The sequence below is a fragment of the Plantactinospora sp. CNZ321 genome, assembly GCF_004217235.1.
Genome location: NZ_SHKQ01000001.1, coordinates 62,672 through 120,342, shown reverse-complemented (window position 1 = coordinate 120,342; position 57,671 = coordinate 62,672). Strand labels below are relative to the sequence as shown.

Here is a 57,671-nt window from a genome sequence, read left to right as displayed (position 1 = left end):
GGACGCGTTGCTGCCCACCCTGGGCGGCCAGACCGCGCTGAACACCGCCGTGGCGCTGCACGAGTCCGGGGTGCTCGCCAAGTACGGCGTCGAGCTGATCGGTGCCGACATCGACGCCATCCGGCGCGGCGAGGACCGGCAGCTCTTCAAGGAGATCGTCGCCAAGGCCGGCGGCGAGACCCCACGCAGCCGGGTCTGCCACTCGATGGACGAGGTCCGGGCCACCGTCGCCGACCTGGGCCTGCCGGTGGTGATCCGGCCGTCGTTCACGATGGGTGGCCTCGGCTCCGGGATGGCGCACACCGACGAGGACCTGGAGCGGATCGCCGGGGCGGGACTCGCCGCCAGCCCGGTGCACGAGGTACTCATCGAGGAGAGCGTGCTCGGCTGGAAGGAGTACGAGCTCGAACTGATGCGGGACCGGCACGACAACGTGGTGGTGGTCTGCTCGATCGAGAACGTCGACCCGATGGGCGTGCACACCGGGGACAGCGTCACCGTCGCACCCGCGATGACGCTGACCGACCGGGAGTACCAGCGGCTGCGCGACCTCGGCATCGCGGTGCTCCGCGAGGTCGGGGTGGACACCGGCGGCTGCAACATCCAGTTCGCGGTCAACCCGCGCGACGGCCGGCTGGTCGTGATCGAGATGAACCCCCGGGTCTCCCGCTCCTCCGCGCTGGCCTCCAAGGCGACCGGCTTCCCGATCGCCAAGATCGCCGCGAAGCTGGCCGTCGGCTACACCCTGGACGAGATTCCGAACGACATCACCCTGAAGACCCCGGCCGCGTTCGAGCCGACCCTCGACTACGTGGTGGTGAAGATCCCCCGGTTCGCCTTCGAGAAGTTCCCGGCCGCCGACCGGGAACTCACCACCACGATGAAGTCGGTCGGCGAGGCGATGAGTCTGGGCCGGAACTTCTCCGAGGCGCTGAACAAGGCGATGCGCTCGATGGAGACGAAGGAGGGCGGGTTCTGGACCGTGCCGGACCCGGCCGGCGCGACCCTGGAGAACACCCTCGCGGCGCTGGGTACCCCGCACGACGGGCGGCTCTACAGCGTCGAGCGGGCGCTGCGGCTCGGCGCCTCGGTGGCGCAGGTGTCGGAGGCCTCCGGCGGGATCGACCCGTGGTTCCTGGACCAGATCGCCGGGCTGGTCGAGCTGCGCGCCGAGATCGTCGCCGCCGCCGTACTCGACGAGGAGCTGCTGCGTCGGGCGAAGCGGGCCGGGATCTCCGACCGGCAGCTCGCCGCGCTCCGCCCGGAGCTGGCCGCCGAGGACGGGGTACGGACGCTCCGGCACCGGCTCGGGGTACGCCCGGTCTACAAGACCGTGGACACCTGCGCCGCCGAGTTCGCCGCCGGTACGCCGTACCACTACAGCAGTTACGACGAGGAGACCGAGGTCGCCCCCTCGGCCCGGCCCAAGGTGCTGATCCTGGGCTCCGGGCCGAACCGGATCGGCCAGGGGATCGAGTTCGACTACTCCTGCGTGCACGCGGTACAGGCGCTGCGGAGCGCGCCGTTGGGCTCGGCCGCCGCGTCCGGTTCCGGCGCCGAGGGCGCCGGCTACGAGACGGTGATGGTCAACTGCAATCCGGAGACCGTCTCCACCGACTACGACACCGCTGACCGGCTCTACTTCGAACCACTGACCTTCGAGGACGTGCTGGAGGTCTGGCATGCCGAGGACAGCTCCGGCAGGGCGGCCGGCGGGCCGGGCGTGGTCGGGGTGATCGTCCAGCTCGGCGGGCAGACCCCGCTGGGCCTGGCGCAGCGGCTCAAGGACGCACGCGTGCCGATCGTCGGTACCAGCCCGGAGTCGATCCACCTGGCCGAGGAGCGGGGCGCGTTCGGCGCCCTGCTGGACCGGGCCGGGTTGCGCTCCCCGGCGCACGGCACCGCCACCTCCTACGAGGAGGCGCACGCGATCGCCGCCGAGATCGGCTATCCGGTGCTGGTCCGGCCGTCGTACGTGCTCGGCGGGCGGGGGATGGAGATCGTCTACGACGACGAGACGCTGCGCGGGTACATCGCCCGGGCCACCGACATCTCACCGAACCATCCGGTGCTGGTGGACCGCTTCCTCGACGACGCGATCGAGATTGACGTGGACGCGCTCTGCGACGCCGACGGAGAGGTCTACGTCGGCGGGGTGATGGAGCACATCGAGGAGGCCGGGATCCACTCCGGTGACTCGGCCTGCGCGCTGCCGCCGATCACCCTGGCCAGCTCGCACCTGGCGGCGGTACGCCACTACACCGTGCAGATCGCCCGGGGGATCGGGGTACGCGGCCTGCTCAACGTGCAGTACGCGCTGAAGGACGACACCCTCTACGTGCTGGAGGCGAATCCCCGGGCGTCCCGGACCGTGCCGTTCGTCTCCAAGGCGACGGCGGTGCCGCTGGCCAAGGCGGCCGCCCGGATCATGCTCGGCGCCACCATCGCCGAGCTGCGCGCCGAGCGGCTGCTCCCGCCGACCGGCGACGGCACGACCACCCCCGTCGACGCGCCGGTGGCGGTGAAGGAGGCGGTGCTGCCGTTCACGCGTTTCCGCACCCCGACCGGCAAGGGCATCGACTCGCTGCTCGGCCCGGAGATGAAGTCCACCGGCGAGGTGATGGGCATCGACACCGCCTTCGGGCACGCCTTCGCCAAGTCGCAGGCGGCGGCGTACGGCTCGCTGCCGATCCGGGGCAGGATCTTCGTCTCGGTGGCCAATCGGGACAAGCGCGGCATGATCTTTCCGGTCAAGCGCCTCGCCGACCTCGGCTTCGAGATCGTCGCCACCACCGGCACCGGTGAGGTGCTGCGCCGGCACGGCATCTCCTGCCAGTTGATCCGCAAGCACTACGAGGAGGGCGCCGACTCGCCGGACGCGGTGTCGCTGATCGCGGCCGGCGAGGTGGGCCTGGTGATCAACACGCCGCAGGGTTCCGGGGCGAGCGCCCGCTCCGACGGGTACGAGATCCGCAGCGCGGCGGTCGGCGCGGGCATCCCGTGCATCACCACCGTGCCCGGTGCGGCGGCGGCGGTGATGGGAATCGAGGCGCTGATCCGGGGCGACATGTCGGTCCGGCCGTTGCAGGAGTTGCACGCGGCGCTGCGGGCCGGCGAGTGAGTACGCCGACGACGGCGGCGGAGCCGGGCCGGGCTACGGCGGGCCGGGCAGGGATCTTCGACCGGATCGTCCGGCCGGCGCTGTTCCGGCTCGGCGGCGGGGACGCCGAGACCGCGCACGAGTGGACGCTGCGCCGGCTCGCCGGGCTGTCCCGCTCTCCGGCCGCGCTCGCGGTGCTGCGGGCCCGGTACGCCGTCTCCGCCCCGCGCACCGTCTTCGGGGTCAGGTTCCCCAATCCGGTGGGACTGGCCGCCGGGATGGACAAGGACGGCGCCGCGCTGCCGGCCTGGCCGGCGCTGGGCTTCGGCTTCGTCGAGGTGGGTACGGTCACCGCGCACCCGCAGCCGGGCAACCCCCGGCCGAGGCTGTTCCGGCTGCCGGACAGCGCTGCGGTGATCAACCGGATGGGCTTCAACAACGCCGGGGCGGAGGCGCTGGCCGCCCGGCTGGCCGCGCTGCGCCGGCCGTTGGGTGTGCCGCTCGGCATCTCGCTCGGCAAATCCAAGATCACCGTACTGGACGACGCGGTCGCCGACTACCTGGCCTCGTACCGGGCACTGGCGCCGTACGGCGACTACTTCGCGGTGAACGTCTCCTCGCCGAACACGCCCGGGTTGCGGGCGCTCCAGGATCGGGCGCACCTCGACGCGCTGCTGACCGCCCTGGTGGGGGAGAAGCCGATCCTGGTCAAGATCGCCCCGGATCTGACCGAGGCGGCCATCGCCGAGGTGCTCCAGGTCTGCCTGGAGAGGGGCGCTGCCGGGGTGATCGCCACCAACACCACGCTGGGCCGGGACGGGATCGCCGGGTCCGACACGCACCGGGCCGGCGAGGCGGGCGGGCTCTCCGGACGGCCGCTGACCGCGCGTACCCGGGCGGTGGTCTCGTTCGTGCACGCCGAGACGGACGGTGCGCTGCCGGTGGTCGGGGTGGGCGGCATCCTCGACCCGGCGGACGGCACCGCGCTGCTGGACGCCGGAGCCAGCCTGGTGCAGCTCTACACCGGCTTCGTCTACCGGGGGCCGGGACTGGTCCGCGCGGTGGCCCGGGCGGCAGGGCCGTGAGCCACGGGGCCGGGCGAGGGTCGGAGGGGCGTCGGACGCCGGAGGAGTCGGAGGGGGGTCGGACGCCGGAGGAGTCGGAGGGGTATCGGACGCCGGAGGAGTCGGAGGGGCGTCGGACGCCGGAGGAGATCGTCGCGGCCGACCGGGCACACGTCTGGCACCCGTACGCCCCGATGCCGGCCGGCGTCGACCCCTACCTGGTGTCCGGCGCCGAGGGGGTCCGGCTGCGCCTGGCCGACGGCCGGGAACTCGTCGACGGCATGTCGTCGTGGTGGGCGGCGATCCACGGTTACCGGCATCCGGTGCTGGACGCCGCCGTCACCGACCAGCTCGGCCGGATGAGCCACGTGATGTTCGGCGGGCTCACCCACGAGCCCGCCGTCCGGCTGGCCGGCACCCTGGTGGAGATCACCCCGCCCGGCCTGGAGCACGTCTTCCTCTGCGACTCCGGGTCGGTCTCCGTCGAGGTGGCGATCAAGATGGCGGTGCAGTACCAGCGCGGCCGGGGGCGGCCCCGGCGGCACCGGCTGGCCACCTGGCGGGGCGGCTACCACGGGGACACCTTCCATCCGATGAGCGTCTGCGACCCGGTCGGCGGGATGCACTCGCTCTGGACCGGCGTGCTGCCCCGGCAGGTCTTCGCCGACCTTCCGCCGCCCGGCTTCACCGCCCCGATCGACCCCGGGTACGCGACCGCGCTCGCCGACGCGCTGCACCGGCACGCCGGTGAACTCGCCGCGGTGATCGTCGAGCCGGTGGTGCAGGGTGCCGGTGGGATGCGCTTCCACAACCCGGAGTACCTGCGGCTGCTCCGCGACCTCTGCACCGAGCACGACATCGTGCTGATCTTCGACGAGATCGCCACCGGCTTCGGCCGGACCGGCGCGCTCTTCGCGGCGGAGCACGCCCGGGTGACCCCGGACGTGATGTGTCTGGGCAAGGCGCTCACCGGTGGCTACCTGAGCCTGGCGGCCACGCTCTGCACCCCCGCGGTCGCCGAGGGCATCTCCGCGACCGGGGTGCTGGCGCACGGCCCCACCTTCATGGGGAACCCGCTTGCCTGTGCGGTCGCAAACGCCTCCATCGGGCTGCTGGAGGCCGGAAACTGGGCGGCGGACGTGTCGAGGATCTCCGCCGCCCTCTCGGCCGGCCTGGCGCCGTTACGGGGCGCTGCCGGGGTGGCCGACGTGCGGGTGCTGGGCGCGATCGGCGTGGTGCAGCTCGACCACGACGTGAAGATGTCGGTGGCGACCGAGGCCGCGGCGGCGCACGGGGTCTGGCTGCGTCCGTTCCGGAATCTGATCTACACCATGCCGCCGTACCTGACCGGGGACGACGACCTGGCCCGGATCTGTACGGCGATCGGCGCGGCCGCCGCGGCCGGCTGACCGGGACGCGGTGACGTCTCCGGCGGAGAGGAGAGGCGAAATGGAGACCTTCGGGAGTCGGCTGCACCGGGCGATGGCGCAGCGCGGGCCGCTCTGCGTCGGCATCGACCCCCATCCCGGGCTGCTGGCCCGGTGGGGCCTGACCGACGACGTCGACGGGCTGGCCCGGTTCAGCCAGACCGTGGTCGAGGCGCTCGGCGACCGGGTCGCGGTGGTCAAGCCGCAGTCGGCGTTTTTCGAGCGGTTCGGCGCGCGGGGCGTCGCCGTACTTGAGTCAATTATCCGACAGTTGCGGGGCGCGGGTGCGCTCGTTCTGCTTGACGTCAAGCGCGGCGACATCGGCTCCACGGTCGCCGCGTACGCCGACGCGTACCTGGATCCATCCAGCCCGATGTATGTCGACGCGGTCACCGCGAGCCCCTTCCTGGGGGTCGGCTCGCTCGCCCCGATGTTCGACACAGCGCGCAAGCACGGCGGCGGCGTCTTCGTGCTGGCGCTCACCTCGAACCCCGAGGGCGCCAGCGTCCAGCGCGCCGTCGGCGCGGACGGGCGCACCGTCGCGCAGACGATCATTGAAGAGATTTCGCAGCTCAACGCGGGTGCGGAGCCGCTCGGTAGCTTCGGGTTGGTGGTCGGCGCCACCGTCGGCGAGACCGGGCACGACCTCTCCGGGGTGGGCGGTCCACTGCTCGCGCCGGGCCTCGGCGCGCAGGGCGGACGCGCCGACGACCTGCGTACCGTCTTCGGCGGTGAGCTCCGTCGGGTGCTTCCGTCGTACTCCCGGGAGGTGCTCGGGGCGGGTCCCGATCCGGCCGCGCTGCGCGCCGCCGCGGAGCGGGTGCTGGCCGATTGTCGGGCCGCGCTGACCGCTGCCGGTCAGTGATCTCTCGGTTACGCTGACATGATCATGGCGCGCCCACGTTGCCGAAACCTTCGTTGGCCGCTAGTTTTCCCCGCGCTGGGAACCACATACCCCTTTGGTTGCCAGGCACACCACGTTTCACAGATGCGACGGCGCGTCCCGCCCGTCGCGATAGGGACCTGAGGAGAACTGGTGCCGCTCCCCCAACTGAGCCCCGAACAGCGCGCAGCCGCGCTGGAGAAGGCCGCGGAGATCCGCAAGGCCCGGGCGAAGCTCAAGGAAGAGCTCAAGCAGGGCAAGACCAACCTCGCCACCGTCCTCGACCGTGCGGAGTCGGACGACGTTGTCGGCAAGCTGAAGGTGTCGGCCGTACTTCAGGCCATGCCGGGAATCGGCAAGATCCGGGCCACCCAGATCATGGAGAAGCTCAAGATTGCCGAGAGCCGTCGCCTCCGTGGCCTCGGTGAGCAGCAGCGCAAGGCACTGCTTGGAGAATTCTCGGCGAACTAGTTCCACCCGCCGTGTAGAAACAAGCAGTGGGTACGCATGACGATGTCCGCCCAGCGGCTCGTCTCACGGTCCTTGCCGGTCCCGCCGGGGCCGGCAAGGACAGCGTGACGGAACTCGTCCGGGCCCGGTCGCCCCAATTGTGGCTCCCGGTTCCGGTCACCACCCGCCCGGCGGGGCGGTACGAGATCGACGGGGTGCACTACCACTTCGTCGCCCCGGCCGAATTCCGCCGGCTGCTCGACGACGGGCAGCTGCTGGAGTGGTCGCAGATCGGCGTCCATCGGTACGGGACGGCCGGCGAGCCGGTACGGACCCGGTTGTCGGCCGGTCGACCGGTGCTGCTCCCGATCGACCTGCGCGGGGCGTGCCAGGTGCGGGCGGCGATGCCACAGGCCCGGCTGGTCTACCTCGCCCCGACCTGGTCCGATGCCCGCGCGGCCGGTCGGGAATTCGACGCGGCGGTCGTGAACGACGTACTCGGGCGCGCTGCGGACGAACTGGTAAGCTTGCTCGGTTCGTCCTTCCTGACACCGACCTGATCTGACACAGACCTGAGGCAATGCCGACGCGGGCAACCCGATCCGGGCTACCAACCGGTCCGGGCCAGCGCGGCGAGCACTGCCGACGCGGTCGACTCGGATCCGGGTCGGGCACGACCCGAAGCCAACTCCGAGCCGACCGCCGCGCCCGGCGGTCGAGAAGACACCGAGGTTTATCTCCGTGGGATCCATCGCCAGTCCCGAAGGCATCACCAACCCGCCGATCGACGAGCTGCTCGAGAAGACCACCTCGAAGTACGCGCTGGTGATCTTCGCCGCCAAGCGCGCCCGCCAGGTGAACGCCTACTACAGCCAGCTCGGCGAGGGCCTGCTGGAGTACGTCGGCCCGCTGGTGGAGACCACTCCGCAGGAGAAGCCGCTCTCGATCGCGATGCGGGAGATCAACGCCGGTCTGCTCACCGCCGAGCCGACCGACCAGCCGTAGGGTCGTCCGGGCATCGGCGATGACCGCGGTCGTACTCGGGGTGGGCGGTGGGATCGCCGCCTACAAGGCCTGTGAGCTGCTCCGGCTCTTCACCGAGTCGGGGCATCGGGTCCGGGTCGTGCCGACCGCCTCCGCGCTGCGCTTCGTCGGCGCGCCGACCTGGGCGGCGCTGAGCGGGCAACCGGTCGCCGACGACGTCTGGGCCGAGGTGCACGAGGTGCCGCACGTCCGGCTCGGTCAGGCCGCCGACCTGGTGGTCGTCGCCCCGGCAACGGCCGATCTGCTGGCCAGGGCCGCGCACGGTCTCGCCGACGACCTGCTCACCAACACCCTGCTGACCGCCCGCTGCCCGGTGGTGCTGGCTCCGGCGATGCACACCGAGATGTGGGAGCACCCGGCGACGGTGGAGAACGTCGCGGTGCTGCGTCGCCGGGGTGTCCTGGTGATCGAGCCGGCGAGTGGCCGGCTGACCGGCGTCGACACCGGCAAGGGTCGGCTGCCCGACCCGGCCGAGATCTTCGCGGTGGCCCGCCGGGTGCTCGCCCGTGGCGTCGCCGAACCCCGGGACCTGACGGGTCGCCGGGTGGTGGTCACGGCCGGCGGCACCCGCGAGCCGCTGGACCCGGTGCGGTTCCTCGGCAACCGGTCGTCGGGCAAGCAGGGCTACGCGTTCGCCCGGACGGCGGTGGCCCGGGGCGCCCGGGTGACGGTGGTCGCCGCGAACGTGTCGCTGCCGGACCCGGCCGGGGCGGACGTGGTCCGGGTCTCCACCACGGAGGAGCTGCGCAAGGCCACCCTGGAGGCGGCCGGGACGGCCGACGTGGTGGTGATGGCGGCGGCTCCGGCGGACTTCCGGCCGGCGACGTACGCCACCGACAAGATCAAGAAGTCGGGCGGGGACGGCGCGCTCACCGTCGAGCTGGTGGCCAACCCCGACATCGCCGCCGAGCTGGGCGAACGTCGACGGCCGGAGCAGGTGCTGGTCGCCTTCGCCGCCGAGACCAGCAACGCCGAGGCGAACGCCCGGGCCAAGTTGGCCCGCAAGCGGGCCGACCTGATCGTGGTCAACGAGGTGGGGCCGGACCGGGTGTTCGGTGCCGACACCAACGTCGCGGTAGTGCTCGGTGCTGACGGTTCGACGACAGCGTTTCCCGAGCAATCCAAGGAAGATCTCGCCGACGGCGTCTGGGATCTGGTAGTAACGCGCTTAACCGGCCTGTCATGACCGGCAGGCACGCTTTCCGGTGATGGGTCATCAGGCGGTCGTGACTACACTGCCGCGTCAACTGAATTCGAGATCTTTAGGAGCACCGTGGTACGTCGCTTGTTCACCTCGGAGTCGGTCACGGAAGGCCACCCGGACAAGATCGCTGACCAGATCAGCGACGGAATCCTCGACGCGCTGCTGGACCAGGATCCGCGTAGCAGGGTCGCGGTCGAAACTCTCATCACGACCGGCCAGGTGCACGTCGCGGGCGAGGTGACCACGAAGGCGTACGCCGACATTCCGGCGATCGTCCGCGGAACGATCCTCGACATCGGCTACGACTCGTCGAAGAAGGGCTTCGACGGCGCGTCGTGCGGTGTCAGCGTGTCGATCGGTTCGCAGTCGCCGGACATCGCGCAGGGGGTGGACAGCGCCATCGAGCTGCGCTCCGGCTCGTCGGAGAGCGCGCTGGACGCCCAGGGCGCCGGCGACCAGGGCATGATGTTCGGCTTCGCCTGCTCCGAGACGCCGGAGCTGATGCCGCTGCCGATCGCCCTGGCGCACCGGCTCGCCCGGCGGCTCTCCGCCACCCGCAAGGACGGCACGATTCCGTACCTGCGGCCGGACGGCAAGACCCAGGTCACCATCGAGTACGACGGGCTGCGCCCCGTCCGGCTCGACACGGTGGTGGTCTCCAGCCAGCACGCCGCGGACATCTCGCTGGAGTCGCTGCTCACCCCGGACATCCGCGAGCACGTCATCGCGCCGGAGCTGGAGGAGCTGGGCCTCGACATCGACGGGTACCGGCTGCTGGTCAACCCCACCGGCCGGTTCGAGATCGGTGGCCCGATGGGTGACGCCGGGCTGACCGGTCGCAAGATCATCGTCGACACCTACGGCGGGTACGCCCGGCACGGCGGTGGGGCGTTCTCCGGCAAGGACCCGTCCAAGGTCGACCGTTCGGCCGCGTACGCGACCCGCTGGGTGGCGAAGAACGTGGTGGCCGCCGGGCTGGCCGAGCGCTGCGAGGTCCAGGTCGCGTACGCGATCGGCAAGGCGCACCCGGTGAGCCTCTTCATCGAGACCTTCGGCACCGAGAACGTGCCGGTGGACCGGATCGAACGGGCGGTCGGCGAGGTCTTCGACCTCCGCCCGGCGGCGATCATCCGGGACCTGCACCTGCTCCGTCCGATCTACCGGCAGACCGCCGCCTACGGCCACTTCGGCCGCGAGCTACCCGACCTGACCTGGGAGAACACGGACCGCGCCGCCGACCTCAAGTCGGCCGCGGGAGCCTGACCACCAGTAAGCGCAGCGACCGGCAGCCCGCACCCGGGCTGCCGGTCGCTCGCGTCTGCGTTGATGTGCCGCTGGCCCACCTGGACCGGCCCTTCGACTATCTGGTCCCGGCCGAGCTGGCCGACCAGGCCCGGCCGGGCACCCGGGTCCGGGTGCGCTTCGCCGGCCAGTTGGTCGACGGCTGGCTGCTGGATCGGGCCGAACTCTCCGCACACGACGGTCGGCTGAGCTACCTGGAGCGACTGGTCTCGCCCGAGCCGGTGCTGACCCCGGAGGTCGCCCGGCTGGCCCGGGCGGTCGCCGACCGGTACGCCGGCAACCTCGCCGACGTGCTGCGGCTGGCCGTCCCGCCCCGGCACGCCCGGGTCGAGCGCGAACCCGCGCCGGCCGCCGAGCAGACCGGTCCCGGGCCGTCGTCGGCGGCGCCGGCCGAGGAGGAGGGCTGGCGGACCTATCCGGCCGGCCCGGGATTCCTGCGGGCCCTGGCCGAGGGGAGGGCGCCCCGGGCGGTCTGGTCGGCGCTGCCCGGCGAGGACTGGGCAGCCCGGTTCGCCGAGGCGGCCGAGGCGACCGTACGCGGTGGCCGTGGCGTGGTGGCGGTGGTGGCCGACGCCCGGGACCTGGACCGGCTCGACGCCGCGCTGACCGGGCGGCTCGGCACCGGTCGGCACGTGGCGCTCTCGGCGGCGCTCGGGCCGGCCCGGCGCTACCGGGCGTTCCTGGCCGCCTCGCGGGGGCGGGTACCGGTGGTGATCGGTACCCGGGCCGCGATGTTCGCCCCGGTCGTCGACCTCGGACTGGTGGCGATCTGGGACGACGGGGACGACCTGCACGCCGAGCCCCGGGCGCCGTACCCGCACGCCCGGGAGGTGCTGCTGACCAGGGCGCAGCTCGGTGACGCGGCGGTGCTGCTCGGCGGGTACGCCCGGACCGCCGAGTCGCGGCTGCTGGTCGAGACCGGCTGGGCGAGGGAGATCACGGCCGACCGGTCGGCGCTGCGGGCGCGTACCCCGAGGATCACCCCGACCGGCGATGACCCCCAGCTGGCCCGGGATCCCGCCGCGGCCTCGGCCCGGCTGCCGAGCCTGGCCTGGGACGCGGCCCGGGCGGCGCTGAAGGCCGACGCGCCGGTACTGGTCCAGGTGCCCCGGCGGGGCTACCTGCCGGCGGTGGCCTGCGCGCAGTGCCGGGCGCCGGCCCGGTGCCCACACTGCTCCGGTCCGCTCGCCCTGCGTTCGGCCAGCGCCGTTCCCGCCTGCCGGTGGTGCGCCCGGGTGGCCGCCGGGTACGCCTGCGGGCAGTGCGGCGGGCGGCGGCTCCGGGCGGCGGTGGTGGGTGCCCGGCGTACCGCAGAGGAGCTCGGCCGGGCCTTTCCCGGCGTGCCGGTGCGGACCTCGGGCCGGGAGGAGGTGCTGCGGGCCGTGCCCGGCGACGCGGGCCTGGTGATCGCGACGCCGGGCGCCGAGCCGGTGGCCGAGGGCGGTTACGGCGCGGTGCTGCTGCTGGATTCCTGGGCGCTGCTGACCCGGGCTGACCTGCGCTCGGCTGAGGAGGCCCTGCGTCGTTGGCTCGCGGCGGCGGCGTTGGCCCGGCCCGGTTCCGCCGGCGGCCGGGTGGTGGTGGTCGCGGACGGGTCGTTGGCGCCGGTGCAGGCGCTGCTGCGCTGGGATCCGGGCTGGTTCGCCGGCCGGGAGCTGGCCGAGCGGCGGGAACTGGGCTTCCCACCGGCCGCCCGGATGGCCAGCCTGACCGGGGTGGCGGCGGCGGTGGCGGAGTTCCTCGACGAGGCCCGGCTGCCGCCGGCCGCCGAGGTGCTCGGTCCGGTGCCGGCCGCGGACGGGCAGGAGCGGATGCTGGTCCGGGTGCCCCGGTCCCAGGCCGCGGCACTGGCCGAGGCCCTGCACGAGGCGGCCGCGCTCCGGACGGCCCGTAAGGCCGGCCAGCCGGTGCGGATCCAGGTCGATCCGCAGGACATCTTCTGACAGGGTGCCGACCGGAGGCCGACACGGAGGGTTGTTTCGGCTACGGTCCGGAATGGGTATCCGAGGGTTGACGCACGCCGAGTCCGACCTGTGGTCGGAGATCCGGGTGATACCATCGCCCCTCATGCTCCCCGCGAGAGGCGTCACGGAGAGTGACCGCGCCGGTTCGGCGTTGAACTATTGATCTTGAAAAGCCTGGGATCAGGGGTGGATAGGGTCGTGACCGGTCGTCAGTCGATCGTCCTGAACGGTGACCTTGGCAGCGGCAAGAGCACCGTCTCCATCGAGCTGGCCAAGCGGCTCGGGCTGCGCCGGGTCAGCGTGGGCGACCTCTATCGGGAGATGGCCCAGCAGCGGCAGATGACCGCGCTCCAGCTCAACCTGCACGCCGAGCTGGACCAGGCGGTCGACGGCTACGTCGACCAGCTCCAGCAGGACATCGCCGACTCCGGTGAGCAGTTGATCGTCGACAGCCGGCTCGCCTGGCACTTCTTCAAGGACGCGCTCAAGATCCATATGATCACGGAGCCGACCGAGGCGGCCCGCCGGGTGCTGGCCCGGCCGTCCGGCCCGGCGGAGAGCTACACCTCGATCGAGGAGGCCCGGGCCAAGCTGCACGAGCGCAGCGAGAGCGAGCGGAACCGCTTCCTCGTCCGGTACGGCGTCGACAAGGCGAAACTGCGCAACTACGACCTGATCTGCGACACCACCAAGGCATCCGCGGACGAGGTGGTCGAGCACGTCATCGCCGCCTACCAGGGCTCGTTCGGCCGGGAGATCCTGCGCGACTCCCCGCCGCTGCTGCTGCTCGACCCGACCCGGATCTATCCCACCCAGGAGATCCAGGGTCTGCGCGGACTCTGGGAGTCCGACTTCGTCGCCGAGATCGGGCAGGCCGGCGAGGAGGCGTTGGAGCCGCTGCGGATCGGCTACACCGGCGAGAAGTTCTTCGTGGTCGACGGGCACCGCCGGCTCAGCGCGGCGCTGCGCAACGGCTTCAAGCTGGTGCCGGGGCAGCTCGTCGCCGAGTGCGACGAGCAGGTGGTCGGCGGGCTCAGCGCGATCGAGTACTTCCGCTCCGAGGTCGGGCTCAGCGTGATCTACGACTGGGACGCGGCACACGGTACGCAGCTCCCGCTCCCCGAGCACATCCTCGAGCGCACCGACGCCGTACTCGCCGGGGAGCCGGGCAACCAGCCCTGACCGGTCGGGCCGGCCGCTCTCGGCACCGGCACGTCCCACCACCCGGTCCGGCGCCACCGTAACCGATCTCACTGCCGGCCCGCCGAACCCGCGTCGCGCCGCCGCCGGTCGGCGCACCGGTCGCCGCCCGCGGCGCGCCCGTAGACTGGGTACGGCACCACCGATCCCACCCGTGAAGGAGCCGTCCCGCGTGACCGTCCAGCCCATCCGTCTCTTCGGGGACCCGGTGCTGCGCACCCCGGCCGAGCCGGTCGTCGACTTCGACGCCGAGCTGCGCAAGCTGGTTGCCGACCTGACCGACACGATGCGCGAGCAGAACGGCGCCGGACTCGCCGCGCCGCAGCTCGGCGTGGGCCTGCGGGTGTTCGCCTTCGACGTCGACGACGTGCTCGGGCACCTGGTCAACCCGGTACTGGAGTTCCCCGACGCCGACGAGCAGGACGGTCCCGAGGGCTGCCTCTCGATCCCGGGGCTCTACTTCGACACCAAGCGCCGGCTCAACGTGATCGCCAAGGGCTTCAACGAGTACGGCGACCCGGTGCAGATCGTCGGCACCGGCCTGATGTCCCGGTGCGTGCAGCACGAGACCGACCACCTCGACGGGGTGCTCTTCCTCGACCGCCTCGACGCCGAGGCGCGCAAGGAGGCGATGAAGGCGATCCGGCAGGCAGACTGGTACGACCAGGACGCCCCGCCGGTGGTCAAGATCAGCCCACACGACCCGCCGGCCAACCGGCGCCAGGGACTCGCCGCCAAGCTGGGTCTGGGCGGCTCGGACCGCTCCGCCAGCCCGTTCGGTCTGGGCCGGTGACGGCCCGGTGCGCCTGATCTTCGCCGGTACGCCGGACGTCGCACTGCCCAGCCTGGACGCCATCGCCGCGTCCGGGCACGAACTGCTGGCCGTGGTGACCCGGCCGGACGCCCCGGCCGGCCGGGGCCGGGGGCTGACCCGGTCACCCGTGGGTGCCTGGGCCGACGAGCGGGGCATCGAGGTGCTGACCCCGGCCCGGCCCCGGGAGCCGGAGTTCCTCGACCGGCTGCGCCAGCTCGCCCCGGAGTGCGTACCGGTGGTCGCCTACGGCGCCCTGGTGCCGCCGGAGGCGCTGGAGATCCCCGTACACGGCTGGGTCAACCTGCACTTCTCGCTGCTGCCCGCCTGGCGAGGTGCCGCGCCCGTGCAGCACGCGGTGCTGCACGGCGACCAGGTCACCGGCGCCAGTGTCTTCCAGCTCGAGGCCGGGCTGGACACCGGGCCGGTCTTCGGCACCGTGACCGAGGAGATCCGGCCGTCCGACACCTCCGGCGACCTGCTGGGACGCCTCGCCGGCAGCGGCGCGGGGCTGCTGGTCGCGGTGCTCGACGCGATCGGGCAGGGCACCGCCCGGGCGGTGCCGCAACCCGCTGACGGGGTCTCACTGGCGCCGAAGCTGACCGTCGCCGACGGCGAGGTCCGCTGGTCGGAGCCGTCCTTCGCGGTGGACCGCCGGATCCGGGCCGCCACCCCGGCGCCCGGCGCCTGGACCCGGTTCCGCGGCGACCGGGTCAAGCTCGGCCCGGTGCGGCCGGTCGGCGACGCCGCCGAGCTCAAGCCCGGCGAGCTGCTGGTCGAGCGCGGCCGGGTCCTCGCCGGTACCGCCACCACCCCGGTCGAGTTGGGCGAGGTGCGGGCGGCCGGCAAACGCGCCATGCCGGCCCCGGACTGGGCCCGGGGCGTCCGGGTCGCCGGTGGGGAGCAGTTCGGGTGAGCGAACGTACCGGACGGGTCGGCGGCGCCGACCGGAGCCGTACCCGGGACGGCGCCGACCGGGGTGGTCGGGGCGCGGGCCGACGGGACCGGGACGGGCGGTCGCCCCGGAGCGGGCGGCCAGCGGCCGACCTGCCCCGACAGGCGGCATACGAGGCGATCGAGGCGGTGCACCGCGACGACGCGTACGCGAACCTGGTCCTCCCGGGCATCCTGCGCGACCGGCGGCTGCACGGCCGGGACGCCGCCTTCGCCACCGAGCTGACCTACGGCACGCTGCGGGTCCGGGGCACCCTGGACGCGGTCCTCACCGCCGCCGCCGGCCGGGACGTGGCGCGGATCGACCCGCAGCCCCGGGACGCGCTGCGGCTCGGCGCCTACCAGATCCTCTACACCCGGGTTCCGGCGCACGCCGCCGTTTCCGCAACGGTCGACCTGGTCCGCTCCCTCGCCCCGGGCGCGGCCGGCTTCGCCAATGCCGTGCTCCGGGAGGTCGCCGGCAAGGACCTCGACACCTGGCTGGCCGAGCTGGCCCCGCCGGCCGAGACCGACCCGGTCGGCCACCTGGCCGTCAGCCACAGCCATCCGGAGTGGATCGTGCGGGCCTTCGCCGAAGCGCTCGGCGGCGACCTGGGGGAGACCGGCCGGCTGCTGATCGAGGACAACCAGCGGCCGCCGGTGCACCTCTGCGTCCGGCCGGGCCGGGCGGACGCGGTCGAGGTCGCCGACGAGGTGGGCGGGGCGCCGGGCGCCTTCTCGCCGTACGCGGTCTACCTGCCCGGAGGTGCGCCCGGCGAGCTGGCGGTGCTTGCCGACGGCCGGGCGCACGTCCAGGACGAGGGCTCCCAACTGGTGGCCGCCGCGCTCACCGCCGCCGAGATCGACGGCACCGACGAGCGGTGGCTCGACCTCTGCGCCGGACCGGGTGGCAAGGCCGCTCTGCTCGGCGCGCTGGCCGCCCAGCGGGGTGCCCGGCTGACCGCGGTCGAGGTGGCCGAGCACCGGGCCCGGCTGGTGTCCCAGGCCGTACGCGGACTGCCGGTGACCGTGCTGAGCACCGACGGGCGTACCGTCGGGCGCGATCGGGACCTGCCGGAGGACTCCTTCGACCGGGTGCTCGTCGACGCGCCCTGCACCGGCCTCGGCTCGCTGCGCAGGCGTCCGGAGTCCCGCTGGCGCCGGCAGCCCTCCGACCTGCCGGCGCTGACCCGGTTGCAGCGGGAACTGCTCGGTGCCGCGCTCCGGGCGGTCCGTCCCGGCGGGGTGGTGGCGTACGTGACCTGCTCGCCACACGTGGTGGAGACGCACGTCTCGGTGACCGAGGCGGCACGCCGCTCCGGCGTACCTGTCGACTTCGTCGACGCCCGGCCACTGCTGCCGGCCGGCATGCCCGGCCTCGGCGACGGCCCCACCGTGCAGCTCTGGCCACACCGGCACGGCACCGACGCGATGTTCCTGGCGGTGCTGCGCCGGGGCTGAGCGGCGGCGGGCCGGCGGCGACGCCGGCAGCACCGGCCGGGCCGGTCGGACCGGTCCGGACCGGTCGGGCCGATGGTCGGGATTGTCCGGGCCGTGGCCTGACTTCCGCGGAAGCGGGTCGATGGGGACACTCCGTTACATACAGTGCAGGTGTGGACGGGAAGACGCTGCCGGTCCGGGCCATCGGCACTCCGCTGGACAGGTTCGACGGCCCGGCGAAGGTCACCGGGACCGCCCGGTACGCCTTCGAGCACCCCGTCGACCACCCGGCCTATCTGTCTCCGGTGCAGGCCACCGTCGCGGTGGGGCGGATCACCGCCGTGCACACCGAGCTGGCCTGGGCCGAGCCGGGGGTGCTGGCGGTGCTGACCCACGAGAACGCGCCCCGGGTCGCCTCCTTCGACGACCCCGAACTGGTGGTCCTGCAGACGCCGGACGTGGCGTACCGGGGGCAGTTCGTCGCCGGGGTGGTGGCGGAGACCTCGGAGGCCGCCCGCCGGGCCGCCAACCTGGTCCGGGTGGACTACCAGGCCGGACCGCACGACGTCGAGCTGCGGGCCGACCATCCGGACCGGTACGCCCCGGAGGTGGTCAACGGCGGGTTCCCCACCGACAGCGTGCGCGGCGACCCGGCGGCGGCGTTGGCCGACGCGGCGGTACGGCTGGACGCCACCTACACCACGCCCTGGTACCAGCACGCCCAGCTCGAACCGCACTCGACGATCGCCCAGTGGGTCGACGAGCGGCTCACCCTGCACGTCGGTACCCAGGGGGCGCACCGGCTGCGGGAGTCACTGGCCACGCTCCTCGGGCTCGCCCCGGAGCGGCTCCGGGTGATCTCGCCGCACGTCGGTGGCGCGTTCGGCGGCAAGCTGCACACCCATCCGGACGTCGTACTCGCGGTGCTGGCCGCGCTCGCCCTGCCCGGTCGTCCGGTGAAGCTCGCGCTCACCCGGCAGCAGATGTTCTCCGAGGTCGGTTACCGCACCCCGTCGGTGCAGCGGGTCCGGCTCGGTGCCGGGCCGGACGGCCGGCTGGTCGCGGTGGACCACGAGGTGGTGCAGCAGACGGCGCGGCACAAGGAGTTCGCCGAGCAGACGGCGACGCCGACCCGGGTGATGTACGCGGCGCCGCACCGCAGCACCACGCACCGGATGGTCCGGCTCGACGTGCCGGTGCCGACGATCATGCGTGCCCCGGGCAAGACCCCGGGGATGTACGCGCTGGAGTCGGCGATGGACGAGATGGCGATCGCCTGCGGACGGGACCCGGTCGAGTTCCGGATCGCGAACGAGCCGGCGCTCGATCCGGAGCTGGACCGGCCGTTCTCCAGCCGCAACCTGGTGGCCTGCCTGCGCGAAGGCGCCCGCCGGTTCGGCTGGGCGGGCCGGGATCCGACTCCCGGCGTCCGGCGGGCGGCCGGCGGCTGGCTGGTCGGCACCGGGGTGGCCGCCTCGATGTACCCGGTGTACCGGCTGCCCGGCTCCTCGGCGGCGATCCGGCTGGAGCCGGACGGCCTGTACCGGGTCTCGATCGGCGCCGCCGACCTCGGCACCGGCACCTGGACCTCGCTGGCCCAGATCGCGGCGGACGCGCTGGCCGTACCGCTCGACCGGGTCGTGCTGCGGATCGGCGACACGGACCTGCCGCCGGCGATGGCGGCCGGCGGCTCGTCCGGGATGACCTCGTGGGGCAGCGCGGTGGTGGAGGCCGCCCGCCGGCTTCGGGCCCGGGTCGCCGCAGAGGGCACCGACCCGCCGCCGCGCGGCATCGAGGCCGCCGCCGACATGCCGGAGAACCCCGAGATGGCGCGCCTGTCGATGTACGCCTTCGGCGCCCAGTTCGTCGAGGCCCGGGTGCACGAGGTGACCGGGGAGGTTCGGGTGCCGCGAATGATCGGGGTCTTCGCCGCCGGGCAGATCATCAACCCGAAGACGGGGCGTTCCCAACTCCTCGGCGGGATGACGATGGGGCTGTCGATGGCGCTGCACGAGCGGTGCGTGGTCGATCCCCGGTTCGGGCACGTGGTCAACCACGACCTTGCCGAGTACCACATCGCGACCAACGCCGACGTCGGCTGCGTGGAGGTGCACACGCTCGCCGAGGAGGACCCCTACGTCAACCCGATGGGCTCGAAGGGCATCGGTGAGCTGGGCATCGTCGGCACCGCCGCGGCGGTCGCCAACGCCGTGTACCACGCCACCGGAGTACGCGTCCGGGACCTGCCGATCACCCCGGACCGGTTCTTCCCAGGCGGTACCGCGATCCGAGGGTGACGAGCGCGGGGGGTGGCCGACGTTCGTACACTGGCGCGGTGACCGTACCAGCGCCGATCGTCGCGCCCAGCATCCTCGCCGCAGACTTCGCCCGGCTCGCCGACGAGGTGCAGGCGGTGGAGTCCACGGCGGACTGGCTGCACGTCGATGTGATGGACAACCACTTCGTGCCGAACCTCACCATCGGGCTGCCGGTGGTGCAGAGCCTGCTGGCCGTGACCGCGCTGCCCTTCGACGTACACCTGATGATCTCCGACCCGCGCCGCTGGGCGCCGAGCTACGCGGACGCCGGGGCGTACAACGTGACGTTCCACGCCGAGGCCTGCGACAACCCGGTCTCGCTGGCCAAGGACCTCCGCTCGGCCGGGGCGAAGGCCGGGCTGGCGATCGACCGGGACACCCCGATCGAACCGTACCTTGACCTGCTGCCCAGCTTCGATACATTGCTGATCATGACAATCAAGGCCGGTTTCGGGGGGCAGCGGTTCATCCCCGAACTGCTCGACAAGGTCCGGACCGCCCGCCGGCACGTCGATGCCGGCCACCTCGAACTGCGGATCGAGGTCGACGGCGGCATCGCGGCCGACACCATCGAGCAGGCGGCGGCGGCCGGTGCGGACGCCTTCGTCGCCGGTACCGCCGTCTACGGCGCGGCGGACCCGGCCGCGGCCGTGACCGAGCTGCGGCGGCTCGCCGAGCGCGCCGTCGCCGCGTGAGCGTCGACGGGGTCGCCGAGGAGCGGCCCGATCTGATCCTGGTGGTCGACGACGACGAGGACATCGTCCGGTTCGTCTCGTTCAACCTGCGGTTGCACGGCTTCGACGTGGTGCACGCCAGCGACGGCCAGGAGGCGCTCGAGGTGATCGAGCGGCGCCGGCCCGACCTGGCCGTGGTCGACCTGCGGATGCCCCGGATCGACGGGCTGGAGCTGACCCGCCGGCTGCGGGCCAACCCGATGACCTCGGCACTGCCGGTGATCATGCTCACCGCCAAGGGACTGACCGTGGACAAGGTGCACGGGCTCACCGCCGGTGCCGACGACTACCTGGTCAAACCCTTCGACACCGCCGAACTCGTCGCCCGGATCAGCTCCACGCTGCGCCGCAACAAGGAGTTCCGCGAGGTCTCCCCGCTGACCGGGCTGCCCGGCAACACCCGGGTCCGCCGGGAGATCGGCGACCGGGTACGCAGCGGCGTCGACTACGCGGTCGGTTACATCGACATCGACCGGTTCAAGAGCGTCAACGACCGGTACGGCTTCGTCCGCGGTGACGAGTTCATCAGCGCCCTGGCCCGCAGCCTGCACCGGGCGGTGGTCTCGGTCGGGCTGCCGCCGGCCTTCCTCGGGCACATCGGCGGCGACGACTTCGTGATCGTCTGCGCGCCCGAGCAGGTCCGGCCGCTGACCGAGCGGGCCGTGGTCGACTTCGAGAAGACCGCCGACGAGCTCTACGACCCGGAGGACGCCAAGCGCGGCTACGTCGAGCTGAAGGACCGGCGCGGCAACATCCAGCGGGCCCACCTGGTCACCCTCTCCATCGGGGTCTCGCTGTCGGTGCCCGAGCGCCGGTTCACCGACCCGCTGGAGGTGATCGCGGCGGCCTCCGAGATGAAGACGGTGGCCAAGAGCCAGCCGGGGTCGTACGTGGCGATGGACCGGCGGCGTACCCCGGGGACACCCGCGGCCGAGGCGGGGGAGCGGCGCCGCGGGGCGAAGTGAGCACGGTCACGTTGCTGTGAGGTCGGTCGCCCCCCTGCCCGACGACCCCGATTCCGTGCAAGACTCGATTCGTACCCACCACGCGCTGGCGGGACTCGGTGTAATTCCGAACCGGCGGTGATCCGGGCGCAAGCCCGGTAAGCCCGCGACCCGGTCGGCCTCGGCCGCCCGGTGGACCTGGTGAGAACCCAGGGCCGACGGTTGGGGGCGGCAGTGCCCGCGCCCAGACAGTCCGGATGGGAGACAGCGCGCGGGACGGATGGCCCGCCGGGCCGGCCTCTGCGCCGCCCTGTGGTCCCCCGGGGTCGGCGCCTGCCGTCCCCACGCTCCGCCGCCGCACACCCGGCCATCGGCCGGCGTCCTCCCGCCCCGCCCGCGCGCCACGACGACGGGCGAAAGGAACGGGAGCGGCATGGGGGGCGTCTCCGCCGACGAGGCGATGCGCCGGGCTATCGGGCTGGCAGCCCGTGGCCTGGGCACGACGAGTCCCAACCCCCTGGTCGGCTGCGTGTTGCTCGACCCGCACGGCGAGATCGTCGGCGAGGGCTTCCACGCGTACGCCGGTGGGCCGCACGCCGAGATCGTCGCGCTGGCCCAGGCCGGTGAGCGGGCCCGCGGCGGCACCGCGGTGGTGACCCTGGAACCCTGCGACCACACCGGGCGTACCGGGCCGTGCAGCGGGGCGCTGATCTCGGCCGGGATCCGCCGGGTGCTGGTCGGCGTGCCCGATCCGAACCCGGTCGCGGCCGGCGGGATCGAGCGGCTGCGGGCGGCCGGCGTCGAGGTCGAGGTCGGGCTACGGGCCGCCGAGGCGGAGGCCGGCAACCTCGCCTGGCTCACCGCGGTCCGCCGGGGCCGGCCGTACCTGATCTGGAAGTACGCGGCGACCCTGGACGGGCGGATCGCGGCGGCGGACGGCACCAGCATGTGGATCACCTCCGAGGCGGCCCGGATCGACGTGCACGCGCTGCGCGGCACCGTCGACGCGGTGATCGTCGGGGTCGGCACCGTCCTCGCCGACGACCCGAGGCTGACCGCCCGGAACCTGCGCGACGGCACCCTCGCCATCCGGCAGCCGCTGCGGGTGGTGGTGGACAGCGCCGGTCGTACCCCGCTCGACGCCCGGGTCCGGGACGGCGCCGCACCCACCTGGGTGGCGACCGCCAGGGAGGTCGGCACCGGCCCGGACGGCCGGGTGGAGCTGACCCGGCTGCTCGCCGAGCTCTACCGGCGTGGCGTCCGGGCGGCGCTGTTGGAGGGCGGCCCGACGCTGGCCGGCGCCTTCCTCGCCGCCGGCCTGGTCGACAAGGTGGTCGGCTACCTGGCACCCAAGCTGCTCGGCGCCGGCCCGGCGGCCCTGGTCGACGCCGGTCCACAGACGATCTCCGAGGTCATCGACCTGGAGTTCACCGACATCGCACCGGTCGGCCCCGATCTGCGGGTCACCGCGTTTCCCCGGAAGACGGAGGGCTGAGGATGTTCACCGGCATCGTGGAGGAGTTGGGCGAACTGGTCCGGCGGGACGAGACCGGCGGCGACTCCGCCCTGGTCGCGATCCGCGGCCCGGTGGTCACCTCGGACGCCCGGCACGGCGAGTCGATCTCGGTCAACGGGGTCTGCCTGACCGTGGTGGAGGTCGACGGCGACACGTTCACCGCCGACGTGATGGGCGAGACGTTCCGGCGTACCTCGCTGGGTGTGCTGCGCCCGGGTGACCCGGTCAACCTGGAGCGGGCCGCCACCCTCGGCAGCCGGCTCGGCGGGCACCTGGTGCAGGGGCACGTCGACGGGGTGGCCGAGATCGTCGGGCGGGAGCCGGCCGAGCAGTGGGAGACGGTGACCTTCTCGCTCCCCGCCGACCTCGCCCGATATGTCGTGGAGAAGGGGTCGATCACCGTCGACGGGGTGTCGCTGACCGTCGCCGCGCTGACCGGGCAGACCTTCGCGGTCGGGCTGATCCCGACCACGCTGGCCGCCACCACGCTGGGCCGCAAGGGTGTCGGCGAGCCGGTCAACCTCGAGGTTGACGTCCTCGCCAAGTACGTCGAACGACTGCTGACGACCGGTGGGCGAGCGCCGGTCGACGGACTGGAGGCCGTGGAAGTGAGTGAGCGAAGCGGAGTGCCGGCATGAGCACGGAATTCGGCACCATCGAGGCGGCGCTGGCCCAGATCGCGGCCGGCCGACCGGTCGTCGTGGTCGACGACGAGGACCGGGAGAACGAGGGCGACCTGATCTTCGCGGCCGCCCGGGCCACCCCGGAACTGGTCGCGTTCATGGTCCGCTACACCTCCGGCTACATCTGCGCGCCGTTGACCGAGGAGGACTGCGACCGCCTCGAACTGCCACCGATGTACCACACAAACCAGGACAAGCGCGGCACGGCGTACACGGTGACGGTGGACGCGCGGGAGGGGGTGAGCACCGGCATCTCCGCCGCCGACCGGGCGCACACCATCCGGTTGCTCGCCGACCCGGCGACCGACGCCACCGACCTGAGCCGGCCCGGGCACGTGGTGCCGCTGCGGGCCAAGGCCGGCGGGGTGCTGCGCCGCCCCGGGCACACCGAGGCGGCCGTCGACCTCGCCCGGCTCGCCGGCCTCCGCCCCGCCGGGGTGCTCTGCGAGTTGGTCAACGACGACGGCACCATGATGCGCCTGCCCGACCTGGAGAAGTTCGCCGCCGAGCACGGCATCACGCTGATCACCATCGCCGACCTGATCGCGTACCGGCGGCGTACCGAGACCGACGTCGAGCAGGTCGTGCAGACCCGGCTGCCGTTGCCGTACGGGCCGTTCCGGGCGGTCGGCTACCGGGCCCGGCAGGACGGCGCCGAGCACATCGCGCTGGTCTACGGCGACCTCGGCGACGGCCAGGACGTTCTGGTACGGGTGCACTCGGAGTGCCTGACCGGGGACGTCTTCGGTTCGCTGCGCTGCGACTGCGGCCCACAGCTGCACGCCGCGCTGGCCCGGGTCGCCGCCGAGGGGCGGGGCGTGGTGCTCTACATGCGCGGCCACGAGGGGCGCGGCATCGGCCTGCTGCACAAGCTCCAGGCGTACCAGTTGCAGGACCTCGGCCGGGACACCGTCGACGCCAACCTGGACCTCGGGCTGCCCGCCGACGCCCGGGACTACGGCACCGGTGCGCAGATCCTCTACGACATCGGGGTCCGCTCGATGCGGCTGCTGACCAACAACCCGGCCAAGCGGGCCGGGCTGGAGGGGTACGGGCTGACCGTGCTGGGCCGGGAGGCGATGCCGGTCCGGGCCACCCCGGAGAACGTGCGGTACCTGCGTACCAAGCGGGACCGGATGGGACACCTGCTGGACGAACTGGACACTCCGGCCGACGCCGGGGAGCTGACGGAACTCGCGGAGTTGACGGAAAGGTTGGCGTGACGATGGCGGGGTTCGGGGAGCCGGGACTGTCGACGGTGGAGGCCTCCGGGCTGAGCGTGGGGGTGGTGGCCGCACGGTGGCACGGCGAACTCACCGACCACATGGTCGACCGTGCGGTGACCGCGGCGAAGGCCTGCGGGGTGGACGACGTGCTGGTCGTCCGGGTGGCCGGTTCGGTGGAGCTGCCGGTGGTGGCCCAGGCGCTGGCCCGGCGTTGCGACGCGGTGGTCGCGCTCGGCGTGGTGATCCGGGGCGCCACCGCGCACTTCGACTACGTGTGCCAGTCGGTGACCGAGGGGCTGACCCGGGTCGCGCTGGACAGCGGGAAGCCGGTGGCGCACGGCGTGCTGACGGTGAACGACCTGGAGCAGGCCCGGGCCCGGGCCGGGCTGCCCGACTCGGTCGAGGACAAGGGCTGGGCGGCCACCGCGGCGGCCCTGGAGGCCGCCGTGGCGATCCGGGACATCGCCGCCCGGCCCTGACCGGGCACGCCGGGTCAGTCTCCCCGGCCGCAGGCGGTGCCGTCGCGGTTGCGGTCCAGGCCGTGCCGGTCCCGGTCGTTGACCACCTTCAGCGGCGGGTACCGGTGGGCCGACAGCCAGGCGCAGCGGTCGCGGACCCCGGGCGGGAACCGCCAGGGCACGCAGACGGCCCGATCCTCGCCGTACCCGTGGTCACAGCCGTCGTACCCCTCGGGGATGACCAGCGGCGCGGTCGGGGACGGCAGCGGCGGGTGCGGTGCGCGGCGCGGTTGCAGCGCGAAAGGGTGGATCCGGGGCGGCGGTGCGGCCGGTGACACCTCGACCGGGCTGGTGGGCGTCCCGACCGGACCCGTTGGCGCCCCGACCCCGCCGGTCGGCGCCTCGGACGGTCGGCTGCCGTCCGGCCGGGCGGCGAGGCTGTCGGCTCGCCAGCCGGCCATCACCACCGCGGCGACCAGCGCGACCAGCGCGGCCGTCGTCCATCGTGTCCGGCGGCTCATCCCAGCCTCACCCACGTCGCCAGCGACGGCACTCCGGCGGCGTTGTGCACGAAGAGCATGTACCAGCCGGGCGGCGCGATGTTCGGATTGCTCGTCACGTTCAGCCCGACGGTGTTTCCCTCAACCGACATCGGCAACTCCACGAAGCGTTGGTTCGGATCGGACGAGTGGGTGACCGCCGCCGGCCGGATCAGCGACGCCCGGGTCACCGCCGAGTCGACGGTGACCTGCTGGGTACTGCCGTAACCCCACTCGGTGTTCGCCACCGAGGTGATCACGGGCCGGGCCCCCTTGAAGAGGTACGTCGGCGAGTAGATCGAGATCCGCATGTCGAACGTGCCGTTGCCCGGGTTCTCGCCGACCGCCATCACCCGGCCGTCCGGCAGCAGGAACGCCGAGGAGTGGTAACCGCGCGGCACCGGGTCGGCGGCCATCGGAGTGAACGTGTCGGTCTGCGGATCGAAGATCGACGCCTCGTGCACCGGGTCGGCCCGGTTGTGCAGCGCACCACCGGTCTCGAAGACCGTGCCGTCGGGCAGCAGCACCGCCGAGACGTACATCTTGCCCTGGGTGACGGTCTGCGGGACGCCGCCGGTCAGCGTGCCGGTCGGGATGTCGGGCCCCGGCAGGTACTCCGGATATGTCTGCTTCAGGTCGATGATGTCGGTGAGCCGGTGCGCGTCCAGGTTGGTGTCGATGTTGCCGCCGCCGAAGGTCGCCACCCGCTGGTCCTGGGCCGGCGGCAGCAGCACACTGGCGGACTGGTCCCGCTCGTCCTTGCGGCGCAGCCCGGGCACGTCGGTGATGGTGCCGGCGTGGTAGTCGAAGATCGAGGCACCGGTGCCGGGCAGTCCGTTGCCGAAGACATGGCTGCCGGTGTAGAAGAGCCGGCCGTCCTGCATCAGCACCATGGCCGGATAGAGGCCCCAGAACGACCAGGTCTGGTTCGCCTCCCAGATCCGCAGCCAGCGTTCCTGCGCGGCGTCGTAGTACTCGGCGGCCACGGTGCCGTTCGCGTCCTCGCCGAGGCCGCCGAGGGAGAGTACGTCGCCGTTGCCGAGCATCGTCGCCGACGGGTACCAGTGTCCGGCCGCCAGGTCGTTGCTGCGGGTGTACGACCCGGTCGCCGGGTCGAACACGTACGAGTCGGGCAGCCCCTTGTAGCCGACGGTGCCGTCGGCGCTCGGATAGTCCTTGTTGCCGCCCATCACCAGCACCCGGCCGTCGGCCAGTTGGACGTGCCCGGCACAGAACAGGTCGGCCGGGGTGGCAACGCTGGTGAACGCGCCGGTCGCCGGGTCGTACAGGGCGGTGTTGAAGCTGCCGGCGGCGAAGTGGTCGGGATCGTTGCCCGAGCCGGCGATGAGCAGCACCCTGCCGTCGTGCAGCACCACCGAGTGGATGGCCCGCACCGGCGACTCGTACGGCATGACCTGCCATTCACCCCGCTCGCAGGCTTCGGTGTCGGTGCAGGTCTCGCCGGGCTCGTCGAGGGTGGCGTCGACCATCGAGTAGTCGTCGGTGAGCAGCCACCCCACGCCGTAGATGCTCACCCCCCAGGTGAGCCGGTCGGTGTCGGCCGGCACCGGCGGGGTCCGCACGCTCGTCCCGGTCCACTCGCCGACCACCGGCAGGGTGGCCAGATCCAGCCAGTACTGCCAGCCGAGGCTGGTGTCGTGCCGGAACACGGTGACCGCGGTGGCCGGGGTGGACGACCTGTACCACACCGACAGGTCGTACTGGTGCTCCGGCGTGACCTGCGGGGCGCAGGTCGAGGTCTCCAGCATCATCAGCTTGCGGTCACCGGGGCCGGCGGTCGAGGTGATGTCGATCCGCATGGCGTTGTCGCCGTGGTGGGCGTCCCCGGAGACGGTGAAGCTGAACTGCTGGTCGCCCCAGCCGGACGCCTCCCAACAGGTCGGGAACCCGGAGGTGAGCTGCTCCAGGCTCGGGTTGTGCAGCAGGTTGCCGGCGGCCCTGGCGGCGGGGGTGCCGACCAGGCCGATCGCCAGGAAGAGGATGACGGCGAGGAGCTGCCCGAGGATGCGTCGGGCAGGGCGCCAGCGGTCGATGCTCATGGTGCCTCCGGGACGGTGGTGGGCGGTTCGGGGGCGGGGACGTAGATGACCCGGTCGATCACGACGAACCGGACCAGGAAGGCGGCCACCAGGGTCATCAGGTTTGCGACCAGCACGTTCACGTGCAGCAGGTCGATCAGCGCGGCGAGCAGCGGGATCCGGACCAGCAGGTCGGCGTTGTTGAGCGCGACGAAGCGACCGAGCCGGGCCCGCAGCGTGTGCCGGCGCGGCGCGCGACGGAAGAGCAGCAGATCGGTCAGGGCGAAGTTCCAGCCGATCGCGACCTCGGTCGCCACGATCGCCGCCGGCAGGTAGTGCACGCCCAGCACGGCGGAGAGCAGCCAGAGGGTGACCAGGTTGGGCAGCACCCCGGAGAGTCCGATGACGCCGTACCCGAGCATCCGGGCCCGGGTGCGGCCGAGCCGCAGCACGGTGAGGTGCCGCAGGAACCGCAGTCCCTCGCGGACGGAGGACTTCGACCGGCCGGCGAACCGGTCCGCGAAGGTGTAGGGCACCTCGGCGATCCGGTCCGGCCGGGTCCGGACGACCACGTACGGCGGGTGGTCGGAGCGGTCGTCGCCAGCGGTGTTCGCTGCCCGGTCAGTCATGGCCCACCTGGCGAATCTCGATGCGGTCCGGGCCGCTGCCGAAGGTGACCAGCGGTTCCGAGTTGACCAGCAGCAGGTCCACCGTGGGCAGCGGGTTGTCGTCCGCCCGCATCGACGGGGTGGAGATGATCAGGTCGACGTCCCGCCACCCGTCGGGCAGCCGCCGCGCCACCTCCCGGTCCAGGTCCAGCTTGTAGAACCAGATCACCCGGTCCCGCTGGTAGCCGGCGTCGACCAGGTCGAGCCAGAGCACGTCGTCGGTGACGATCGTCTGGTCCGACCGGTCCGGGGCCTGGGCACGCAGCCAGGACAGCGCGGCGGCGTACCTGCCGTTGTCCCCGGCCGTCATCGCCCGCAGGTTTCCCTCGGACCAGTGGGGCACCACCACCGCCAGGGCGACGATGCCGGCCGCGACGACGGCGCCGACCCGCAGGCTCCGCCCGGCCCGCCCTGCCCGCCCGGTGCTGCCCCGCCGGTCGAGCAGCCGGCCGGCGCCGGCCTCGGCGACTCCGGCGATCACGATGGCCAGGAACGGCAGCGCCTGGATGACGTACATCGCGGGCAGGTAGCCATTGGGGCGCAGCGCCACCACCAGCAGCAGCGTCACCGCGACCGCCACCGGTCGGAGCCGGCGTACGGCGAGGGCGAGCAGGCCGGCGAGGATTCCGGCGTAGATCAGCACCGGATCGTAGAAGAGCCAGGAGTCCAGCACCTCCCGGGCATCGCTGCCGGCGGTGAAGACGCTTCCGGAGCCGGCCCGGTCCTGCAACTGGAACCGCAGCGCGCCGAGCAGCGAGACGTGTCCCGGGCCGGGGACAAGCTCGTTCTTCAGCAGTGCGTACAGCGGATAGCCGATGCTGACCAGCAGCAGGCCGGTGAAGAAGCCGGCGAAGGAGAAGGGCCGGACCCCGCCCGGTGCGGTGCCCCGCCAGAGGGCCACCACCAGGGCCGGGAGCACGATCACGATCGTCTCCTTGGAGAGCACGGCGACCCCGGCGGCGGCGCCCGCCGCGACGTGGTGCCACAGGTGCCGGCGCGGGGAGAGGACCAGCACGAAGGCGCCGAGCATCCAGGGCACCGCGAAGCTGTCCAGATAGATCTGCCGTTGCATGGTCACCGCGAGCGGGGAGAGCCCGTAGCCGAGGACCGCGACCGCGCCGGTCCATCTGGCCAGGCCGAGCCGCCGGCAGAACAGGTAGACCAGTACCAGGCTGGCACCGGTGACCGGCAGCATCGCCACCCGGCCGGTGACCACGGCGAGCTGGTCCGGCATCAGCAGCGCGGGCAGCCAGGAGAGCGCGGCGAGCTGGATCCAGCCCAGCGGGGGATGGTCGTACCAGTAGGTGTAGTGGGCCAGCCCCAACCCCTCCCGGACCGCCCAGGCCTGGGCGAGGTAGGTCCCCTCGTCGTCGGTGACGTTCGGAAAACCGCTGATGTTCCATGCCTGCACCGACAACACAACAACGAGCAGTGCGCTGACGAGCAGGAAGTCGACACCCGGTCGCCAGCCCCGCAGGCGGTGCCGGCCGGCCGGGTGCCGACCGGCCGGACCGGGGCCGATGATCCGCGGCAACACCTCGGTGGCGGCCGGATCGGTCCGGGGGCCGAGCGCCGCGGCCGGAAGGCGTACGGCCTTCTCGGTCGAGGTGCGCAGCACGGTGGCCTCCTCGGGCCTCGGCGGGTCCAGCGGCGGCCCGGCGGTCGTCCTCATGCGGCACCGCCCTCACGGATGGCCGGCGCCGGTCCCACGCCGGAGAGGTGGGCGCCGACGTGCGCGGTCAGTTCCCAGTTGTTGCGTCCGCGCAGGACCCGCCAGACGGCCCGGACAGCGGCCACCGCGAGCACGAGCATGTACGGGAAGGCGCCGGCCACCAGCCGGAGGTAGTCGATCGGCCCGATCCGGAGCTGGTACAGGCGGCCGAAGTCACGCAGGCCGACGACCTGGAACATCACGGTGGCGGCCATCGGGGCGAGCGGAAGGAAACTCACCAGCGCGGCGCCGATCCCGACGTCGAAGAAGATCGCGATGAGGATTCCCAGCGGCACGACCAGGCCGGAGAACGCCTGGGCGAAGGGGCCGGTGAGCGTGTAGCGGGCGAGCATCCGCTGCCAGAAGGAGGGCAGCCGTCGCCACTCGCCCTTCACCAGGACCTGGAGGAAACCCTGGTTCCACCGGGTCCGCTGCCTGATCAGTCCGGCCAGCGAGTCCGGTGTCTCCTCCCGGGTCACCAGTGTGGAGTCGTAGGCAACCACGACCTTCGCGCCCCGGCTGGAGAGCCGTACGCCGAGGTCGCAGTCCTCGGCCAGGCAGTCGCCGTCCCAGTTGCCGACCGCCCGCAGCGCGGCGGCCCGTACGAAGACGGTGTTGCCGCCGAGCGGGATGAATCCCTTGTCCGCGTGCAGGTGCAGCCGGCTGCGGAACCAGAAGAAGTACTCCAGGCAGTTGTGCAGGCTGTACCAGCTCGAATGAAAATTGATCAACTGGACGCCGCCCTGCACGACGTCGGCGTGGGTGGCCCGGAAGGCGTGGTCGACGTGCTCCAGCAGGTGCGGGTGCACCTGGTCCTCGGCGTCGAAGACCCCGATGACCAGGCCCCGGCAGTACGGCAGTGCCGTGTTCAACGCCCGGGGCTTGTTCTTCACGGTGTTGGTGTCGACGACCACCCGGACCCGGTGCCGATGGGTCTCGGCGAGCCGGTTCGCCACGGCGGCCGTCTCCGGATCGTCGTGCCCGACGATGATGATGATTTCGAACCTGGTGTGTGTCGACTGCATCAACCGCAGCACCGTGTGCTCCAGCACCAACTGCTCGTGTCGGGCCGGCAGGAGCAGCGAGAAGGACAGCGAGTGCGTGCCGTCCGGCGCCGCGAAGCGGGTACCGGCCAGGGTCTCGGGCGTCCGCCAGGCGTGCATCGTCCACCAGAGGGTGACCGAGGCAAATACGAAGAGAATTGTTGATATTGCTACGATAGCGACTGCCGCCATGAGACCTCTTCTCCGCCGAGCCGTGAACGGCAATTCCGGACTACGGCCTCCCCGCGACGATGAAACGGTATTCCGGGGCGCGCGTCAAATGTTTGCCGCCGGTCGAGGTGAGGTTTGGCGGGTTTCTGTCAGGCGGGCGCCCGGCGGTGCCGCGGCGAGCCGACCAGAGGTTGTTTGCGCAGGTGGGATCTTGCTACCCCTACTTCGGTCGGCGGTACAACAACCGATCCGGCGATCGTCGAAATAATCATCCGACCGGCGTTGGCCGAACGTCCGATGTAGGCAAAACCGGCAGGGTTTCCATTCCGGCTGGATGTCCAAAGCGGTCTTGGGGCGACGTGGATAGGCGGTCACTCCCATTTTGTCGAAGGAAGTCGACGCGCAGCTCATGTCCGGGGGTGACGATGGAATTTCCAGAGCGGATCTGTCGCGTTATTGCCACCGACAACCGCCGGTTCCCTCAGCCGACCTGGAGCCGGCCCGCCTCGATGATCCGGCGGAGGAACTGCCGGGTACGGGGCTGGGTCGGCTCGCCGAGCACCTGCTCCGGCGGCCCCTCCTCGATCACCCGCCCGCCGTCCAGGAAGCAGACCCGGTCGGCGACCTCGCGGGCGAAGCCCATCTCGTGGGTGGCCAGCACCATGGTCATGCCGTCCGCCTTCAGGTCCCGGATCATCGCCAGCACCTCGCCGACGAGTTCCGGGTCCAGCGCCGAGGTCACCTCGTCGAGCAGGAGGAGCCGGGGCGAGTTGACCAGGGCCCGGACGATCGCCACCCGCTGCTGCTGCCCACCGGAGAGCCGGTCGGGATAGTCCGCCGCCTTCTCGGCCAGCCCGACCCGGGCGAGCAGCTCCCGGGCCTGCGCCTCGGCCTCCGCCCGGTCCCGCCGGTGCACCCGGACCGGCGCCAGCGTGACGTTGTCCAGCACCCGCAGGTGCGGAAAGAGGTTGTACGCCTGGAAGACGATGCCGATCCGTCGGCGTACCAGGTCGGGGTCGGTGCGCGGGTCGGTGATGTGTTCGCCGTCCAGTTCGATGGTGCCGTCGTCGATCTCCTCCAGCAGGTTCACGCAGCGCAGCAGGGTGGACTTGCCGGAGCCGGAGGCGCCGATCAGCGCCACCACCTCGTGCTCGGTCACGTCCAGATCGAGATCGTCGAGGACGACGTGTCCGCCGAAGACCTTGCGCAGCCCCCGGCAGCGCAGCACCGGGGGTGTCATCGGGCGGCCTGCCGGCGGGCGGCGCGCAGGGTCACCCAGTCGGTGACCGCGATCAGCGGAACGGCGAGCAGCACGAAGAGCACCCCCGCGACAATGTACGGCGTGAAGTTGAAAGTCTCGGCGGTGGCGATCTGGGCGGCGCGTACCGCGTCGATCGGCCCGGCCAGCGAGACCAGCCCGACGTCCTTCTGGAGCGCCACCACGTCGTTGAGCAGCGGCGGGGCGACCCGGCGGACCGCCTGCGGCAGCACCACGTGCCGCATCGTCTGCCGGTAGGTGAGCCCGAGCGACCGGGCGGCCGCGAGCTGGCTCGGATGGATCGACTCGATGCCGGCCCGGAACACCTCGGCCAGGTAGCCGGCGTAGGTGAGCACCAGCGCGGTCCCGCCGAGCACCAGCACCGACGGCATGCCCCGCAACCGCAGCCCGGGAACGCCGAGGGTGAGCACATAGATCACGATGATCAGCGGCAGCCCGCGGAACGTGTAGGTGTAGCCGGCGGCCAGCGCCCGGACCGGGAAGAAGACCGGCCCGCGCAGCGTACGCAGCAGCGCCACCACCAGGCCGAGGGCGAGCGCACCGAGGGCGCAGAAGAACAGCAGCCGGACGTTGAGCCAGAGTCCGGTGAGGATCTCCGGCAGGGCTGCCCGGGCGATGCGTGGGTCGAGGAAGGACTCGCGTACCCGCACCCAGCCGGGCGATCCGGTCACCGCGAGCACCAGCAGGGTGCCGAGTACTCCGGTCGAGGCGGCGGCGACCAGCACCGAGCGGACCGTCTGCCGTTTCCGGTAGGCGGCCCGCTGGCGGGCGATCGGTGAGGGGTGGTGGTCGGTCAGACTCACGTGATGTCGGCTACACCGGCCACCTCGGAGAGCCAGGTCTTCTCCAGGTCCGCCAGCGTGCCGTTGCCGCGCAACGCGTCGACCGCGCCGCTCACGCAGCCGGTCAGCGGCGAGCCCTTGTCGAGCAGCAGGCCGAAGGCCTCCGGGAGCCCGACCTGCGGCAACTGCCCGACGATGGTGGCGTCCTTGACCTCGGCCGAGGTGATGTGGAAGGCGGTGGGCAGATCCACCACGATGCCGTCGATCTGGCCGTTCTGCAGCGCCTTCTTCGCGTCGTCGTTGGTGTTGTAGACCTGTGGCTTGACCGTCGGCTTGATCACGTCGGTGATCGCCTGGTAGCTGGTGGTGCCCACCTGCGCGCCGAGCTTGGCACCCCGCAGGTCGGCCAGCCGGGTCTTCCCAGCGATCTTGGAGCCCTTCCCGGCGACGACCGCCTGCCGGGCCAGGTAGTACGGCGAGGTGAAGTCGACCGCCTGCTTGCGCTCGTCGGTGATGGAGAACTGGTTGATGTCGAAGTCGAACTCCTTCGGCCCGGGCGCGATCGCGGTCTCGAACTTGACCCGAACCCACTGCACGTCGATCCGGGCGAAGCCGAGCTGTTCGGCGACCTCGTACGCGACCGCCGACTCGAAGCCCTTGCCGTTGGCGGGCAGGTTGTCGGCGAACCAGGGCGCGTACGCCGGGTCGTCGGTGGCGATGGTCAGCTTGCCCGGCGTACGGGTCTTCAGTTCCGCCTTGGTACAGGCGGGCTGTGCCGGGCCCGGGGTGGGTAGGTTCTGGGGCGCGCAGCCGACGAGGGCCGCGAGAACAAGGGTGGCGGTCGTGAGCGCGACCGGCAGAGATCGGCGAGCCATGGCCGACAGCATAGGCACACTTCGACGAAGATCCATAGATGGTCCCATCGGTCAGATCGACATATCGGCCTGTCAGCGGCCTGTCGAGTGGTGTCGGACCGGCGTGGCGGGTAAACCGGAACGGGCGGTAAACCGCAACGGACAGTCGCGCGTCATCCTGGCGTGACGACCCAACTGGTCTCCGACCCGCCCGGCGGGAGGACGATGACACGACCGGGACCACCACAGTGGTCGGCGGACGAGGCGATCACCAGCCTCTTCGCCGCGCACTACCGCCCGCTGGTGCGACTCGCCACGCTGCTCCTGCACGACCAGGGCGCGGCCGAGGAGATCGTGCAGGACGGTTACGTCGCGCTGCACGGGCACTGGTCCCGGCTGCGGGACGCCGACCGGGCCCTCGGCTACCTGCGGACCAGCGTGCTGAACCGGTGCCGGTCGGCGCTGCGGCACCGCCGGGTGGTGACGGCGTACCTGGCCGGGGTAGGACCGGCGGCGGACGCGCCGAGCGCGGAGGCCGGCGCACTCGACCTGCTCCGGCACGACGCGGTGATGGCGGCGCTGCGTACCCTGCCCACCCGGCAACGGGAGGCACTGGTGCTGCGCTACTACCTCGACCTCTCCGAGGCGGAGACCGCCGACCTGATGGGCGTCAGCCGGGGTGCGGTGAAGAGCCACACCTCGCGGGGACTGTCCGCGCTGAAGCAGACCATGGGGGCGGAGCGATGAACGAGCAATGGCGACCGGACACACCTGCGGACCCACCGTCGGCGTCGACGTCCGCGTCGGCGCGGATGTCGGCAGCGGCGCGGATGTCGGCAGCGGCGTCCGGATCGGCGGCGGGAGCGGAGGAGCGGGGGAACCGGGACGAGGACCTGCTGCGCCGGGTACTCGAGGCCGAGGCCGACCGGATCGAGCCGGGACCGGACGCGCTGCCCGGCATCCAGCGGCGGATCCTGGCCGGTGACCGGGGCGGCGCCCGGCGCTGGTGGCCGGGACCGCGCTGGTCGGCGCCCCGGGGCGCCCGGGGTCGGTGGGGCGGCTGGCCGCCGCTCGCGGCCGGTGCGGTGACGGTCGCCACGCTGAGCGTCGCGGCCGTGCTGGTCGGGCTGGTCGGCACGGTCGTCCCGACACCGTCGGACCGGGCCGAGCCACCGCCGGGCGCGGTCGGCGTCGAGCGGTCCGCGAACGGGTCACCGGCACCGGACGGGATCCAGCCCGGTCCGACCCCGCCCGGCGACGCCGTCACCCCGTCGGTCGGCACCGGCACGGGTACGCCGGCACCCGGCACCACCGCGGGCAGCGCCGGCCTGCCGGTCTACTACCTCGGCGGCGACCCGGGCCGACCCCGGCTCTACCGCGAGTACCACCGGCTGTGGCTGCACGACGGCTCGTCCCGGGACCGGGTCACCGCCGCGCTGCGGAACCTGCTGGACGGGCCGGTCGGGATGGATCCGGACTACCGCAACCCGTGGCCGGAAGGGACCGACCTGCGCACCGTGACCGTCCGCGACGGCATCGCCACCGTCGACCTGGCCGGGGCGGCCCGCAACGAGGTGTCCGCGCCGGTGGCGCGGCTGGCCGTGCAACAGTTGGTCTGGACCGTCACCGCGGTGCCCGGGGTCTCCGGGCTGCGGCTGCGGCTCGACGGCGCACCGGTGGACCGGCTCTGGGGCCGGGTCGACACCTCGGGGGTGCTGCGCCGGGCCCCGGCGATGGAGGTGCTCGCCCCGGTCTGGCTGATCTCGCCGCAGCACGGCGACGAGGTCGGCGGCAGCTTCGAGGTGCACGTCGCGGGGATCCTGGCCGAGGCGACCGCCCAGCTCCGGATCCAGGAGGGTACGCGTACCGTGCGCGAGCAGGTGGTCACGCTCTCCGTCGCCGGGCCGGCCCAGGGGGAGGCGAGGGTCGCCGTCGCGCTGCCGCCGGGCCGGTACACCCTGACCGCGTACGCGATCTCCCTGGCCGACGGGACCGAGCAGTTCCTCGACAACCACACCGTGACAGTGCGCTGAACCGGCCGGCGGTCCACCTGGTGGGCAGCCGGCCGACCCGGCGGCCCGGCCGGTGCCAACCGGCTGCGAGAATCGGATTCCGTGAAGACGTTCGAGGAGCTGTTCGCCGAGTTGCAGGCCAAGGCCGCAGCCGGCACACCCGGCTCGGCGACGGTGGCCGCGCTGGAGCGCGGCGTGCACGCGATCGGCAAGAAGGTCGTCGAGGAGGCGGCCGAGGCGTGGATGGCTGCCGAGCACGAGGGCCCGGAACGGGCCGCCGAGGAGATCTCCCAGTTGCTCTACCAGGCGCAGGTGCTGATGCTCGCCACAGGTCTGGAGCTCAAGGACGTCTACCGACATCTGTAGTGCCCCGCCGCGTCCCCTCCGGTCCACCGCACCGGATCCACCCAACGGACGCGTCCGTCAGCCCGATTCCGATCCCTGACCGCGAGGAGCACATCCGATGCTGCGCATCGCCCTTCCCAACAAAGGCACCCTGTCCGGACCCGCCGCCCAGATGCTGTCCGAGGCGGGCTACCGCCAGCGCCCCGACGACCGCGACCTGACCTGCCGGGACGACGCCAACGGCGTCGAGTTCTTCTACCTCCGTCCCAAGGACATCGCCACCTACGTCGGCTCCGGCGACCTCGACCTCGGCATCACCGGCCGGGACCTCCTGGTCGACTCCGCCAGCCCGGCCGAGGAGATGCTCGACCTCGGTTTCGGTGCGGCGACGTTCCGGTTCGCCGCCCGGCCGGAGACCGTCTCGACGGTCGATCAGATCGACGGCCGGCGCATCGCCACCGCCTACCCCGGAGTGGTCGAGGGTTACCTCACCGACCACCAGCTGCGCGCGACGGTGATCCGGCTCGACGGTGCGGTCGAGAACGCCGTACGCCTCGGCGTGGCCGACGTCGTCGCGGACGTCGTGGAGACCGGCGCCACGCTGCGGCAGGCCGGCCTGGTGATCATCGGTGAGCCGATCCTGCACTCGTCGGCCGTGCTGATCCGCCGGACCGAAGCCCCGGCCAACGGACAGGTGGACCAGCTCGTCCGGCGCCTGCAGGGGGTACTGGTCGCCCGCCGCTACGTGATGCTCGCCTACGACGTCCGGGCCGACCTGCTGGAGAAGGCGAGCGCGCTCACCCCGGGCATCGAGTCGCCGACCATCTCGCCGCTGCACCGGGAGGGCTGGGTGGCGGTGCAGGCGATGGTGCAGCGCCGGGACGTACACCGGATCATGGACGAGCTGTACGACGTGGGCGCCCGGGCGATCCTGGTCACCAACATCCACGCCTGCCGGCTGTAGCTCGCGGCCCGGCCGTCGCCCCCTGGCCATGGCCACCGTAGGTCCCGGCCCACCGGAACTTCCGGTCATCTTCCGGGAGCTGAGGTGGTCTCACACCTGGCGTCTACAGGTCTTGTGTCGAGCGGCTTCGATGGGTATTAATAGTGGTACGGCATGCCGACGGGGAGATTACCGGAACTTTTCGGCAACTGTCTCGGTCGGTCGCGGACCGCCGCCGGACCGACGACCGCCTGCGGGCGGTTGAGCATCGGCTGCCACGGACTGGTTCGTTGTCGGGTCGTCGGACCGGATCCGGCTTCCACGGCGCCGGATCCGGTCCGGGGAAGGTGCCGCCCGTGCTGCCAGTCAACGGCGGCGGCCCACCAGCGCCGCCAGTTGACACCGGCGGAAACCCGGTGCGGAGGGAAGGACGCCCCCTCCGCACCGGGTCGCCGTTGCGGCCCGCCCACTCCGGGCAGCGGATTTAGAGACCTACAAGATTCCTGCAAGCCTGGCCCGGCACATTGGTGGCCGTCAACGTCTCAGGTGGTTGGGCGGTCCAGGCGTGATCCGATGTGACGCCCTCTTGCCACCCCGAGCGGAAGCAGGGGGAACAGTACAGGTGTACAGGCCAAAGAGAATGCTCGTAGCGCTGGCCGGAACGGTCCTGATCGGGGGCGGTCTGGTCGGTCTGGGCACACCGGCTGCCGCCGCACCGACCGACCCAGCCGGCGGTTCGGGCGCGGCAGCGGTCCCGACGCTGCCGTCGACGTCAACCGCCACCCGTTGGAGGGAGCCCGACGCCGGGACATCGGCGAGCATCGAGTTCACCGATTCGGCAAGCTCGGCGAGGGCTGCCGCGCTGTCTCCGTACCTCGCGGAGATCGTGCGTTCCGCCAAGCGGGTGCGGACCGTCGACATCGACACCGAGACGCTCAACCCGTCGCTGGCCGCCGAGTCGGTGGCCCTCGAACTCTTCGACGACACCGACATCGCCCTGGAGACGACCGTGGCGCTGAGTCGGGGCGTCGGGACCAACGGCAGGTCCTCCAGCACGTACTCGGCCGGCGGCGCGGAGGGCGCGGCACTGTTCACCGTCGTCGACGGGAACCTGCACGGGGCGCTCTGGAAGGGCTCCACCAGGTACGGCATCGAGCCGCTCGGTGGCGGCCGGCACCTGGTGTTCGAGGATGGCCGGACGTATCCGGCCGAAGACGGTCACCCGGGTGAGACCCGAAAGGCCACCGGCGCACCCTCACCGGCGGGTCCGTCCGGCACGGGCACCATGGCGACGACGGTGATCGACGTCATGGTCGCCTTCGACGAGCACGCGCAGGCGACGTTCGGCAGCGTCGCCGCCGTCGAGGACGAGATCATCGAGATGATCAACGTCAGCAACATGACGTACGCCAACTCCCAGATCGACCTGCAACTGACGCTGACCAACAGCCTCGATCTGAACTACACGCGGAACGCCACCGACGGCACCGTTGACGACTCGCCCTACTTCACGGCGATCCGCAGCAAGACCGACGGGATCGTGGACAACCTCCACACGGCCCGCGACGCCAACGGCGCCGACCTGGTCGCGGTGATCACCGACGCGACCTCGGTCTGCGGTCTCGGCCGCTTCCCGACCAGCAGCAACCCGTCGGAGGTCGACGCGTACTCGCTGATCGACGGAGGTTGCGCGGTAGGCAACCTCTCCTTCCCGCACGAACTCGGGCACAACCTGTGTGCCAACCACGACCCGGACAACGTCGGATCGAACCCGTGTGACTCCGACGCGTTCGCGCACCTCAGCGTCGCGGACAACCTCCGCACCGTGATGTCGTACGCCAACGCCACCAACGGGTGCACCAGCTGTACGCGGATCCCGTACTTCTCGAACCCGAACGTGACGGTCAGCGGCTGGACCACCGGCATCACCGGGGCCCGCGACAACAGCCGGGTGCTGGGCGCGTGGGCGAGCACCATCGCCGCCTACCGTTCGTCGGGTACCAGCTCGTCGTGCGAGGTCGACTACGTCATCACCAACGCCTGGCCCGGCAACGTCCAGGTCGACCTGGTCGTGCGGAACAACACCGGTGCCACGATCAACGGCTGGACCGCGGGGTGGACCTTCACCGGAGGTGAGAGCGTCTACAACAGTTGGGGCGTGACCGTCTCGCAGACGGGCGCCCAGGCGACGGCCACCGGCACCGGCTTCGGTGCCACGATCCCGGCCAGTGGCAGCGTCACGGTCGGCTTCCAGGCCACCACCACCGGTACCCCGACGGTGCCGTCGCCGATCAGCTGCGTCGCCTAGCCAGGGACGCTGAGTAAGGGGCGCTTCGTAAGGCGCTCAGCCAGGGATGCGGCTCCGGTTCGGGGAGCCGGAGAATCGACAAGGCCGAGGATGGGGGCTGGCGGATAGCCGGTCCCCATCCTCGGCTCGTGGCTGAACTCGCGGGTTCAGGGGTCGACCGGTTAGGAGCCGAGCGTCGTCGCCACCGTGAGCAGGACGGCCGAGTCGTCGAGCGCGGTCAGGCCGTGCCGCTCGGCCGGAATGACCAGGTGGTCACCGGCGGATCCCTCCCAGGTGTCGGCGGCGGTGGTGAGACGTACCCGGCCGCGCAGCACCTGCAGCGTCGCCTCGCCGGGGCTGTCGTGGTCGCCGAGACTGTGCCCGGCGGCGAGCGCCAGCAGGGTCTGCCGCAGACTGTGCTCGTGCCCGCCGTGCACCGTACGGGCGCTCCGGCCGCTGCTGCTCTCCCGCGCTGTGGCCAACTGCTCGTCCACCAGGGTGGTCAGGGAGATCGACTGCATCACACTACCTTCCGACATGGTGCTCAGGCCGACAGCAACAGCGTGCCGGTGGTGATCAGGGCGGCGACCTTGACCACCTCCAGCACAACATAGGCGTAGTGCCCGCGCGAGCGGGGCGCTTCCGCACCGGCGAGGATCCGGTCCGACCGGCGGGTCAGCCGGGGTCGTACCACGGCGAGCTGCACCACCAGCGCCGCGACGACCACCGCGACCGCGACGGCACCGCCGGTTGTCGTGTCGGCGGCCACGATCGCGGCCACCAGCAGCACCCCGAGGACGATCTCGGCGGCGTTGAGCGCCCGGAAGACCAGTCGGCCGATGCCGAGCCCGATCGGCAGGGTGACCCCGGGGGCCCGGAACTTCAGCGGCGCCTCCAGGAAGGAGATCGCCAGCACCATGCCGAGCCAGACGAACGTCACGGCGGTGGCGATCGCCGCAGCCAGGCTCATGATTACTCCCTTCCCACGCCGACGCACGGCTGCGGCAGGTGACAGATCCTTTCCGCGCCGGTGCGCGGCTGCGGCAGGTTACCGGTCACGACGTGCCGCCCGCCGTGCCGAGGTGTGCCAGGCACAGATCCGGTTCGGCGAAGGGTTCGAGCCGCTCGACCGTGGCCGAGGCGCCGGTGCCGGTCAACGCACCCTGCATCAGCGCCAGATGCACCTGACAGATGACCTGAGCCTGGGTATGCACGAGATCGAGGAACGGGCAGTGCCGCAACCCGATCTGCCGGACGTCGCCCATGGACCGTCGCTCCGGCGCGAAACCGAGCTCGCCGAGCAACTCCACCAGCCGGTCGACCGCCTGCTCCTCGGTGTCGGCTGACGACCCGGCTGACGACTCCGCCGACCTGGCCGCCGACGCGGCTGACGACTCCGCCGCCGACCTGGCCGCCGATTCGGCTGGTGATTCCGCCGACCTGGCTGACGATTCCGTCGATCTGGCCGCCGACTCCGCGAGCTGCCGGCCCCAGGCACGCCCGGCTTCGGTCGCCCTGCCCAGCGCGGCGGGATCGCTGGCGACGCTGCCGGCCAGAATCCCCGCCAGTAGGCGGTAGTTGCGCGGTCCGGTCGGATCCATCCCGGGCCGAATCCGGAACAGCAGCGCCGGGCGGCCGGGACCGGCCGGGGCGGCGTGAACCCGCTCCACCTGCCCGGTCCCGGCAAGGGTGTCGAGATGGAATCGCACCGTGTTCGGGTGTACGCCGAGCCGCTCGGCGATGTCGGTGATGCTCAACGGCAGCGGTGAGGTGCGGAGCACGGCCAGCACGTCGGCGCGGCGGCCCGGGGGCGGCCGGTTCACGAGGTCTGCGGTGGCAGGGCGGCCACCAACGCCGTGTCGACGCCGAGCGGGCCGAGCCGGGCCGCACCGCCGGGCGAGCCCAGCGGCGCGGCCCGGCCGGGCAGGGTTTCGGTGAAGAACCGCTCGTTGTCCGGCTCGTGGATCTGCCACGCGTCGGGCAGGTCGGCGTCGTAGTAGATCGCCTCGACCGGGCAGACCGGCTCGCAGGCGCCGCAGTCGACGCACTCGTCCGGCTGGATGTAGAGGCTGCGGGCGCCCTCGTAGATGCAGTCCACCGGGCATTCCTGCACGCACGCCCGGTCGAGCACGTCCACGCAGGGGAGCGCGATCACATAGGTCACGACTTGAGTTTACACAACCGGTACTTGTATAAATAGGGGTCCGACGAGAGGAACCGCGATGCCCGACCAGGAACTCGACGTGCGTGGCCTGCCCAAGCCGGACAAGCACCCGACCATCTTCCGGACCTACGACGCCCTCGCCGTCGGTGAGTCCTTCGTGCTGATCAACAACCACAATCCCCGCCACCTGCGTGACGAGTTCGACATCGACCACCCCGGGGGCTACGGCTGGGACTACCTCGACAAGGGGCCGCAGGTCTGGCGGATCCGGATCAGCAAACTCGCGTCGACCCCGCTGCCGCGCATCCTCTGCGACACCGCGACGGTCGCCGCCAGCGGCGACCCGGACGCCGCCGGAGCGATCTGGAAACTGCCGATGAGCGAGCGGGACCTCGACTCCAACATCGTCGCGCTGCCGCCCGGCGGCGACATCGACGGGCACGCCGGCCCGGATCTGGACGTACTCCTCGTCGTCCTCGCCGGGTCGGGCCAGCTCGGCACCGAGCTCGACACGCTCGACCTTCGACCCGGGGCGCTGGTCTGGTTGCCCCGCCGCTCCCGGCGCCGGTTCGTCGCCGGCCCGGACGGGCTGCGCTACCTCACCGTCCACCAGCGCCGCCGCTCCCTCGTCCTCGGTGCCACCGTGGGAGGTGCCGAGGCCGCCGGCTGACGCTGGCGGAACCGGTGTGGAGGGAAGGACGGCCCTCCGCACCGGCGGACGTACCCGGAAGCCTTTCGGGGAGATCGTGTCTCCGGTGGCCCGGGCTTGAGAGGCGATCGCCGGACCGCTTCTCAAGCGCTGTCGCGCCGCCTCTCCGGCGTCGCTAGTCGGCCGTCGTGACGGTGGTCATGATCTTATCGATCTGGGCCATGTCTGCCGTGGTCAGCGGCCCGAAGGACATCGCGGCGGCGTTCTCCTCCACCTGCTCCACGGTGCGGAATCCAGGGATCGGCACCGTGGCCGGGCTGCGCGCCCACAGCCAGGCCAGCGCCCCCTGGGCCAGGGTTCGGCCGCCGGAGGTGAGCACCTCGCGGATCGCGTCGATCGCCGCGAGCCACTCGGGCGCGCCCACACCGTCGCGGAAGTAGCGCATCCAGGGCAGGGCCTGGCTGCGTACGTCGTCGCCGGGCACCTGCCGCCCGTCGTGGTACTTGCCCGACAGCAGCCCCATCGCCAGCGGGCCACGGTTGATGCTGGCCAGATCGAACTTCTCGCAGACCGCGAGCAGCTCTGCGGAGCCGCTGAGCACCGACAGGTCGTGCTGGATCGCCGTACAGCCGGCGCCGGCCTCGGCGAAGGCGGCGGCTCGGGCGGGGTCGTCCGTGCTCCAGCCGTAGGACCGGATCCTGCCCTCGGTGACGAGGTCGTCGAGGACGGCGATCATCTCCAGCGCCCGCGCAACGGGCAGGTCGCCCAGGTGAAGCTGGTAGAGGTCGACGTAGTCGGTCCGCAGCCGGCGCAGCGAACCCTCCAGGCAGGCGCGGACGAACTCCAGGCTGTCGTCGGTGCCCAGGGCGAGGCGGCGCTCCTCGTCGAAGGTGAAGCCCCACTTGGTGGCGATGACCACCTCGTCGCGTACGCCGTGGAAGGCCGAGCCGATGAGTTTCTCGCTGTGCCCGGCGCCGTAACTGCTGGCGGTGTCGAAAAACGTGATGCCGAGCTCCCGGGCCCGGTGCAGGGCCCGGATCGACTCGTCGTCGTCGCGCGAGCCGCCCCACCCGTACTGGTTGGCGCTGTCGCCGTACGGGCCACCGATCGCCCAGCAGCCCGCACCCAGTGCACTGATCTCGATGCCACTCCGGCCAAGAAGTCGTTTCATGACATCACTGTGCAAGCTGGAGCGCGCTCCAGGTCAAGGCGCCTATGCTGCCGCGCGTGGATACCTACACCCCCTCGGCGGCGGCGCAACGCACCGGGTTCAGCCTCGACACCCTGCGCTACTACGAACGGATCGGCCTGCTCAGTGAGATCGGGCGTACGTCCGGCGGTCGCCGGGTCTTCACCGACGACGACCTGGGCTGGCTGGACGTCCTGCGGTGCCTGCGGGACACCGGGATGCCGATCGCCCAGCTGCGCCGGTACGCCGAACTCGCCCGGCAGGGCGAGATCACCCTGGCGGAACGTCTCGCCCTGCTGGAGGAGCACTCCCGGGAGGTGGAGGAGCGGATGGAGCTGCTGCGCCACCAGTACGCCCACCTCCAGGACAAAATCGCCTGGTACCGCGGACAGCTCGACTGACTCTCCGGAAGTCGCGTGACTCAGGATGGCGTCGCGTGACTCAGGAGGGTGCCGCGTGACTCCGGGTGTCGCCGGACTCAGGGTGTCGCGGGCCGGCCGAGTGCCGCCTCGACGATCCGGATCGCCTCGCCGGGATCGATGCCGATGCTGGTGACGACCGCCGCGTAGTCGTGGGCGGCGCGGCGAGCCTGTTCGAGAGCCTTCTCGCCGGCGGCCGAGACGAACGAACCGGCCCGGCCACGGGTCTCGATCAGCCCGGCCTCCTCCAACTCCCGGTACGCCCGCCCGACGGTGTTCACGGCGAGGCCGAGGTCGGCCGCGAGCCGCCGGATCGTCGGCAGTCTCGTCCCGACGGCGAGCGTGCGATCCTGAATCTGCCTCGCGAGCTGGGCCCGGAGCTGCTCGTACGGCGGAGTCGGCGAGCCCGTGTCGATGACGATCATCCGGTGACCATGGCACGCCGAGCGGCCGTCCCCACACCCGTGCTCCGGTAGTGGATCAGGCAGTACGCGATGCCGCCCACCACCACGAGCCCGATCGAGGCGACGTTCCACCAGCCGAACGATTCCCCGTACAGGAAAATTGCCGGCAGCGTCCAGACCAGGCTGGGGGTGACGAGGGCGCGGGCGTCCTCGACCCGCATGATCACATCGGCGGTGAGCGACGCCTCGTCGTCGGCCACGGCCGGGCTCGCCAGCACGTTGCGCAGTTGCAGCACGATGCCGACGGCGGCGCCGGTGAGTCCGATCAGGACGACGGTCGCCCCGCGCCGCAGGCCGGGATCGGGAACCGCGAGCGCACTCACCGCGAGCACCAGGGCGGCGGTGAAGCTGGCGACCGTGAAGACGGCGTACGGCCGACCCAGCACCGCCGACCAGCCGAGCTGGACCGGGTGGGCGACCCGCCGGGACAGTCGCGCGCCGGCCCGCCGGTCGGCGTGCCGCACCCACCAGCCGAGCAGCCACTGCGCCACCAGCAACCCGACCACCAGCGCCACCAGCACCAGCATCGGCAGCCAGGAGGAGGTGACGTCGCTGGTCCGCACCGACACGTGGGTGAGTGCCGCGCCGACGATGAATCCAGCCAGCAGCAGGCTGTCGGTGACCCTGGCCCGCCGCCGCACCGCCAACCGCGTCGCGATCAGCGGGGTCGGCTCGACGTCGGTCAGGCCGTGCCGCTCCAACCACACCCCGGCCAGCCACCGCTTCGGGTCCGTCTGAGCTGACTGTCGCATGCCTCTACCTCCGAATGTCGCAAGCTTTGTATCAACAGCCTGAGTCATAGAATGCGACAATGTCAAGCTCGAGTCGGGGCACTGCGGCTGCCCGCCAAGCCGGCTCGGGTGCGGCGCGGTGGTGGGGTTGGATGTATTGGTAGGTCCTGGCCGAGTTGATCATCCAACGTCGCCGCGCTGTCCTCGACAGAGTTGTATGGCCGCGCCGACACGTGCTGCCGCGTCCATAGGTTGGTGGCGGGTCGACGTTGAAGCCGACACAGCGAGGCAGCAAGCGGTCCGAACCAGGCGCCCAAAAGCGAACTCGCCACCGCCGTCTGCCTGACTTCAGCGCCACGAGGTTGGTCTTGGCCTCGGTATCCTGCCCGAACCGGCGTCAGAGTGGCAGGTGGGACGCCATGGCTTGTTTCCATCGCGCTCGCGTCGCCAGCGAGGCGTCGGCGAGCAGCAATGAGTTGTCCAACCGCTAGGCCTCCGAGTCCTGGAGGTCGGGGCGGTGCTCCCTGATCCAGCGCTCGACGTCCTCGGCGCGCCAGATGCGCCCCACGGACAGCACCGCCACCGGGTCGGGGAAGGACTTCGAGTTGGTGATCTGGTAGGCGCGCGTACGAAGACGTACCCGTTCAGCGGCAGCGGTGGGCGGGGGCGCAAGACGTACCCGAGGCTGTCGAGACCTCGCGGTGCGACGGGGCGTTCGTTTACGTGCGGCCGGGGGAGCGGTGGGCGGTGCTCAGCGGCAACCTGCCGACGGACCGCGCTTTCGGGCAGGAGTTCCGCATCCGCTGGGCCCGGGTGAATGCCGCCGTCACCGCAGCTGAGGGTGGCGTGGTCAACTCGGTCTCGGGCGACATCAGCGGCGCGGTGGTGCAGGCGCGAGACGTACATGGTGGAATTCGGTTCGGTGGCGGGCGTCGGGCCTCCAGCGGCCCGGGCACCTGATGGCGTCGGCGGCGCATCCGGCACGCGAGCGGCCCCCCGATCGTGATCGGGGGGCCGCGTAATCTCTACCGCTGCCTGCCGTTCACGCTCGACGCAGTGCGGAGCGGCCCGCGAAGCGCGCCGAGTCGCCCAACTCCTCTTCGATCCGGATCAGTTGGTTGTATTTCGCCGTGCGGTCGGAGCGGGAGAGCGAGCCGGTCTTGATCTGACCGCAGCCGGTCGCCACCGCCAGATCCGCGATGGTGGTGTCCTCCGTCTCGCCCGAGCGGTGCGACATGACGACCGTCCAGCCCGCCTCGTGGGCCGTGGTCACCGTGGCCAGCGCCTCGGTCAGGGTCCCGATCTGATTGACCTTGACCAGGATCGAGTTGCCGACGCCGGTGCGGATGCCCTCGCGCAGCAGCGTCTCGTTGGTGCAGAACACGTCGTCGCCGGTGAGCTGGCAGCGGTCGCCGACCCGGGCGGTCAGCTCGCGCCAGCCGTCCAGGTCGTTCTCCGCCATCGGGTCCTCGATGGAGACGACCGGGTAGCCGTCGATGAGCTTGACCAGGTAGTCGGCGTGCTCGGAGGGGGTGCGGCGCACTCCCTCACCCGCGTAGTCGTAGACCCCGTCGTGGAAGAACTCCGACGACGCCGGGTCCATGACCAGGCCGATGTCCTGGCCGGCGCGGTAGCCGGTGCGCTCGATGGCGGTCATCACGAAGTCGAGCGCCTCCTCGGCGGTACGCAGCGCGGGCGCGAAGCCGCCCTCGTCGCCGACGCCGGTGGAGTGCCCGGCGGCCAGCAGGTCGCGGCGCAGGGTGTGGAAGACCTCGCTGCCCATTCGTACGGCTTCGGCGAAGGTCTCCGCGCCGACCGGCGCGATCATGAACTCCTGGAAGTCGAGCGGATTGTCGGCGTGGGCGCCGCCGTTGACGATGTTCATCATCGGCAGCGGCAGGAGGTGGGCGTCGGCGCCGCCGAGGTAGCGGTAGAGGGGCTGGCGGTGGGCTGCCGCGGCGGCCTTGGCGGTGGCGAGGGAGGCGCCGAGGATCGCGTTGGCGCCGAGCCGGGACTTCGTGGCGGTGCCGTCCAGGGCGACCAGCGCGGCGTCGAGACCCGCCTGGTCCGCCGCGTCCCGGCCCCGCACGGACGCCGCGATCTCCCCGTTGACGTGGGCCACCGCGCGGTCGACGCCCTTGCCGTGCCAGCGCGTCGAGTCGCCGTCGCGCAGCTCCACGGCCTCCCGGGCGCCGGTGGAGGCGCCGGAGGGGACAGCCGCGCGCCCCAGGGACCCGTCCGCCAGGAGGACGTCGACCTCGACCGTGGGGTTGCCCCGGCTGTCGATGATCCGGCGGGCGGTGACGGTCTCGATGGTGGCGTTGACGGTTCCGACTGCCTTCGCGGACATAGGAGTCCTTCCGTTGTCGTGTGCCGTGGCCCCGGCTGCGACAACGCTGGCGCTGGGCCCGACAACCCGGAATCTACAGCAATGCTGTTCAGCCTTGCTGTACAGGTCGGCTGCACAGCTCCGCTGGCCATCGGGTAAGGTGCCCTATGCCCAGCTCGGAAGCCGCCGCCATCGCCGCTGAACTGCGCACCGCGATGGGCAAGCTGACCCGACGGGTGAAACACGAGGACCTCATCCCGCTCGGCCAGATCGCCGTGCTCGGTGCCCTCGACCGCGACGGCGCCATGACCACCAGCGACCTCGCCGCCGATCAGCGGGTACGCCCCCAGTCGATGGCCCGGACGGTCGGGCTGCTCATAGACCAGGATCTGATCACGCGCCGGGCGCACCCCACGGACCGCCGCAAGTCGCTGGTCGAGCTCTCGGACGCGGGCCGGGCCGCGCTCGAAGCGGAGCGCGGCCGCCGGGCCGGTTGGCTCGCGCAGGCCATCGACGCCGAACTCACGACTGAGGAGCGGGCAGTGCTGGCGCGCAGCACCGCCCTACTGGAACGGCTCGCCGTCCATTAGTCCCGGTGAAAGGTCCCCCGGTCGACTGGGCTGCCGCTAATGCTCGGCGTTGCTACCGTGCCGCCATGAGCTCAAGGCACCCGCGCCATAACGTATGGCGACGAGCCTCCGAGGCAGGACAGGAACCGCACGAGGGGTATCAGCAGGAGGTCGCGGCACTGCGCGAGAATTCCCTCCGGCTGCTTCGCAACACCCTCGCGAACGTAGCGATCTTCTTCGCCGTTGTCTCCGGATTCTTGATCCTCTCGGGTGATGTCACGCCCGCGACGGTGATTCCGATGGCGTCGAGTGTGGTCGGCGGCACCTTCGGCATCTCCACCTACCTGGCGGGCGACCAACCCGTGCTCGCTCGTCGCCTGCTCCTCGCCGCGCTTGTCTTCGCTGCGCTCGGGCTGGCCGGCATTATCCTGCTGACAGTGGTGCTCGAAGCATGAGCCTCGCCGTCGAGGCCGAAGGATTGAACCGTACGTTTCACCGATCCCGTACTCCGCATTCTCGCCGATGTGCCAGACCCTCTCTGCCTCAACCGGCTACCGCACCTCCACCATTCGCCGTGCCTGCCGTCCTGACGTACGTTGCCGGCCGGCAGGTCGCTTGATTGTCTTGCTGTCGGCCGAGCGGCGTCTGTCCACAGGAGATCGGAGATCAATTAATGGTTGCGGCACGCGAGACGACTCTGCGGGAGTTGCTGGAGGGTACGAAGCAGTATCAGGTGCCGCTGTACCAACGTACGTACTCGTGGAAGACGACCCAGCTCGAACGGCTCTGGGAGGACGTCCTCAAGCTGACCGAGGATCGCACCGAGGACAAGGGAGCCACGCACTTCATCGGCTCGCTGGTGCTGGCGCCCAGCCCCGCCAACGGTCCCGCAGGCGTCTCCGAGTTCCTCGTGGTCGACGGCCAGCAGCGGCTCACCACCCTCTCCATTCTGCTCTGTGCCATCCGGGACCACCGTGCCCAGCACGAGAGCCCCAGGCACCGGGAGCGGCTCGACGAGCAATTCCTGATCAACAAATGGGAGCCGGGGCAGCACCGGTTGAAGATCCTGCCCACCCAGGCCGACCGGGCGGCGTACCTCGCCTGTCTCGACTCGACCCCGCAGGTGGGCGGCAGCGACCCGGTCGGCGCGGCGTACCGGTTCTTCGCCGCCCAGCTTGCCGCCGCCGACGACCCGGACGACCCTTTGGACATCGAGCGTATCGAGGACGCGGTCATCTCCGGACTGGCGCTGGTCTCGGTCACCGCCCAACAGGGCGACAACGTCTACCGGATCTTCGAATCACTCAACAACACCGGGCTCAAGCTCACCCAGGCCGACCTGCTGCGCAACTACCTCTTCATGCGACTACCCACCCGGGGCGAAGCCGTCTACCAGTCGCTGTGGCTACCGCTGCAGAAGCAGCTCAGCTCCGCCGAGCTTGAGCTGCTCTTCTGGCTCGACCTTGTGCAGCGGGACGCCCGGGTGAAGCAGACCGACATCTACGCCGGGCAGCGGGACCGGTTGAACAGCATGCGCTCGGAGGAGCAGATCGAGGCCGAGGTACAGCGGTTCAGCCGGCTCGGCGCGATTCTCCGGATCATCCTGCACCCAACCGAGGAGAGCGATCCAGGCGTACGGCGCAGACTCGAACGGCTCAGCGCCTGGGGCACGACCACCGTCTACCCGCTCCTGCTGCACCTGCTCGACCGCCGAGCCGAGGGGACGGCGACCGCCGAGCAGGTCGCCTCCGCGATGCTGTACGTGGAGAGCTTCTTCGTCCGGCGCCTGCTCATCGGCCGGGCCACCGCCAACATCAACCGCATCCTGCTCTCGGTGGTCACCGAGATGAGCCAGGAACTGCCGGTCGACGAGGCGGTCCGGGCCTACCTGTCGGTCGGCCGCAAGTACTACGCCACCGATTCCACCCTGCGCTCCGCCGTCCGGTCGATGCCGTACTACCTCAACGGCCGCCCGCACCAGCGCAAGCTGGTGCTTCAGTGGCTGGAGGAGTCGTACGGCAGCAAGGAGCCGGTGGCGCTGGACTCGCTGACGATCGAGCACGTGTTGCCGCAGACCCCTACCGCCGAGTGGCGGCAGATGCTCGGCGCGGATCTGAAGCCGGACGAGAACGTCGCCGAGGCGCACGAGGCCCTGCTCCACACGCTGGGAAACCTGACCCTCACCGGCTACAACTCCGAGCTGGGCAACAGTTCGTTCGCGGTGAAGCGGGTCAAGCTGGCGAAGAGCGGGATCGCGCTGAGCCGGGAGATCGCCGAGCGGGAGCGCTGGGGACGTCCGGAAATTCACGCCCGAGCGGACGTTCTCGCCGAACGCATCGTCTCCATCTGGCCCGGCCCTACCGGGGAAGCGGCGGACACCAGGTCGGACGTGGCCTGGGACGTGATGAACCGGGCGCTCGCCGAGCTGCCGGCCGGGTCCTGGACCACCTACGGCGACCTGGCCGCACTGATCGGCAGCCACCCGGTCGCGATCGGCGCCCGGCTCGCCAGCCACCCGGCGCCGAACGCGCACCGGGTACTCCAGGTCGAAGGCACCGTCTCGGCCGGCTTCCGCTGGCCCGATCCGGACCGTACCGACGACCCCCGCGACCTGCTCCGCGCCGAGGGTGTGGAGTTCGACCGGTCCGAGCGGGCCAGCCAGGAGCAGCGCATCGTCACCGAGGAACTGGCCCAGTTGATCGGCATGGCACCGGAGGAGCTACCCCGGCCGCGTCCCGGGCGGAATATCCGGTTCGTCGAGCAGCTGACGGAGCTGCAAGGCCCGGAGACTGCCGAAGCCACCATGGCGGTGATCGAGGCGTGGACCAGGGGCGGCGGGGCGGTCGGCTTCGGCGGCGGTGGCGAGACCTCCTGCTTCCTCCTCGCCCGGGGCAGGGACCACGAGCTCGGCAACATCTGGCCAGCGACGATCTATCCGAGCGGCAAGTTCGAGGTGGTGTTCCAGCACCTGAGCATGCGGACGCCGTTCGACGACATGGCCCTGCGGGAGGAGTTCCGGCGGCGGCTCAACAAGGCGCCAGGGGTGGAGATCGCCGCCGCGAAGCTGGCGCTGCGTCCCGGCTTCCCGTTAAGGGTTCTCGTCGACCCCGAGACCCGTAACGGGTTGATCGAGCAGCTCGGCTGGTTCTATGGACAGGCGCAGGTGGACAACTCGGACCGATGAAAGCATGTCGATCGCGGCCGGTAAGGTGTCACCGGCCGCGATCGACTGACCACGTTGGAGGTCCGCCCGTGCCGCAACCCGCCTTCGCGAACAGCTTCCGGGATAGCTACGACGTACTCGAAAAGCCGGTGAAAGCCGGAGTACGCAAGGCGATGGCGAAGTTTCAGCAGCTCGGCATCGCCGAGTTGCACGCCGAGAAGGGCCTGCACCTGGAGTCGGTGAACAACGCCCGGGACGCGCGGATGCGGACCATCCGGATCAGCGTGGCGGGTGTTCCCGGACCCATCGCAGCGCCGGGTCGCCTACCGCGCCTCGTATAAGGGCCCGGCGCGGGTGACCGGTGGACCCGGCACCGGCAAGACGGTGGTGGCGCTGCACCGGGTCAAACACCTGCTCACCCGCTCGCCTGACAGCCGGGTGCCGCTCACCACCTACACCACCGCGCTCGCCGGCACGTTGCGGGAGCACCTGGCGCTGCTCCTCGACGGCGACGCGACGCGGCTGTCCCGGGTCGAGGTGACCACCGTGAACGCCTTCGCGGTGCGCACCGTCCGCAACCTGGTCGGCCGGCTGCCGTCGCTGATCGGCGACGCTCGCCTGCTCCGCAATGCCCTGGCGAACGCGCAGGCGTGATCATGGTGAGAGTGGTGATCGAGCCATGAGCATCGCCCGTTGACGCCGACGGACGCCGGCTATAGTTGCAGGCATGCATTCAGGCATTGCCGCGATGAGGCCCTGGTTCCGCCGCTGACGGCGGCAGGGTTGACGCGACCGATCCTCAGCTAGCTCTGTCCGCCGTCCTGGCGTTCCTGCCGGGCGGCGTCTTCGTGTTGCCCGGCTCCACGACGAGCCGAAGAGCAGACAATGCGGAACCCTGACCTGAATTCATCACCAGATTCCAGCACCTTGTCCGATTTTGCCTGGGGTGGCCGGCTGCCCGCCGGTGACCGGGCGCACATCCGAGCTGACGGCGTACGGGTCGTGCTGGGCGGGCGGGTCGTGCTCTCCGACGTGAGCGTGACCGTCTCCGCCCGTTCCCGCCTCGCCATCGTCGGCGAGAACGGTCGGGGCAAGACGACCCTGCTGCATGTCCTGACCGGCATGATCTCGCCTGACCAGGGCACGGTGGAACGGATCGGCACGATCGGTGTCGCCCGACAGTCGCTGGAGGCGCGCAGCGGCGAGACGGTCGGCAGCCTCGTCCTGGGGGCGATGCGGGACTCCCACCGCGCCCTGCGCGCGCTCGATGAGGCGGGGACCGCGCTGGCCGAGGGGAGGGAAGGCGCCGACTCGGCGTATGCCGCCGCACTCGACGCGGCCACCCGGCTGGACGCCTGGGACGCGGAGCGCCGCGTCGACGTGGCGTTGGCCGGGCTCGACGCCTGCACCGACCGGGAGCGCCCGCTCTCGACGCTGTCGGTCGGGCAGCGCTACCGGGTACGCCTGGCGTGCCTGCTGGGAGCACGCTACGACCTGCTGCTGCTGGACGAGCCGACCAACCATCTCGACGCCGACAGCCTGGCGTTTCTCACCGCACGGCTGCGCCAGCATCCGGGCGGAGTGGTGGTGGTGACGCACGACCGTGCCCTGCTCAAGGACGTGGCCGTAGAGTTCCTGGACCTCGACCCCAGTCACGACGGCCGACCGCGGCTGTTCGCCGGTGGTTACTCCGGCTGGCAGGAGGGGCGTAGACGCGAGCGCGAGCGTTGGGAGCGGGACTACGAGGTTCAACAAGCCGAACACCAGCGACTGGCCGACGCGGTGAGCGAGGCGCAGCAGCGACTCAGCACCGGCTGGCGTCCGGAGAAGGGGCACGGCAAACATCAGCGCCAGTCCCGCGCCCCGGGCGTCGTCCAGGCGCTCCGGCGCCGGCAGGACGACCTGGACGCACACCAGCTCACCGTGCCCGAACCGCCGCTGCGCCTGCGTTGGCCCGACCTCGCCACCCGCCCCGGCTCACCCGTGCTGCGCTGCCACGACGTGACCGTGGCAGGACGCCTGCACCAGAGTGTCACGCTCACCCTCGACGGTGGGGACCGGCTGCTGGTGACCGGGCCGAACGGGGCGGGCAAGTCGACACTGCTCGCGGTACTGGCCAACGTTCTCGAACCGTCGACCGGCGAGGTCCGCCATCTCGGGCGGGCCCGGGTGGCATACCTGGGGCAGGAGGTACCGGCCTGGCCGCCGAGCGCGCTCGCCCACGAGTTGTACGACCAGCACGTCGGCCAACTCCAGTCCCGGGGACGCCTGCCGGACAGGGATCACCTGCCGCTGACCGCGACCAACCTGCTCGACAGGGCAGCCCTGCGTACTCCCGTCGGCCGGATGTCCCAGGGCCAGCAGCGCCGGCTCAACCTCGCGTTGCGGCTCGCCGGGCGACCCGACCTGTTGATCCTCGACGAACCCACCAACCACCTGTCGGCGCCCCTGGTCGACGAACTGACCGCCGCCCTGCTGGAGACCCCGGCAGCCGTCGTCGTCGCCACCCATGACCGTCAACTGCGCAGCGACCTCGCGGCATGGCCGACCCTGCCGCTGCGCGCCAACGCCGCCGACGAGGTCCGGGCCCTACTCGCGGACGGCGCCGGCGCGCCCGGCGCGGGCGAGGATGCCGACGCGGTCGGGTAGTCGGGCGCGACCTGGACCGCCGGTCGGGTCGACGGACGGCCGGGGGGGTCACCGCGGCGGCTCCCGGCGGGCGGGAGCGGTCGACCCACGGCGATGGCATCGACACAATCGACTGCTATACCTGAAGAATCATGCCGATGTCCGTTGAACCTACGGGGCTCTGGGTTGGGCGCGAGGCCGAGATCGCGACGTTGCGGGCGGCGGTCACGAGCCTCCGCGCCGGCACCGGGGCCGTGGTCTGGATCGAGGGCGAGCCGGGCATCGGCAAGTCGTCGCTGGTGGCCGCCGGGGCCAGGGTCGGTCGGGAACTCGGCGCCCAGGTGGCCCGGGGCACGGCCGACCAGCTCGCCCATCCGCTGCCGCTGGGGGTGCTCTGCGACTGCCTGAAGATCCAGCCAGGCTCGGCTGACGCCCGCCGCGCGGCGATCGCGGACTATCTGGGCGCCCGGCGGCCCGCCCTCGATCTCACCGACGCCAGCTACGCCGCCGCCGCCGAGATGGTCATCTCCCTGGTCGACGAGTTGTGCGCCACGGCACCCCTCATGCTGATCGTCGACGACGTCCAGTGGGCCGACGACGTGAGTCTCGACGTGTGTTGGCGCCTGGCGTCGGCCGCGGTCCACCTGCCGCTGCTGCTGGTCATCTCGTACCGGCCGGGCTCCCGCCGGCCGGCGGTGCGGCGGCTGCGCGCCGCCGCCGGCCGCCGGGGCTCGACCCGGATCACCCTCGGTCCGCTCGACCAGGAGGCGGTGCTCGGACTGCTGGCCGACCTGGTCGGCGCGCGGCCCGGTCCCGGGCTGGTCAGGCTGGCCGAACAGGCGATGGGAAATCCGCTGTACCTGCGGGAACTGGTCGAGTCCCTGATCCGCGAGGAGATGGTGGAGGTCGGCGCGGAGGCGGAGGTACGCGACCCGGCGCGCGGCGCCGTACCCCGGTCGCTGACCGCGGCGCTGGACAGCCGGCTGAGTTTCGTCCCGGCCGGTACCGTCGACATCCTGCGAGCGGCGGCGCTGCTCGGCGGCGAGTTCGCGGTCACCGAACTCGCCGTGCTGCTCGGCCGGTCGGCGATCGACTTCTCCGGTGAGCTCCAGGAAGCGGTGGCCGCCGGGATCCTCGTCGACGCCGGCCAGCGGATGAGGTTCCGCCACCCGCTGATCCGGCAGGCCCTGCACGACGGCATGCCTGCGGCGCTCCGGGCGGCCCTGCACCTCGACGTCGCCCGAGCGATGGAGGCCGTCAGTGTCGAGCCGCAGCGGGTCGCGCAGCACCTGCTGGCGTCCGGCGTCGTCGGCGACCGGTGGGCGCGGCGCTGGCTCCTGGACGGCGCCCCGGCGCTGATGGTCCGGGCCCCGCAGCTCGTCGCGGAGCTGCTGTGCCGGGAGCTGGATCACGACGTGACCGACGACCCGGAACGCGCGGCGCTGGGTATGACGCTCGCCCGGATCCTGCTCGCCACCGGAGACCACGAGCAGGCCACCGTACGGGCCCGGCAGGCACTGGCGGTCTGTGTGGATCCGGCCGACCGGGGTCACCTGTCCTGGGTGCTGGCCCGGGCACAGTTCAGCGGCGGCCACAACGACGCGGCCGTGGCCACCCTGCGCCGGGCGCTCGGCGGGGCCGACCTGCCCGACGCCTGGCGGGCGCGGCTGCTCGCCTCGCTGGCGATGTTCGAACGGGCCGGCGCCGGCGACCTGGCGACGGCGGACGCGACCGCACGGCGTGCGCTGGAGATCAGCGAATCGGCCGGTGACGCGTTCGCCGGGGCGTACGCGCTCACCGACCTGTGGCTCAACCACTCCGTACGGCGGCAGCACCTGCACGCCCTGGACTGCGCCGACCGCGCCGTCGAGACGCTGGGCACCGTCGCCGAGCACGTCGACCTGCGGGCGTACGCGCTGCACGGGCGGATCTTCTCGCTGCAGAACCTGGGCCGGTGGTCGGAGGCCGAGACGGCGCTGCGGGAGGTACGCGAGTTCCTGCGCGGGGCCGGCCGGACCGACGACACCACCTCCGGGGTCACCGCCGCGGTGCTGATGTTCTGGCTGGGCCGCTGGGACGACGCGCTGGCCGAACTCAACGCGGTCGAGCAGAGCACCCCCACGTCGACGTACCGGGGACTGCGGGAGGGCGGCCCCGGCTGGCTGTGGCACGGCGTGGCCGCCCTCATCGCCGCGCGCCGGGACGAGCGTGCCCGGGCCACCGCGCACCTGCGGTCGGGACTCGACCGCCCGGTGGTCACCGTCGCAGACCGGGAGAACACCGACTTCCTGCAGGTGACCCAGTCGCTCGCCGCCGAGCAGGCCGGCGACCCGAGGCTCGCGCTCGACCGGCTCGGCGGCTTCCTCGAACGCCGGCCCGGCGAGATGACCCTGACCCACCAGTGGCTGCCCGGGCTCCTCCGGCTCGCCCTGGCCGTCGACGACCGGTCCGCGGCCCGGGACGCGCTGCGCGCCTGCCGGGCCGAGGCGGCGGCGGAGCAGGTACCGGCCCGCGCCGCCGCGGCGGCCGCCTGGTGCCAGGGACTGCACGACGGCGATCCGGCGCCGCTGCGGTCGGCGGTGGAGCACTACCGCACCGCCGGGGTGCCGGTGGACCTCGCCGGAGCGCTGGAGGATCTCGCGGTCGTCCTCGCCCAGCGCGGTGAGACGGCCGGGGCACGCGCCGTCCTCGACGAGGCGGTCGAGGTGTACGGCGGCTTCGGTGCGGCCTGGGACGTCCGCCGGGCCGGGGCGCGGTTGCGGGGGTACGGGATCCGGCGCGGCGTACGCGGTGCCCGGCGCAAGCGGGTCGGGCACGGCTGGGACGCCCTGACCCCGACCGAACGCACGGTCGCGCTGCTGGTGGCGGCCGGCCGGTCGACGCCGGACATCGCGCAGAGCATGTTCCTGACCCGTCGGACGACCCAGACGCACATCTCGCGCATCCTGGCCAAGCTCGGCATGCGCAGCCGGGTGGAGATCGCGCACGCCGCCTTCAGCCGCGATCCGGAGAGCGTCCCCGCCGACGGCTGACCCGCGTCGTCAGCCGACCGGGAACGTCGGGCAGGATCGCCCGCCCAGGTTCGGGCCCGGGCGGGCGATCCGGTCAACGAAGCTGGTCTAGCTGGCGGGACCGATGAGTTTCCAGGGTTCGTGGTCGGGGTCGGCTCCGGTGCCGGGGATGTTGCCCTGGGTCCACCATTTGGCCTGCCAGATCTTGCCGTCGTACCGGACGGTCACGTCCTCCACCGATTGGGTCGACGGGTCGTAGACCCTGGTGGCGTCCCAGTCCGGTGCGGAGCAGCCGCCGGCCGGTGGGGCGACCTTGGCGGCGCCCCGGTTGTGCTCCGACACCGAGGCGTACGTCGTGGCACCGAGTTTGACCGTCGTGTTCACCGGCCCGGTGGCCGGGATGTAGTAGACGATCGGTATGTCGAGGCTGCCGCCGGCGGGGATGATCTGGCAGTAGTCCAGGGCCAGGCTGACCCGGTGGAACGTTCCGGACAGTCCGGTTCCGGCGTTCGGTCCGGTGTGGCCGGCCTGGACCTGCCACCGGCCGCCCTGTTCGCCGGTCTGCCAGTTCCCGTCCTTGATCAGGGCCGGGGTGGAGGTCGGCAGGTCGAACGAGATGACGTTGTCCCGGCCGCCGCCGATCGTGACCCCGGTGTTGTTGGTGATCCGGACGGTGGGGGTCAGCGGCCAGAGGTTCGCTGTTTCGGTGGGGTATCGCACGAGGTCGACGGTGACGTCGACCGACGCCGCCGGCCGCTGTGCGATGCTGCCGGTGCTGCGGGCGTTGTCGTACGGGTCGAGGCCCTGGAGCCGCTCGTGCAGCCGGCGGGTGAGGGTGTAGCCCATCACGCACGGGTTCCTGGTGCTGGTCTCGGCTTCGTCCGGACAGTCGTAGTCGCCGGAGAGTTCCCACATCATCACCCCACCGGCGCCGCTGTGCTCGACGTAGTCGATGATCTGGTCGAGGCTCTGCATGTCCTG

General features: G+C 71.9%; 53 protein-coding genes and 1 riboswitch (2 of these 54 running past the window's edge). Of the genes, 36 read left to right on the top strand and 17 right to left on the bottom strand.

All coding sequences use genetic code 11. The features are described 5' to 3' along the window. From carB to ribH, 21 genes are all read left to right on the top strand, one after another. Positions 1 to 3,121 carry the 3' portion of a carbamoyl-phosphate synthase large subunit gene (gene carB, locus EV371_RS00500; RefSeq protein WP_130460292.1) on the top strand. It extends 248 nt beyond the left edge of the window, so 3,121 of the gene's 3,369 nt are visible here — the last part of the coding sequence; its start codon lies off the left edge, out of view; its stop codon occupies positions 3,119 to 3,121. 53 nt (positions 3,122 to 3,174) lie between these two features. After that, on the top strand, positions 3,175 to 4,185 hold the full coding sequence (locus EV371_RS00495; RefSeq protein ID WP_130465546.1) for a quinone-dependent dihydroorotate dehydrogenase: 1,011 nt from the start codon (positions 3,175 to 3,177) through the stop codon (positions 4,183 to 4,185). A 128-nt stretch (positions 4,186 to 4,313) separates the two neighbouring features. Further along, positions 4,314 to 5,573 (top strand): adenosylmethionine--8-amino-7-oxononanoate transaminase, encoded by a 1,260-nt coding sequence (locus EV371_RS00490; protein ID WP_130465545.1) that lies wholly within the window; start codon positions 4,314 to 4,316, stop codon positions 5,571 to 5,573. 40 nt (positions 5,574 to 5,613) lie between these two features. Continuing rightward, entirely contained in the window at positions 5,614 to 6,456 is an 843-nt protein-coding gene (gene pyrF / locus EV371_RS00485) for an orotidine-5'-phosphate decarboxylase (RefSeq protein WP_130460291.1), read from the top strand. Positions 6,457 to 6,627: 171 nt separating this feature from the next. After that, a complete protein-coding gene (mihF, locus tag EV371_RS00480) occupies positions 6,628 to 6,945 on the top strand; it encodes an integration host factor, actinobacterial type (protein WP_130460290.1) in 318 nt (105 codons plus the stop codon). A 26-nt stretch (positions 6,946 to 6,971) separates the two neighbouring features. After that, a complete protein-coding gene (locus EV371_RS00475; protein ID WP_130460289.1) occupies positions 6,972 to 7,484 on the top strand; it encodes a nucleoside/nucleotide kinase family protein in 513 nt (170 codons plus the stop codon). A gap of 181 nt (positions 7,485 to 7,665) precedes the next feature. Next, positions 7,666 to 7,929, top strand: coding sequence for a DNA-directed RNA polymerase subunit omega (rpoZ, locus tag EV371_RS00470; RefSeq protein WP_101366725.1), 264 nt, complete (start codon positions 7,666 to 7,668; stop codon positions 7,927 to 7,929). Positions 7,930 to 7,948: 19 nt separating this feature from the next. After that, positions 7,949 to 9,154, top strand: a complete 1,206-nt coding sequence (coaBC, locus tag EV371_RS00465; RefSeq protein WP_130460288.1) for a bifunctional phosphopantothenoylcysteine decarboxylase/phosphopantothenate--cysteine ligase CoaBC — start codon at positions 7,949 to 7,951, stop codon at positions 9,152 to 9,154. 87 nt (positions 9,155 to 9,241) lie between these two features. Then, a complete protein-coding gene (gene metK / locus EV371_RS00460) occupies positions 9,242 to 10,435 on the top strand; it encodes a methionine adenosyltransferase (RefSeq protein WP_130460287.1) in 1,194 nt (397 codons plus the stop codon). 38 nt (positions 10,436 to 10,473) lie between these two features. After that, complete coding sequence (locus EV371_RS00455; protein ID WP_486484893.1) at positions 10,474 to 12,417, top strand: primosomal protein N'; 1,944 nt, start codon at positions 10,474 to 10,476, stop codon at positions 12,415 to 12,417. A gap of 219 nt (positions 12,418 to 12,636) precedes the next feature. Next, positions 12,637 to 13,620 carry an AAA family ATPase gene (locus EV371_RS00450; RefSeq protein WP_130460285.1) on the top strand — a complete coding sequence of 328 codons (984 nt, stop codon included), beginning with the start codon at positions 12,637 to 12,639 and terminating at the stop codon, positions 13,618 to 13,620. A 190-nt stretch (positions 13,621 to 13,810) separates the two neighbouring features. Then, positions 13,811 to 14,431, top strand: a complete 621-nt coding sequence (gene def / locus EV371_RS00445) for a peptide deformylase (RefSeq protein WP_130460284.1) — start codon at positions 13,811 to 13,813, stop codon at positions 14,429 to 14,431. 7 nt (positions 14,432 to 14,438) lie between these two features. Beyond that, a complete protein-coding gene (fmt, locus tag EV371_RS00440; protein WP_130460283.1) occupies positions 14,439 to 15,365 on the top strand; it encodes a methionyl-tRNA formyltransferase in 927 nt (308 codons plus the stop codon). Then, positions 15,320 to 16,843, top strand: coding sequence for a transcription antitermination factor NusB (locus tag EV371_RS00435; RefSeq protein ID WP_130460282.1), 1,524 nt, complete (start codon positions 15,320 to 15,322; stop codon positions 16,841 to 16,843). The genes fmt and EV371_RS00435 overlap by 46 nt, the downstream gene beginning before the upstream one ends. 152 nt (positions 16,844 to 16,995) lie before the next feature. Next, the gene (locus EV371_RS00430) at positions 16,996 to 19,119 is read left to right on the top strand and encodes a xanthine dehydrogenase family protein molybdopterin-binding subunit (RefSeq protein WP_207230369.1); all 2,124 of its coding nucleotides are present in this window, start codon (positions 16,996 to 16,998) and stop codon (positions 19,117 to 19,119) included. Positions 19,120 to 19,157: 38 nt separating this feature from the next. Then, positions 19,158 to 19,835 (top strand): ribulose-phosphate 3-epimerase, encoded by a 678-nt coding sequence (gene rpe, locus EV371_RS00425; RefSeq protein WP_130460281.1) that lies wholly within the window; start codon positions 19,158 to 19,160, stop codon positions 19,833 to 19,835. Continuing rightward, a complete protein-coding gene (locus EV371_RS00420; RefSeq protein WP_130460280.1) occupies positions 19,832 to 20,839 on the top strand; it encodes a response regulator in 1,008 nt (335 codons plus the stop codon). Before rpe ends, EV371_RS00420 begins: the two co-directional genes overlap by 4 nt. 80 nt (positions 20,840 to 20,919) lie before the next feature. After that, positions 20,920 to 21,091, top strand: a riboswitch (FMN riboswitch). Between the two features lie 160 nt (positions 21,092 to 21,251). Further along, entirely contained in the window at positions 21,252 to 22,313 is a 1,062-nt protein-coding gene (ribD, locus tag EV371_RS00415; protein WP_130460279.1) for a bifunctional diaminohydroxyphosphoribosylaminopyrimidine deaminase/5-amino-6-(5-phosphoribosylamino)uracil reductase RibD, read from the top strand. 2 nt (positions 22,314 to 22,315) lie between these two features. Next, positions 22,316 to 22,972, top strand: a complete 657-nt coding sequence (locus tag EV371_RS00410; RefSeq protein WP_130460278.1) for a riboflavin synthase — start codon at positions 22,316 to 22,318, stop codon at positions 22,970 to 22,972. Beyond that, entirely contained in the window at positions 22,969 to 24,240 is a 1,272-nt protein-coding gene (locus EV371_RS00405) for a bifunctional 3,4-dihydroxy-2-butanone-4-phosphate synthase/GTP cyclohydrolase II (RefSeq protein ID WP_130460277.1), read from the top strand. Before EV371_RS00410 ends, EV371_RS00405 begins: the two co-directional genes overlap by 4 nt. Before the next feature lie 2 nt (positions 24,241 to 24,242). After that, positions 24,243 to 24,722, top strand: coding sequence for a 6,7-dimethyl-8-ribityllumazine synthase (gene ribH / locus EV371_RS00400; RefSeq protein ID WP_130460276.1), 480 nt, complete (start codon positions 24,243 to 24,245; stop codon positions 24,720 to 24,722). Between the two features lie 14 nt (positions 24,723 to 24,736). Here ribH and EV371_RS00395 read toward each other — a convergent pair whose 3' ends face one another. The 8 genes from EV371_RS00395 to EV371_RS00360 all read right to left on the bottom strand — a co-directional run bounded on the left by EV371_RS00395 (position 24,737) and on the right by EV371_RS00360 (position 33,808). Then, positions 24,737 to 25,222, bottom strand: coding sequence for a hypothetical protein (locus EV371_RS00395; protein ID WP_130460275.1), 486 nt, complete (start codon positions 25,220 to 25,222; stop codon positions 24,737 to 24,739). Next, on the bottom strand, positions 25,219 to 27,300 hold the full coding sequence (locus EV371_RS00390) for a galactose oxidase early set domain-containing protein (protein ID WP_130460274.1): 2,082 nt from the start codon (positions 27,298 to 27,300) through the stop codon (positions 25,219 to 25,221). Before EV371_RS00390 ends, EV371_RS00395 begins: the two co-directional genes overlap by 4 nt. Beyond that, positions 27,297 to 27,908: a GtrA family protein gene (locus tag EV371_RS00385; RefSeq protein WP_130460273.1), complete on the bottom strand. Its 612-nt coding sequence runs from the start codon at positions 27,906 to 27,908 to the stop codon at positions 27,297 to 27,299. The genes EV371_RS00390 and EV371_RS00385 overlap by 4 nt, the downstream gene beginning before the upstream one ends. Next, positions 27,901 to 29,619, bottom strand: coding sequence for a glycosyltransferase family 39 protein (locus tag EV371_RS00380; RefSeq protein WP_130460272.1), 1,719 nt, complete (start codon positions 29,617 to 29,619; stop codon positions 27,901 to 27,903). Before EV371_RS00380 ends, EV371_RS00385 begins: the two co-directional genes overlap by 8 nt. Continuing rightward, complete coding sequence (locus EV371_RS00375) at positions 29,616 to 30,821, bottom strand: glycosyltransferase (RefSeq protein WP_486484420.1); 1,206 nt, start codon at positions 30,819 to 30,821, stop codon at positions 29,616 to 29,618. The genes EV371_RS00380 and EV371_RS00375 overlap by 4 nt, the downstream gene beginning before the upstream one ends. 532 nt (positions 30,822 to 31,353) lie before the next feature. Further along, positions 31,354 to 32,112 (bottom strand): ATP-binding cassette domain-containing protein, encoded by a 759-nt coding sequence (locus EV371_RS00370; RefSeq protein ID WP_130460270.1) that lies wholly within the window; start codon positions 32,110 to 32,112, stop codon positions 31,354 to 31,356. Next, the gene (locus EV371_RS00365; RefSeq protein ID WP_130465543.1) at positions 32,109 to 32,948 is read right to left on the bottom strand and encodes an ABC transporter permease subunit; all 840 of its coding nucleotides are present in this window, start codon (positions 32,946 to 32,948) and stop codon (positions 32,109 to 32,111) included. The genes EV371_RS00370 and EV371_RS00365 overlap by 4 nt, the downstream gene beginning before the upstream one ends. 2 nt (positions 32,949 to 32,950) lie before the next feature. Further along, positions 32,951 to 33,808 carry an ABC transporter substrate-binding protein gene (locus EV371_RS00360; RefSeq protein ID WP_130460269.1) on the bottom strand — a complete coding sequence of 286 codons (858 nt, stop codon included), beginning with the start codon at positions 33,806 to 33,808 and terminating at the stop codon, positions 32,951 to 32,953. Positions 33,809 to 33,970: 162 nt separating this feature from the next. Here EV371_RS00360 and EV371_RS00355 point away from each other — a divergent pair, with 162 nt between their 5' ends. The 5 genes from EV371_RS00355 (at position 33,971) to EV371_RS00335 (ending at position 39,395) form a co-directional block, all read left to right on the top strand. Next, positions 33,971 to 34,534 carry a SigE family RNA polymerase sigma factor gene (locus EV371_RS00355; RefSeq protein WP_207230368.1) on the top strand — a complete coding sequence of 188 codons (564 nt, stop codon included), beginning with the start codon at positions 33,971 to 33,973 and terminating at the stop codon, positions 34,532 to 34,534. Between the two features lie 83 nt (positions 34,535 to 34,617). Then, positions 34,618 to 35,820, top strand: coding sequence for a GerMN domain-containing protein (locus tag EV371_RS00350; protein WP_165436569.1), 1,203 nt, complete (start codon positions 34,618 to 34,620; stop codon positions 35,818 to 35,820). A gap of 81 nt (positions 35,821 to 35,901) precedes the next feature. After that, positions 35,902 to 36,165 (top strand): phosphoribosyl-ATP diphosphatase, encoded by a 264-nt coding sequence (locus EV371_RS00345; protein WP_101366712.1) that lies wholly within the window; start codon positions 35,902 to 35,904, stop codon positions 36,163 to 36,165. A gap of 97 nt (positions 36,166 to 36,262) precedes the next feature. Further along, complete coding sequence (gene hisG / locus EV371_RS00340) at positions 36,263 to 37,108, top strand: ATP phosphoribosyltransferase (protein ID WP_130460267.1); 846 nt, start codon at positions 36,263 to 36,265, stop codon at positions 37,106 to 37,108. 865 nt (positions 37,109 to 37,973) lie between these two features. Continuing rightward, entirely contained in the window at positions 37,974 to 39,395 is a 1,422-nt protein-coding gene (locus EV371_RS00335; RefSeq protein ID WP_130460266.1) for a cellulose binding domain-containing protein, read from the top strand. A 161-nt stretch (positions 39,396 to 39,556) separates the two neighbouring features. Here EV371_RS00335 and EV371_RS00330 read toward each other — a convergent pair whose 3' ends face one another. The 4 genes from EV371_RS00330 to fdxA all read right to left on the bottom strand — a co-directional run bounded on the left by EV371_RS00330 (position 39,557) and on the right by fdxA (position 41,538). Next, positions 39,557 to 39,895 carry a cupin domain-containing protein gene (locus EV371_RS00330; protein ID WP_130460265.1) on the bottom strand — a complete coding sequence of 113 codons (339 nt, stop codon included), beginning with the start codon at positions 39,893 to 39,895 and terminating at the stop codon, positions 39,557 to 39,559. A 23-nt stretch (positions 39,896 to 39,918) separates the two neighbouring features. Beyond that, positions 39,919 to 40,344: a hypothetical protein gene (locus EV371_RS00325; RefSeq protein WP_130460264.1), complete on the bottom strand. Its 426-nt coding sequence runs from the start codon at positions 40,342 to 40,344 to the stop codon at positions 39,919 to 39,921. A gap of 85 nt (positions 40,345 to 40,429) precedes the next feature. Further along, a complete protein-coding gene (locus EV371_RS00320) occupies positions 40,430 to 41,197 on the bottom strand; it encodes a helix-turn-helix domain-containing protein (protein WP_130460263.1) in 768 nt (255 codons plus the stop codon). Next, positions 41,194 to 41,538: a ferredoxin gene (gene fdxA / locus EV371_RS00315; protein ID WP_130460262.1), complete on the bottom strand. Its 345-nt coding sequence runs from the start codon at positions 41,536 to 41,538 to the stop codon at positions 41,194 to 41,196. The genes EV371_RS00320 and fdxA overlap by 4 nt, the downstream gene beginning before the upstream one ends. Before the next feature lie 58 nt (positions 41,539 to 41,596). Between fdxA and EV371_RS00310 the strand changes: the two genes are divergently transcribed. After that, positions 41,597 to 42,208: a DUF2249 domain-containing protein gene (locus EV371_RS00310; RefSeq protein ID WP_130460261.1), complete on the top strand. Its 612-nt coding sequence runs from the start codon at positions 41,597 to 41,599 to the stop codon at positions 42,206 to 42,208. A gap of 154 nt (positions 42,209 to 42,362) precedes the next feature. Here EV371_RS00310 and EV371_RS00305 read toward each other — a convergent pair whose 3' ends face one another. Beyond that, positions 42,363 to 43,358, bottom strand: a complete 996-nt coding sequence (locus tag EV371_RS00305; protein ID WP_130460260.1) for an aldo/keto reductase — start codon at positions 43,356 to 43,358, stop codon at positions 42,363 to 42,365. Positions 43,359 to 43,414: 56 nt separating this feature from the next. On the opposite strand from EV371_RS00305, the gene EV371_RS00300 reads away from it, so the two are divergent. Then, complete coding sequence (locus EV371_RS00300) at positions 43,415 to 43,777, top strand: MerR family transcriptional regulator (protein ID WP_130460259.1); 363 nt, start codon at positions 43,415 to 43,417, stop codon at positions 43,775 to 43,777. Positions 43,778 to 43,854: 77 nt separating this feature from the next. Here the strand turns inward: EV371_RS00300 and EV371_RS00295 are convergent, their stop codons facing one another. Together EV371_RS00295 and EV371_RS00290 are read right to left on the bottom strand one after the other, a co-directional pair. Further along, positions 43,855 to 44,220, bottom strand: a complete 366-nt coding sequence (locus EV371_RS00295; protein WP_130460258.1) for a GntR family transcriptional regulator — start codon at positions 44,218 to 44,220, stop codon at positions 43,855 to 43,857. Continuing rightward, positions 44,217 to 45,011 (bottom strand): hypothetical protein, encoded by a 795-nt coding sequence (locus EV371_RS00290; RefSeq protein WP_130460257.1) that lies wholly within the window; start codon positions 45,009 to 45,011, stop codon positions 44,217 to 44,219. The genes EV371_RS00295 and EV371_RS00290 overlap by 4 nt, the downstream gene beginning before the upstream one ends. Positions 45,012 to 45,737: 726 nt before the next feature. Between EV371_RS00290 and EV371_RS00285 the strand changes: the two genes are divergently transcribed. Next, positions 45,738 to 45,950, top strand: a complete 213-nt coding sequence (locus EV371_RS00285; protein WP_130460256.1) for a hypothetical protein — start codon at positions 45,738 to 45,740, stop codon at positions 45,948 to 45,950. An 82-nt stretch (positions 45,951 to 46,032) separates the two neighbouring features. On the opposite strand, the gene eno is transcribed toward EV371_RS00285, so the two are convergent. Continuing rightward, positions 46,033 to 47,340, bottom strand: a complete 1,308-nt coding sequence (gene eno / locus EV371_RS00280; protein WP_130460255.1) for a phosphopyruvate hydratase — start codon at positions 47,338 to 47,340, stop codon at positions 46,033 to 46,035. 146 nt (positions 47,341 to 47,486) lie between these two features. Here eno and EV371_RS00275 point away from each other — a divergent pair, with 146 nt between their 5' ends. From EV371_RS00275 to EV371_RS00250, 7 genes are all read left to right on the top strand, one after another. Continuing rightward, the gene (locus EV371_RS00275; protein ID WP_130460254.1) at positions 47,487 to 47,909 is read left to right on the top strand and encodes a MarR family transcriptional regulator; all 423 of its coding nucleotides are present in this window, start codon (positions 47,487 to 47,489) and stop codon (positions 47,907 to 47,909) included. Positions 47,910 to 47,974: 65 nt separating this feature from the next. Then, positions 47,975 to 48,343: a hypothetical protein gene (locus tag EV371_RS00270; RefSeq protein ID WP_130460253.1), complete on the top strand. Its 369-nt coding sequence runs from the start codon at positions 47,975 to 47,977 to the stop codon at positions 48,341 to 48,343. 218 nt (positions 48,344 to 48,561) lie between these two features. Next, entirely contained in the window at positions 48,562 to 51,072 is a 2,511-nt protein-coding gene (locus tag EV371_RS00265) for a GmrSD restriction endonuclease domain-containing protein (RefSeq protein WP_130460252.1), read from the top strand. Positions 51,073 to 51,224: 152 nt separating this feature from the next. Continuing rightward, on the top strand, positions 51,225 to 51,392 hold the full coding sequence (locus tag EV371_RS33670; protein ID WP_207230367.1) for a hypothetical protein: 168 nt from the start codon (positions 51,225 to 51,227) through the stop codon (positions 51,390 to 51,392). A 13-nt stretch (positions 51,393 to 51,405) separates the two neighbouring features. Then, a complete protein-coding gene (locus EV371_RS33665) occupies positions 51,406 to 51,705 on the top strand; it encodes a UvrD-helicase domain-containing protein (RefSeq protein WP_486484419.1) in 300 nt (99 codons plus the stop codon). A gap of 273 nt (positions 51,706 to 51,978) precedes the next feature. Then, a complete protein-coding gene (locus EV371_RS00255; protein ID WP_486484418.1) occupies positions 51,979 to 53,700 on the top strand; it encodes an ABC-F family ATP-binding cassette domain-containing protein in 1,722 nt (573 codons plus the stop codon). A 137-nt stretch (positions 53,701 to 53,837) separates the two neighbouring features. Continuing rightward, positions 53,838 to 56,711: an AAA family ATPase gene (locus tag EV371_RS00250; protein WP_165436568.1), complete on the top strand. Its 2,874-nt coding sequence runs from the start codon at positions 53,838 to 53,840 to the stop codon at positions 56,709 to 56,711. Positions 56,712 to 56,798: 87 nt separating this feature from the next. Here the strand turns inward: EV371_RS00250 and EV371_RS00245 are convergent, their stop codons facing one another. Beyond that, positions 56,799 to 57,671, bottom strand: the final stretch of a protein-coding gene (locus tag EV371_RS00245) for a phosphatidylinositol-specific phospholipase C domain-containing protein (protein WP_130460250.1). The gene runs 2,700 nt beyond the window's last position; 873 of the gene's 3,573 nt are visible here — the last part of the coding sequence; its start codon lies off the right edge, out of view; its stop codon occupies positions 56,799 to 56,801.

Excerpts from the sequence above, each read along its gene's own strand:
- pyrF (WP_130460291.1), top strand. The coding sequence starts at position 5,614 with ATGGAGACCTTCGGGAGTCGGCTGCACCGGGCGATGGCGCAGCGCGGG.
- coaBC (WP_130460288.1), top strand. The coding sequence starts at position 7,949 with ATGACCGCGGTCGTACTCGGGGTGGGCGGTGGGATCGCCGCCTACAAG.
- ribD (WP_130460279.1), top strand. The coding sequence starts at position 21,252 with ATGGGGGGCGTCTCCGCCGACGAGGCGATGCGCCGGGCTATCGGGCTG.
- EV371_RS00410 (WP_130460278.1), top strand. The coding sequence starts at position 22,316 with ATGTTCACCGGCATCGTGGAGGAGTTGGGCGAACTGGTCCGGCGGGAC.
- EV371_RS00405 (WP_130460277.1), top strand. The coding sequence starts at position 22,969 with ATGAGCACGGAATTCGGCACCATCGAGGCGGCGCTGGCCCAGATCGCG.
- ribH (WP_130460276.1), top strand. The coding sequence starts at position 24,243 with ATGGCGGGGTTCGGGGAGCCGGGACTGTCGACGGTGGAGGCCTCCGGG.
- EV371_RS00395 (WP_130460275.1), bottom strand. The coding sequence starts at position 25,222 with ATGAGCCGCCGGACACGATGGACGACGGCCGCGCTGGTCGCGCTGGTC.
- EV371_RS00390 (WP_130460274.1), bottom strand. The coding sequence starts at position 27,300 with ATGAGCATCGACCGCTGGCGCCCTGCCCGACGCATCCTCGGGCAGCTC.
- EV371_RS00385 (WP_130460273.1), bottom strand. The coding sequence starts at position 27,908 with ATGACTGACCGGGCAGCGAACACCGCTGGCGACGACCGCTCCGACCAC.
- EV371_RS00380 (WP_130460272.1), bottom strand. The coding sequence starts at position 29,619 with ATGAGGACGACCGCCGGGCCGCCGCTGGACCCGCCGAGGCCCGAGGAG.
- EV371_RS00375 (WP_486484420.1), bottom strand. The coding sequence starts at position 30,821 with ATGCACGCCTGGCGGACGCCCGAGACCCTGGCCGGTACCCGCTTCGCG.
- EV371_RS00370 (WP_130460270.1), bottom strand. The coding sequence starts at position 32,112 with ATGACACCCCCGGTGCTGCGCTGCCGGGGGCTGCGCAAGGTCTTCGGC.
- EV371_RS00360 (WP_130460269.1), bottom strand. The coding sequence starts at position 33,808 with ATGGCTCGCCGATCTCTGCCGGTCGCGCTCACGACCGCCACCCTTGTT.
- EV371_RS00350 (WP_165436569.1), top strand. The coding sequence starts at position 34,618 with ATGTCGGCAGCGGCGTCCGGATCGGCGGCGGGAGCGGAGGAGCGGGGG.
- hisG (WP_130460267.1), top strand. The coding sequence starts at position 36,263 with ATGCTGCGCATCGCCCTTCCCAACAAAGGCACCCTGTCCGGACCCGCC.
- EV371_RS00330 (WP_130460265.1), bottom strand. The coding sequence starts at position 39,895 with ATGCAGTCGATCTCCCTGACCACCCTGGTGGACGAGCAGTTGGCCACA.
- EV371_RS00325 (WP_130460264.1), bottom strand. The coding sequence starts at position 40,344 with ATGAGCCTGGCTGCGGCGATCGCCACCGCCGTGACGTTCGTCTGGCTC.
- EV371_RS00310 (WP_130460261.1), top strand. The coding sequence starts at position 41,597 with ATGCCCGACCAGGAACTCGACGTGCGTGGCCTGCCCAAGCCGGACAAG.
- EV371_RS00305 (WP_130460260.1), bottom strand. The coding sequence starts at position 43,358 with ATGAAACGACTTCTTGGCCGGAGTGGCATCGAGATCAGTGCACTGGGT.
- EV371_RS00295 (WP_130460258.1), bottom strand. The coding sequence starts at position 44,220 with ATGATCGTCATCGACACGGGCTCGCCGACTCCGCCGTACGAGCAGCTC.
- EV371_RS00290 (WP_130460257.1), bottom strand. The coding sequence starts at position 45,011 with ATGCGACAGTCAGCTCAGACGGACCCGAAGCGGTGGCTGGCCGGGGTG.
- eno (WP_130460255.1), bottom strand. The coding sequence starts at position 47,340 with ATGTCCGCGAAGGCAGTCGGAACCGTCAACGCCACCATCGAGACCGTC.
- EV371_RS00275 (WP_130460254.1), top strand. The coding sequence starts at position 47,487 with ATGCCCAGCTCGGAAGCCGCCGCCATCGCCGCTGAACTGCGCACCGCG.
- EV371_RS00270 (WP_130460253.1), top strand. The coding sequence starts at position 47,975 with ATGAGCTCAAGGCACCCGCGCCATAACGTATGGCGACGAGCCTCCGAG.
- EV371_RS00265 (WP_130460252.1), top strand. The coding sequence starts at position 48,562 with ATGGTTGCGGCACGCGAGACGACTCTGCGGGAGTTGCTGGAGGGTACG.
- EV371_RS33670 (WP_207230367.1), top strand. The coding sequence starts at position 51,225 with ATGGCGAAGTTTCAGCAGCTCGGCATCGCCGAGTTGCACGCCGAGAAG.
- EV371_RS00250 (WP_165436568.1), top strand. The coding sequence starts at position 53,838 with ATGTCCGTTGAACCTACGGGGCTCTGGGTTGGGCGCGAGGCCGAGATC.